The organism is Paenibacillus cucumis (ex Kampfer et al. 2016), assembly GCF_019748695.1.
Lineage (GTDB): Bacteria > Bacillota > Bacilli > Paenibacillales > Paenibacillaceae > Paenibacillus > Paenibacillus polysaccharolyticus.
The window spans coordinates 1-57,671 of sequence record NZ_JACLIC010000033.1; the positions used below are offsets into that span (position 1 = coordinate 1).

Here is a 57,671-nt window from a genome sequence, read left to right on the forward strand (position 1 = left end):
TTCTGCGATATGTGCAGACTGCACACTCTCATCGGTCAAATGAATGCTGGATACCGTGCCCTCTGTCAGTTTACTGCCGTCTACACTGCCATCCGCCAATTTAGATGTAGTAACTGCACCATCTTGTAAGATGACGGAGCGGACAGACTCTTCTTCCAGATGTTCAGTTCCAATACTCCGCTCCTGAATATGGTGGGAGAAAACAGCCCCATCCTGGATATGACGAGATTGAACTGCACCTTGCTGCAGGTGTGTAGCACCCAGAGATTCCAACTGCAGATGCAAACCACTGATCAGCCCTGGCTGTAAATGTGCTTCTGTTACAGAGAGCGGAGCCAAATGTTCTGTATGCACCGCTCCGGCCATCAAATGATTGGAAGATATCGCCTGCTCGGTAATATGCTCACTGCGAATGACCTCTTCTCTCAGATGAGCGCTATGGACAGACTGAGCAGTCAAATGATCTGATTTTATACTGCCTTCAGCGAGATGCATGGAATCAACGGATGCTCGTTGCAGATGTTCGCTTCCCACTGCCCCGTACTGTAATTCCTCGCCAGATACCGAGTCGGTGGCCAGATGTTCTGTTGTCACTGTTCTTTGACGAAGCTTGCTACCGGGGATGCTGCCGTTTGCAAATAATTCTGGCGTACGCACCTCATCGGACAGATGCTCCAGCGAGATCGTATGCTGCTTCAGGTGATATCCACGAATCGTTTCAGCAGGGATATGTTTGGCAACGATGCTTTCAGCCATAATCTTGGCGGAAGTGATACTGCCGTCAGCCAGTTTGGCCGAGGTGACCGATAGATCAGCCAGCTTATCTGTAGAGACACTTTCCGGTGAGAGTTTAGGTGATGTCACAGCATGATCTGTAAGATGTGGTGGAAAGATGGAACCGCCTGCCATCTGTGCTGAAGTCACGCTGCCCGGAGCTATTTTGTCCGTCGTAATTGCCGCACGTGATATGGCATCGGTCTGAACGCTGCCCGGCTGCAGGTGAGGGGCACCTACGGCATGCTCTGTCAGGTGCTCGGCTCTCACTGCATACGGCCTCAGTGCTTCGGAATCCACACTGCCGGGAGCCAGATGAGCCGTTGATACGGCTGCTTTGGCCAAGTGGGACGAATTGACCGTACCTGAGGCTATAGCTTTGCTTGTAACCGCACTTGGAGCGAGTTTATCAGCCGTGACACTCTCTGATGCCAGCTTTGCGGTTGTGACTGCTTCATCCTGCAATTGGAATGATCCTACAGAAGATTCTGCCAGATGTTTTTCCAGCACAACACCTGAAGCCAGTGCATCCGCAGACACACTTCCCTCGGATAGATGTGTCGTCTCGATGCTTCCACTCGCCAAATGTATGGAATGAATGGCACCATTATCAACATGAACCGGTGTAATGCCTCGATTGGCAATATGTTCCCCGCGAATCGAGCCTTTAGCCAGATGTTTCCCGAGCACAGCTTCATCGGATATTTTGGAAGCGACAACGCTTTGATCTGCCAGTTTCGAAGCCGTCACTGCCTGCTCCAGCAATTTCGCTGTTCCCACCGATTGATCTGCCAGCTTGCTGCTAATGATCGCTCCATCGACCAGATGCTCACTACCGATTTCGGCATTGCCGATCTGTTCGCTCCCTACAGCAGCAGCTCGAATCTGTACTGATCCGATCGAACCATCCACCAGATGTCGTCCATTCAAGGCATGTTCGGCAATATGCCGTGTATGAATCGAGCCATCCTCAATCTGTTCGCTGCCGATGCTGCTTGCCAGCAATTGATTACGTCCAACAGAACCTTCAGCCAAATGAGACTGTTTCACCGAACCGGCCTGAATGTGGCGTGTATCAATAGATTGCTCTTCAATTTTGCTACCTGTCACCGCTCCATCACGAATCTTGGCACTGGTGACCGCATCATCCGCCAGTTTCGAGGTATGGACAGCCCCACCAGCTAAATGACGGGTCTCGATCCCGCTAATCGCGATTTTTTCACCAGTAACAGCTTGATTCTGGATTAATTCCTCTGTGACGAGCAGGCGACTCAGATGCCTTGTGCCGATGGAGCCATCCGCTATTTTGGCTGCATCAATGACCTGATTGCCCAGCTTCTGTGAGGTAATGCTCCCATCCCGGATTTTGTCTCCAGCGATGGATGCATTTCTGATTTTGTGACCTGATACAGAGCCATCAATTAGATGTTCCTCCGCAATCGAAGCCTCAGCCAGCTTAGCAGAAACAATCGCACCATCCGCAATATGAATACTTGTTACTGCATAATCCTGAAGCGCCTCGCTTCCTACAGCTCCTGATTTCAGCTTGGAGGCGTCCACCGAAAAAGGAGCCAGCTTACTTTCCGTGACGGCAAACTCACTGAGGTCATCTGTATAAATATACTGTCCTTCATAGCCTGGCATCTGGTTCTGGTTTAATTGTTCAAGACGCTGCTTGCCTGTTGAACGGCTTGGGTTATCCTGTTCTTTCAATGGAAGGTGCGCAATGCTTCTGATCTGAAGTTCCTTTTCTGCGCTTTCCTTTTCCACATTATTTTTTTCTGCATTTAATGGGGCAATTTGTTGCGGCTGCCGGGGCTGTTGCTCCTGCACTATGTCTTGCGCTTCCACCACAACTTCAGATTTATTGACCGATGCATCTGGCGTCGTCTGATCAGATGTCGTTACGGTATCAGCAATAACTTCCTTGGAGGCAACTCTATCCGAAGTCGAAACCTCCTCTTTTTTCACTGTTTTTTCCGGCTTGCTGAATTCCAGTCGCCGATCCATCAGATCCAGCTCCCTGAATTTGGGACTGATATGACGCAGTTTAGGCGTCACAACCTTTTTTTTGCCTTTTTTACTCATGAGGCCAGCTCCTTCCCCTAACGTTCATCTCCGGCATCATATGCTTTGAGCTGGGCATCTGCCACTTTTCTGGCCCTACTTTTGCACATCCGTGATCAGATTCCTGTCTACTCAGGTTAACGTTACATCTACCCTGGCGTAATTAGGCTGTACGAAGTGAAGAGAGAAGGCGGCTGTCCACGCCCCGCATCCGCTCGTTTCATAAGATAAGATGTCTGGACATCAACGGATGTATAAAAGTGCCTCTGCACACCGGTCTGCGTTATCGCGATGTTAAAACCATGCATTGACAGGCCGGCATACTGAAAAAATTCATGGTTGCGCGATAACAATGAAGGAGGAACGGTCATGCTCCAAGAAACGATCGGCATTATGTTCGATTCACGCATGTACCGGGGGATACCGGCCGGAAGGACCGGTCAGGAATCACTCGCCAATTATGAACAGGCTGCAGCCTGTTACGGATTAACGCCTTGCTTTTTAAGGCTGGAGGATATCGATCTGGATCGTAAAACATGTCTGGCTTATGTGAAAAAAGAAGGTCGTTACGTCCGTGAGCGTATACCGTTTCCTTCCGTAATCCATAACCGTGCGCTCCAGCTTCGCCGTGCGGAACAGCGACTGATTACACGTTTGCTCCTGCAAGGCATCCAGGTGTATAACGTGCGTAATCGTTATCGGAAGGACCATGTGCATGATATGCTGCGGCAAGACTTTTTTTTAAAAGATCATCTGCCACACGCAGTCAAAGCAACGCCCGAATCGCTCACTTACATGATGGAACATCATAAGGATCTCGTCATTAAACCGTGTAGCGGCAGCATTGGTCATGGCATTATGCGTCTCTTCCAGCAGGAGGGACATTGGAGACTAACCTGTGAAACGAGGGCATCGCGTAAAGGCTGGGCCACCTTCAAGCTGAACCGGGGACAGTTGCCTTCCGCTACACTAAGGCGGATATTCCGTCATGCTTATCTGATTGAAGAACGGATTCCGCTTATCCGGTATGAGGGAAGGCCCGTTGATCTGAGAGTATCCGTGCAACGCGGGGGAGATGGGGTATGGAGTGTCACTGGCATGTTTGCCAAGGCAGCTCCGGCGCATACGTTTGTCACCAACATTGCGCAAGGCGGCAAAGTCATGACTGTGGCTGGAGCACTTGGTCTGGCTGAACCGAGTACGGAGCTATTCCAGCTGCAAGCCCGAATAACTATAGTCGCCCTTCGTATTGCTCACACGCTGGCTTCCAACTTGCCTCATCTGGCTGATCTGGGCCTCGACCTCGGCGTAACCCAAAATGGAGGCATTTACTTTATTGAATGCAATGGCAGGGATCAGCGATATGGGTTTCGTAAGGCTGGCATGCAGGAACATTGGCAGATGACATATAACAAACCAATGGCGTACGGACGTCTGCTCGTCAATCACAACTCCAGCATTCCAAGACAGCCACAAACCTATGATCGTGGATTGTATTGATTTCATTCGTGATTTGTGTCAATATTATGCAGAATGGCCGCTTTTGCGGCCTTGAAGTTTGTATTAACCCTAAGGGGGATATTCATGGCAAAAACGCTGTTGCGATTAATGACTGAGCTTTCTTCGCGCAAATGGATCTCCCGGACCGTGGGAGCTTTCTCCAAAAGCCGGGGAAGCAAAGCATTTATCCCTTATTTTGTCCGGACCTACAACATCCCTGTACAGGAAGCCGAGAAGGATTGGAAAGAATATCGTTCCCTGAATGATTTCTTCACTCGCAAATTAAAACCCGGGATGCGCCCGCTAGACCTTTCGGAACATGCATTGATCAGCCCTGTCGACGCTAAAATTACGGCAGCAGGCCCGATTTCTGCAGGAACCATTCTGAATGTAAAGGGACAAGATTATACACTTGCTGAATTGTTAAACCACTCTCCACATCTGGAGAAGTACAAGCATGGTTATGTATTTGTGCTCTATCTCAGTCCGCGCGACTACCACCGCATTCATGCACCTGTCAGCGGTCGTAAGATGGAGAGCGAACATATCAAAGGCAAAGTTTATCCTGTGAATGATTTCGGACTCACCCATATGAAATCCGTGCTCAGCCGCAATGAACGGCTTATTACGTATATTCAGCATGATTATGGTGAAGTAGCTGTCGTCAAAGTGGGTGCAATGAATGTCAGCAGTATTCAATATGCCGATATTGACACCCAGACTTGGGCTCAGGGAGATGATCTGGCCTATTTCGAGTTCGGTTCTACCGTTGTACTGCTTATGCAGACCGATACCTTCGAACCGCTCCCTGATTTGAAACCTGGAGATTCCGTTAAAATGGGAGCTTTACTTGGTCGTCTGAAACCCAAACAACCCTAATTTCATACGTAAATAAAGAGGATGGCTCAGCACCTGCAATCAGGTGTTATGCCATCCTCTTTATTCTCTATCCTTCATTTGCCTATAATTCATGATATGAAATGTTACCATTCTAAATTGCCTAACTAAATATCATTTCATGTATACATGCATGGCGCTGCCTCTCTCCGGTTGGAACGCCAGTTCATTATAAGGTGTAGCCATCTCTCCAAACGTTAAAACCATACGTCCTGCAGTTCTTCAACGGGTTTCAGCCGGCGCAGGCGTTTCCGAAAAATACTGCATCCCTTAATGGAATTTCTACGGCTACGAACCCGTCTTTTTCCGTTCATCATCACGTGTTCCTCCTTGTAAGGTCATCTGGAATGCTAGTTACTTACCCTAGCCATCCAGCATTGAAACGTTGTGATGTTTGCATACGAGACGCTGACATGGTTTTAACGAATCTCTGACGGGCTTTTGCCCGTATATTGCTTGAACTGACGACTGAAGAAAAAGATATCCCGATAACCCAGTGCATCCGCAACTTCGGTCACGTTCATACCGGTATGCACCAGAAGATGTTCTGCCCGTTCAATACGCATACGAATAATATAGGACTGTACCGATGATCCGACAAGTTCCTTGAACTTGATTGAGAAATAACGCGGCGACAGACCGGCTCGCGCGGCCAGATCCTCTACACGATGTGTAATTCCGGGATGCTGGCGAACATAATTCGCTACCTCCTGAATCACATCGGACAACTGATTACTTACCTTTTTCTCCACAGGTTCTTCCGTATCCGCACGCAGTAAATGGATCATCAACTGCTTCAGAATCAGCCTGCTCTCTTCATCACGTCCATACACATCGGACAAAAACAGCCTTACGTAACGTGCAAGTAAATGCTCAAACTCCACAGTCTCCTGCACTTCACGGTAAGACTGAGGCACATCCACAACAGGCTCGTCCACATCGAAATGAATATATGTAAGCACCAGTGGTTTCTGCCTGTTATGCGTTGCGCTTGTATGGTCTCCCGGACGAAACAGGAAACAGCTTCCTTTGCCAACCTCGTAAGGCTGATCATTCAAAATAACCGTGCCTTCACCGCTCCACACGTAAAATAAATCATAATTTTGCATCGGTTTTTCTCGCTTCTGCCACTTCCAGCCCGGTTCACAGACTATTTTGGCGACAGCGGGCAAAATTACAAATGATGACGGCGATGCCTGCAGCATGTCGCCACTCCCCCTTGACAGTTAATCTCTTTAAACACTTATCCCATTATACAGCGGAATTCACTGAAACGAAAATGTACACTTCTCCCACGCGGCTTGCATCCGCCGTATCCCTTCGCGAATCTCCGCTTTTTCCAGATGAGCAAACCCGAAACATATTGCAGCATGCCCCGGAGTTAAGCGGTACTGCTCCACATCCCGGAACAAAACGCCCTCTTTATGAACCTCTCTGGTAAACCGTTCATAACTTGCTTTGTCCCCGTTCCAGATCGCATAAATGGTCAAACCGGCATCACCTGGTTGCATGGTGAAGGCTTGTGGCAACCACCGATTCATTTCCTCCACAAAAAAGTCATGCCGATCTCCATATAGCCGGGTTAATCGACGTAAATGCCGCATATATCCACCTCGTGTCATAAATCTGGCTAGTGCACGCTGTTCCAGCAGCGCGGGTGACACCGGTTCATACAGAGCTTTGGCAGCCAGAAGTGGCTCGACCAGACTGCTTGGCAATACCGCATAACCGAGCCGGAACGAAGCAGGCATCGTTTGGGAGAAGGAACCGATGTATATCACGCGTTGCTCACGATCAAGCACCTTAAGTGGTTCAATCGGTCGTCCGCCCCAGCGGAATTCACTGTCATAATCATCTTCAACAATAACGGCGTTTTGTTTTGATGCCCAGTTCAGTAAGGCTCGCCTTCGTTCCAGCCCTAGTACCGCTCCGGTCGGGAACTGGCGAGTCGGAGTGACAAATAACGTTTGTGCCTGCCAATCTTGCGGGATAATACCTCCTTCATCAACCTCAGCTGGTATCACCTCACCACCGCAGGATCTGACCGCATGCAGAACGCCTTGATAACCCGGACTTTCCAGCACCACCGGGCTTCCCTCGTGAATGAGTAATTGGGACAACAGCGTAATGCCTTGTATCGATCCACTGAACAGTACGATCTGGGAGGCATCCGTTTGAATACCACGTGTCCAGCGAAGATGTGCGGCAATCGCTTCTCGTAGCTCTGGATCACCCGCTGCACCACCTACATCTCGCCAGCCACTGCGATGAACCGCAGCGAGCGCACTTTTCCACTCGGCTTTTGGAAAATGTTCTGGAAGCAATCGCTGCATCCGAAAATTGATGACGGATTCCTGTTCCAGTTGAATCTCTTCACGTGAACGTTTGTGTTCTGCGGTTAATTCGCGAAGACGCTCTCCCCATGGAGATAAAGACAACACCGCTTCGCTATGATCGTTGTGATGCACGGACAAGGATTCCGTAACATAGGTTCCTTTTCCCGGATAAGCATGGACATATCCATCCGCAAGCAACATATCGTATACCTGGGCTACCGACCCGCGTGACATGTCGTACTGTTTCGCCAGTAAACGCGTAGAAGGCAACCGTGCTCCTGCTTCCAGTGTACCTGAATGGATCGCATCCCGCAGTGCGTGATATAACGCTTGATATTTATATCGATATTGGAGTTCGTATGAATCAAGTGGCAGCCATAATTCCATGTGGTTCTCCCCCTTAACATGTCTTCTTGATCTTTACTTCTATGTTCACTTCTATCTTTTCCTAGTCTTACTTCCTGCTTAAGATCATCTTCCATCCCAATTGGCCTATAAAAATCAATGTAAATTGGATCTATTTTACTGTCAATATTCGTTTTATGGTTATCTTCATGAAAAACAATACTGCAATCCTATTTCTGACATGTTCTAATACTTACTAAAATAATGGGGGAAATCACATGAGACGCAAAGAATTTTCGGTAGAAGAGGAACAGGAAATCATTACATTTTTGGACCAGTGCTCTTTTGGGTTTCTGGGTACCGTCAGCCCGGATGGAGAACCGAGAGTTACACCGCTGAATTTTGTATATATGGATGGTTGCTTTTATTTTCATGGAAGTTTAGCCGGGGAAAAAATGAAACAGATCAAACAGCACTCGTCCGTCAGCTTTACCGTGGCGGAGGAATTCTCGCTGATTCCTTCTTTTTTCAGTGATCCTGAACTGGCTTGTCCTGCAACCTCGTTTTTCAAAAGTGTCATGGCCTCCGGTCTGGCAGAGCGTGTAGAAGATCTTGATATTAAAGGCAAGGTACTGCAGCGGTTTATGGAGAAACTCCAGCCGCAAGGCGGTTATGTACCGATTGATGCACAAGACTCCCGCTACACCGGGCGACTCAAAGCTGTTGCTGTAGTTCGAATCGTACCGGATCGACTCAGCGCCAAGTTTAAATTCGGGCAGAATCTGACGCCTGAACGATTTGATCATATCAGCGGTGAATTGCATAAACGAAACGAAGGCCGGGATCATGAAACGGCTGAAATGATGCGAAAATATTGTCCGTACCATCAGGAGTAACACGCCAGATCCAGCCTTAAATTTATGCTAATATTGCATTCTGACCCCGCGCAACAACGCGGTGAAGTGATATAACTGTCATATTGCGTAATTTCCGTGACGGGGCCATGTCAAGGTGTTATAATGTTAGGCAGTGAATCACAAAGACTTGGAAGGATGAAAAAAATGAATCCACTGGCTGAACAGTTGAACGAAAGTATTCAGGCCGGCAGCAGTCACGTCTACTCCATGCTGTCACAACTCGGCAAAGAAATTTATTTTCCAAAAGAAGGTATCTTAAGTCAATCTGCGGAAGCAGCAAGCTTGGCCAAGACCTATAATGCAACGATCGGTATCGCTCTGGAGGGTGGAGTGCCTATGCATCTTCCGGTGATTCAGGAAAAGTTGTCCGCATTCCAGCCGAAGGATCTGTATCCTTACGCACCGCCTGCAGGCAAACCTGAATTAAGAACCGTTTGGAGAGAAAAGATGCTGAGAGAAACCCCTTCACTGGAAGGCAAATCTTTCGGAAACCCGATTGTAACGAACGCACTGACTCATGGACTCAGCATCGTAGCCGACCTGTTCACTGAAGAAGGGGACGCTGTTATATATCCGGATAAAAACTGGGAGAATTACGAGCTGACTTTCGGAATTCGTCGACACGGCCAGTTGATTCATTATCCATTGTTTGATGATCAATTGAACTTTAACAGCAACGGACTGCTTCAGGCGTTGCTTGCACAGAAGGACAAAGGAAAAGCCATTGTTCTACTGAACTTCCCGAACAATCCGACAGGTTACACGCCAGGCGGCGCAGAAGCAGATGCCATCGTAGATGCCATTCGTCAAGCTGCAGAAGCCGGTGTAAATGTTGTTGTGGTTACAGATGATGCATACTTCGGTCTGTTTTTTGAAGATTCCATTCATGAGTCTCTTTTTGGTAAACTGGCCAATATTCATCCACGTGTATTAACGGTGAAGATCGACGGAGCAACGAAAGAAGAATTCGTATGGGGCTTCCGTGTAGGATTCATTACATTTGCTCATGAAGATGCTGCTGTTTTGCATGCATTGGAGCAAAAAACACTTGGCATCATCCGTGCAACGATTTCCAGCGGGCCACATCCCTCACAGACTTTTGTTCTGGATGCGCTGAAAGCACCGGAGTTTGAAGCACAGAAACAAGAAAAGTTCGAGATTATGAAAGGCCGCGCCAACAAAGTTAAAGCAATCCTGGACAGCGGTAAGTATGGAGACGTATGGGATTATTATCCATTCAACTCCGGTTACTTCATGTGTCTGAAGCTGAAACAAGTCGGTGCTGAAGCACTCCGTAGCCATCTGTTGCACCAATATGGTGTAGGCACGATTGCACTCGGTGAATCCGATCTGCGGATTGCCTTCTCTTGTATCGAGGAAGCAGGTCTGCAAGAACTGTTCGATACGATCTACCGCGGCGTGCAGGATCTACAGACGACTTAGCATATAAGTAAATATAACCTTCTAACTTTAGACGGTTTCAAAAATAGAATCCTTTGCGGCACATTGCGAAAGCTAATGTCATCGCGAAGGGTTCTTTTGTTTTCTGGACAGAAGCCCAAAACACATATACACGGGCAGAGGCCCAATCAGCCTAACGCTATGGCACATAATATACGATGTACGCAAGGGCGTGCCAAACCATCACTCGAAAGGGGTATGACCCATGTCCCAAGTTGAAGATACAAGAGGCGGATACGGATACTGTGGCGTTGGAGGATTCACAAACATTGGTGCCATTCTCGTACTGTTCATCCTGCTCGTCATCATCACAAAATCCTTCCTGTACTAATACGCCTTCGCTATGTATACGCGCAAGACATCATGAGTTTACATCACACATCAAAAAGAAGGGTATTTCGGGATACAGCCCGAAATACCCTTCTTTTCTTACTCCTTCGCATAATTCACTTGTGTTGGATAAATCAAATAGCTCAACGAAGGTTTAAGCTAACTTGGTTCTTCTACTCGTCCTCTTCCTCTTTGAGCCATTTGCTACCCTGCGAACGACGCATCAGCACGATGACAAGTACACCAAGTATGAGTGCAATGCCTGTGATACTCAGTCCTTCCATTCCTGCTGCCAGCATCGGCAACCACATGAGCAATGCGGCTATGGCATGCAGTTGGAAGATGAAACCGAGCACCTGTGAACGGCGGCTCTCTCCTGAGATCGGATAAATCATGATCCAGAAGGATTCACCGTGACTGCGGCGCAGTACCCCCAGTTGAATGCCTGTAAGTAGCAGGAAGAACAGATATACCCCGATTCCGAAGTAACTGCCTGCCGTCCACCAGGAAAGCAACATACCCAGGATGATCAGACGCAGAACAATGGTGAATACTTCCGTTCGAATAAATGTTTTGGTCATGAGATATCGATAAGCCTGTCCCGCATTCCATGGAAGACCATTGCCCCATTTACTGAGCCATCGGCGAGAGTTCACCTTTTGCCCGGACGATGGCACATCGACAAACCAGCCTAATGTACGCATCACTCTGCCTGCTTGTGTCTGCTCCACCTGAATCAGACGTTCCCAAGCGACTCGGTGTTTGACAGGTACACGCAGTGCAACGATATAAACAGCGGCCAGTAGTAACAGAAACCAAAGGCTGCGTAGCGGCGGTTGCCATAACCAGGCTGCAACGGCAAGGATAGCTATGGCCCAGCGGAGTATCCGATATCCTTTGGACGCCCCAGCTTGAACCATCCTCAGTTCTTGCCATGCACCGTAACTGGACAACACTTTCCATAACACGAGAAACAACATGGACCAGCCCAGTGGTTTGGCATCTACATCTGACCTTACATAGAGTGGCCACAAGGTAAGAAATACAAAAAGTAACAACAGCATTTTATAAATTACGCCACGCACAAAGCTGTTTTTCAAATAATCCTGCATCCGGTACTCCTGCGGCCGCAAGAAGACAATATCTGCCGGAAGCAGATATGTACGATAACTGCTAAACAGTGCAAGCGGAGCCAGCAACAATAAAGCAATCCAGCGAATCGGAAATCCCGCAGGAATATTCTGTACAAAGGATGTATACCAAGCGGAGAAAGCGATGACGAGAAACAGAAATACCATCGCTACACCGCTCTGGATGACATAGCCCACATAAGGTAAAATTCCATTCCAAAAACCTGTCCGACGTTGCTTCCATAACAGCTTGAGATCCATACTAATCCCTGCCTTGCACGAGGGAATAGAACATGTGCTCCAGCGGTGTGTCAGGCTCTCCGAACTCCGTACGCAATTCGTTCAGTGTTCCTTGAGCAATGACATGTCCACGATGCAATACAATGAAGCGATCACAATAATTTTCAATCGTGGACAAAATGTGTGAACTCAGCAGAATAGAAGACCCGGCTGCTTTCATCTCCAGCATAAAATCAAGCAGTGAACGAATCCCCAGCGGGTCGAGCCCCAGAAACGGTTCATCAATAATGTAGAGTGGCGGTCCTGCCACAAAAGCACACATAATCATGACCTTTTGGCGCATCCCTTTGGACAGATGTGTGGATAGACTTGTGCTTTTCTCATTCATGCGGAACAAGTTCAGCAGTTTCTCTGTCCGTTGTTTGAAATCCGCCTCGGACACATTGTACGCCCTCGCCGTAAATTCCAGATGCTCCATGACGGTCATTTCATCATACAATTCGGGAGATTCCGGTACAAAGGCCATCGCAGATTGGTAGATCTGTGCATCCTCATCCCGTTTTTTGCCCATTACCCGAACTTCTCCCTGTTGCGGAGTCATCAGACCGAGAATATGTTTCATCGTTGTACTCTTGCCAGCACCGTTTAATCCAATCAATCCGACCATTTCTCCGCGGCCTACTTCCAGATTCACGTCATGAAGCACTGGCCGTTTGGCACTGTAACCACCACTAAGCCCGCTGATTTGCAGCACAGGCGATTGAACATTTTCCATCTATCCCTGCACCCCTTTCATCCGATTATTCCTCAGAGCGCGGCGCTCTGTCTTTGCTCCACTTGGGTGCTCCCTTGTTTTTGCGGTTCTGGTCGCTATCTGTGCGGCCTCCATTAGCACTAGGCTTGCCGCTTGCGGGACGCTGACCCGAATTCGAAATGGTTGCTCTCGTCCCTGGCTTCCGGTTCCCCTGAGCTGGCTTACGATCACGGGACTGTCCTGGTTTCCGCGAGAACGAATGTCCTTCAGGACGCGTATCTGGCCGCGGATCAGCCACCAACACTTTACCGCCGAACAACGTACGCTCCTGCAATTCAATGCCGAGTTCACGAGCGAATTTACGCATGATGAAAATTTGCGTTTCATCGACGATGGACAATACAATTCCTGAACGTCCCATTCGGCCTGTCCGGCCTGCACGATGAACATAGTGCTCTGAGTCAAAAGCAGGGTCATAGTTGATGACCATTGGCAAACCTTCAATGTCCAGTCCTCTTGCCGCCACCTCGGAGGCGATCAGCAATTGAATTTTGCCGTTACGGAAGGCGGCGAGTACGTTGCTGCGAGTCACTTTGTCGGCATCTCCGTACAGCGCAGCTGCGGACAACCCGAGGTGATTCATTTTTGCCTCAACCTCACCGATGTCCTCCGTTGCATTCACAAAGACGATAGCGCGATCCGGGTTATACTGTCTAACAAGACGACGCAACATATCGATCTTGTTGCGGCTCTCTTCCACAAAATAATAATGTTCAAGTCCGGCAGCCGTCGCACGATCCGGTTCAATACCGATATGAACAGGCTCTTTCATCTCGCGCTTAGCAAGTGTAGCCGTATGTTCGTCAATTGTAGCTGACAGGAAGATTAATTGACGGTCGCGCAGCGCGCTTTTCAGCACAAATTCCACGTCACTTACACCGCCGAGCTGGAACACCTGATCCGCTTCATCGATAACAATCGTCGATACATTGTGCATTTTTAGCTTTTTAAGTGTGATCAGTTCCTTCAACCGTCCAGGTGTACCAACAACCAATTCTGGATGTTCACGCAATTTCTCAATCTGACGTTTCACGGCAGCGCCGCCAATCAGACCTTGCACACCGATGCCACGACCCGTACCGTAACGCTGAGCCTCACGTACGATTTGCATTGCAAGTTCCTGCGTTGGTGCAATAATCAGTTTTTGGGTTCCTTTAATATCACTTTTAATGGATTGTAGTAGTGGTAGCAGGTATGCCAGCGTTTTGCCTGTTCCCGTCTGCGACTTGGATACGACATCCTTGCCTTCCAATATAACTGGAATGGTCTGTGCCTGTACCGGGGAAGGTTCGTTAATGCCGTGCTCAGCTAGCAATGCTCCCAGATCCTCTGCTACGCCAATTGATGCAAAAGTTTGATTCGTCATGTATTCCATCCTTTAAATTTATTCGTAAAAAACAAAGCCTGTCATCACATTACCTTTCATTATATGCGAAAAAAGCCCGCTTACCAAATCTTATTGCCGAAATGTTCAAGTCTGCGCAAAAAAAAGAAAAGCCCCTCGGCGGAGCCCTTCTTCATCCGATATATAGTGCACTCGTTACATTCTACTTCTGATTCATTACACCGTGTGACAAGCGGTCGGCCAGTCTAGGAAACAACTGATACAACCAAATGCCAGCTGATGCCAGCCGTGGCAGATTCACTTCTTCCTTACGTTTCTTCATGGCGCGAATCATGTGACCTGCTACATTCTGTGGTGTCAGCATCAGCCAGCGCACATTGTTTACGTAATTCCCTGAAGGATCGGCACGATCAAAAAACGGTGTATCAATGGGACCTGGATTAATCGTCGTCACAGTGATGCCCGTCTTGCGCAGTTCCTGACGTAAGGCATTACTGAATCCAAGTACAGCATGCTTTGTAGCTGTATAAGAGGCTGATTTGGCAGTACCAATTTTGCCAGCCATCGAAGCAACGTTTACAATCTGACCTTTGCCCCGTTCCAACATATGTGGAAGCACTGCTTTGGTACAGCGGACAATGCCCATATAATTCACGTCCATCATCTCATCGAATTCTTGTACAGACATGTCTGTCATGGCAGCAAATTTTCCGTATCCGGCGTTATTCAGCAAAATATCGATTCGTCCGTATTTATGTAACATCGCATCTACAGCCGTCTGAACCTGCTCACTGTCTGTAACATCCAGCGTAAGCAGTTCATGCCGCCCCTGTAGTGAAGCACCAATCTGATCCAGCTTGTCCCGCGAACGGGCAGCCAAAATCGGGATGGCTCCTTCCTCGATCAGCATTTGCGCGCAGAGCGCACCGATTCCACTCGATGCTCCTGTTATAAAAACAACCTGATCTTTCAGCATGGTTGATGTCCTCCCGTAATAAAACACATTGGGCCTCATGAAGGCCTATGCTTCTATTTTACGAGATCATCACCTGAATATCCATCTGTCCAATCCCATCCATCAACAAAGGAATACTAAGCGCCTTCGTTGCAGTAAATGTGGCTAAAATTTCAGATTGCATAACCTGAGGAGGCGTAATATCCACGACAACGCCTTGGTTGGACAGGATTGTACTTGCATTACCACTGATCATGTTACCGAGCTCCGAGATCGCACTTTTACTCATATCGTCCATCTCGGTGATGACAAAACCACCCATCATAGCTGAAACAATTTTCAAAGCCACCGTTTCTTGTATACCAAAAACAATATTTCCGCTCAACTGCCCCGTCATTCCAATCACGATCCAGACATGGTCAGCAATGTACTCTACATTCTTGACGCCAAGATTCCCGGTGGAAGGCGAAACCTGGATGAGCTGTTCAAAAACGTTGCGTGCAGATTCCAGGAATGGGTTAATTACTTCCGCTTTCACTGTATATGTCCTCCTCACACTGGGTTATTGGTCACACACCAAAAGTCCCATATTCATTAAATTTATTATACTTTATCACGTACGAGAATTCATTAAGAATTCAGGAAACCTTGTGTACTATAATTTATCGTCATTAGAATAGCAAATGTTTATAGCTGTTTTTGTCGCTTTACACTTTTGGAAGGAAATATTATTCCCTCATTGACTCTGTAAAAAGACACTAGGACTTTTATACCGGTTATGTATATAGTTAAAATTTTAAATTTTGGCTTGCTTCACATTTATTCCATATATTTAGTCCATTAGTCTACTTTCAAATAGGCATCTGCCCTTCATTGCTCTGATCTCCGTAATCCCCTATAATTTAAGATAAAAGAAACATAACCCGTCACGGAATTCACTGCATGACACATGACATACAGAGGATATTTTGTTGCAAGGAGGCCGTATATGAACATCAGCCAACTCGAAACGCTGATTACTATTTCCAAAACGATGAGTTTCCGTAAAGCGGGAGAACTTCTTAACTTGACACAGCCGGCTGTCTCCGCTCAGATCAAAAGTCTGGAAGATGAATTCAACACCGTGCTTGTCGATCGGAACCAGCCAGTAACCCTCACAGATCGCGGACAGGTTTTTCTGGAACATGCTGAACGGATGCTCGATATTGTAGACGAGTTGAAACAAAAGCTGTCCGATCTTGATGAAACACCACAAGGACGTATTGTACTCGGAACAACAACGTCCATTGCGATTCAAATATTGCCCAGGGTGCTCTCTTACTTTCAGGATCAATTTCCACTCATTAAAACAAGCATACAATCTCTGCCTTCCGCGCAGATTTATACACAGGTCGAGAATGGTCTGGTGGACATCGGAATTGGATATCTGACAGAACGGAACCCTAACCTTAGTACATCCGTGCTATACTACGATACATTTGAACTTGTTGTATCCCCTTCCCACCCGCTGGCGAAGAAAAAACATGCCGCGGTTGATGTACTGCGGAGCACACCTCTGATTCTCCTGTCCCCGGATACGGTTGGGCGTCGGTTTACGGAAGCCGTTTTCAAAAAATATAACATCGAACCCAATGTTGTCATGGAGTTGTCGAGTAGTGAAGAAGTGAAACGAATGGTGGAGATTGATCTCGGTGCAGCCATTATCTCCAAACAATCCGTTGCACAGGAGCTGCGGCAAGGTACGCTCCGAATGATTCCTTTAAGTGAGCTTGAGGTCAGCCATCCTGTAGGTGTCATCTATAAATCCAGTCGTTATCTGAATTCGGCGATGCATCAGTTTCTGAGTGATCTCAAAGGCATGCCGGAGACTCAATTTATTAGCTCGGAATAAAAACATAGGCAAAGAAAGGGTAGGGATTCCATATGAAATTTGATCTTCATACACACCATTTCCGCTGCGGTCATGCGGACGGCAACATCAGAGATTACATTGAAGCAGGCATTGAGGCAGGACTTCAGGCTATTGGAATCTCGGATCACACCCCTTACTTTGGCAGTGAACTGGAGCAGGCGCATCCACGAATTGCGATGGGTAAATCCGAATTACAACATTATGTAGCTGAAGTGCTCGCGTTAAAAGAAGAATATGCCGGAAAAATTGACGTTTTGCTTGGAATCGAATCCGACTACTTTCCAACACATGCTGAATTGTACCGGACAACGCTGGGACAGTACCCGTTCGACTATATTATCGGTTCCGTGCATCACACGGAGGATATCAGTATTTTCAACAAAACTCGCTGGAACGGACTAAGCAATGCTCGCAAAATTGAAGTGAAAGAAGGCTACTATGCTTTAATCGCAGAATCGGCCCGTAGCGGCATGTTCCAGATTCTTGGGCATATCGATGCGATGAAAGGCAATTATCCACCGTTCTCCGAAATTATTGCAGACCATGCGATTGACGAAGCTCTCCAGGTGATAGCCGGTGCCAACGTTGCGATTGAGATCAACACCTCGGGCAAAACCAAGCTTAGTGGCGGTTGGTACCCTTCCGATGCTATTCTGGAACGTGCCAATCATTACGGTGTAAAAGTGACATTTGGTTCAGACGCTCATATCCCGGGCCGGGTAGCAGACGAGCTTGACCTTGTGCGCACACGTCTGCGGGAGATCGGTTTCACCGATTGGGTGTATTTCAAACAAAAGCAAATGCAAGTTGTTCCTCTATAAAAGATGGCGAAACACAAAGATCCCCACGCAGCAAGAATACGCGTGAGGATCTTTTCTTTTCTTGTTTTATCTAATAATCTGTCCATTCATTCTGAACAAAAAAAAATGAACCCGCTCATCGCGGGTTCCAACAGCATTATCTATTATCAAAAAGGGGGTCATGAGATAAGTTTACCCCTTGTCTGTTAGAGTTCAATTGCAACTATATTTCAATTGTGTAACAAATGATTGAAGTTCGTTTCAGTTACCTTATCCTCTATTACGTTATGATATTCCCGGCTTGTTCGATGCCAACTTATGAAGCTGTTCGAGGTACAGATCATGCTGGAACTGTTCCCGGTACATACCATACACCTTAACATCCATTGAACTTTCGAATGCGTTGTCTTCTCCATCGTTCAGTCCATATGACGGAAGAATCCGCTCATAAGTCATGCCCATCTTAAGCAGTACCCGTTCAGAAGAAGCGTTGGCCTCATAACAGCGTGCTTCAACTCTCCACAGATGAAGCTCATCAAATCCGAATGTCAGCAGGCGATGCACCGCTTCTGTTGCCACGCCTTTCCCCCAGCACGTCTTGTCCACGATGTAACCGATCTGTGCAGTCCCTTTTTGATCATTCCAATGCTGAAAAGAGGTAATACCGATCACTTGCTCTCTGCCTTTCCAACAGATGCCATAATGCAGTGAATCCAGCTTGGCACTGCTGCTCCGAATCTGGTTTAACAATTTTCTCGCCCGAATGGGTGGAGGCTGGCTCCCACGATTGACGTACCGAATCACTTGAGGATCAGATAAGAGTTCCGATAAAGTGATGTAATCACTTTGACGTAATGACCGAAGTACAAGACGCTCTGTCCATAAGGCTGGTAGCCCTTGGATTAGCATATTTCGATTAAGCATGACAATCACTCCTTTGCCTAACGGGCTTTAGTCCGGTAAGACAAGCAAGCTCTAAGGATGATCCGGCATGATACTACTGATTGAATGACATAAATTGTAGTATGTCCTGTCATTGTTCAGCTTTATTCGGTCATGACACTCCATTTACTCTTGTAATCCACGATAAATGCCTGAGCGTATTTCACGAATATATGCCTCAAGCGCCGGTATTTCTGCTTTTTGTGCGATACGTACTTCATGTTCAATGTCGTAAGGAACCCGAACAAACTGAAGATTAAACGGTTTTTGACTATCATCGCCGTATTCCCCTTCAAGAATGCAATATGAAGCCTGCGGAAAATCGAGTGGATTTCCTACGCTGCCTGTATTAAATAGCATTTTTCCATCCAAATATTGCAGAAACGCATTATGCACGTCACCATAACCCACCACGTCAGCCGCTCCAGCCTCTGATTCGTCCGTCGGAGGATCAAACATCGCCAGTCGCTTCTCCATCTCATCCCATGGCTGTACACGGTGATATACACTTTGCGGTGAAGCATGAACTAATCGAACAGTGCGTCCGCTTAATTTGAATTCATAACTGAAGGGAAGGCTCGCCAAATAAGATACTCTGTCTGCTCCCAGTCGCTCAGCTTGCCATGTGAAATCACGGACATCCTGATTGACTGCGATCAGTTCATCCCAGTTGCCACGAATGACCACTTCACATGCCGCTCTGACCTGATCCACCACTTCAGCTGGTTGCGGTCCTTTGCCCACAAGATCACCCAGACAAAATATCCTGTTCAAACCACGATGCTGAATATCTTTCATCACAGCTTCCCAGGCAGTCATGTTGCCATGAATGTCGGATACAATTGCTATACGTTCCATCTGGTTACCCCCCATTCATGTTTGTTAAGCCTCATCTTTCACTTACATCATCCCGGCTTAAATGAAGCACGGTTAATTCAGGTCTGCATAGAAAACGAATGGGAAGCTGCGTCATACCAAATCCCCGATTCACGTAAACGGGCATCTGGGGTTTAGATGTATAATGCAATCCCTGAACATATTTACGTGAACCCCGCGGAGTTGTCATTGCACCGAACCAGGGAAATCGAACTTGACCACCATGACTGTGACCGGAGAGTTGCAAACCAAATCCATGCGGAGCAGCATAATCGGCATAATCCGGTTCATGCATAAGTAGCAGTTTCCATACACTCTCACTTAACCCTGTAACGGCCTCGTCCAAGTCGGGCTCTCCTGTTAACGCATCATCCAGACCTACTACTGCAAACTTTTCATTTCCACGTTCGATAACGATATGCTGGTTGAGTAAAAGGGTAAAGCCCGCTTCACGGAACATATCTATGACGTCCTGCTGTTGCCGTCCTCGATAATCATGATTCCCGAGTACCGCAAACTTCCCATACCTTGCTGTCATAGAGGCTAGAATCGGTACACACTCACGCATCGGCTCGGATTGTCTCTCAACGATATCTCCGGTAAAACAAATGAGGTCCGGTTGCTGATCCTTGATCTGTTCTGCCAGCTTGCTCAACTCTTTTCGTCCTGTATGGAAACCAAGGTGTACATCACTGAAATGAACGACACGCAGTCCATTAAACGCTTCAGGAAATGAAGGGAACTTAAGATCAATATGATTGACTTGTAGACGCCGAGGCTCCCAAAGCGCGTATCCCAGTGTCAGCACACTAGCTACCACAGTCATCACGTGTTTTCGTAGTTGGAACATTCGACGAGAAGGGTCATGATCCTTTTCTTTTCCAGGAAAAAGAGGTGCATTCGAACCGTTTGGCCCGTTCGAGTGTCGGGACGGCGAGTTTCCGCTGTTCAACCGTGGTGTCTTTCCCATCATTCCCCTCCTCGGGTCAGTTTTCTTAAAAGTTGTTATAGGTAATATCCATCCCTGTAGTATACCATATTCTGCCTAGGATGCCCGCTTCCTTCGGTTGATGACAAAAGAAGCCGTGACCCGCCAAATTCTGCGCGGGATCACGACTTCTCGGAGAAGCAGACGTAACCTCTGCCTCTCGTTTACAGCATTATACACCCAGCCAACGTTTGAACATATGCTTGGTGGTTTGTTTATTCATCTCAGCGATGGACGTTGTGAGCGGGATGCCTTTTGGACATGAACGCACACAGTTCTGCGAGTTTCCGCAACCTTCAATACCGCCATCGTCCATCAACGCTTCCAGACGTTCTTCTGCGTTCATCTCACCTGTAGGGTGAGCGTTAAACAGACGTACCTGGGACAGCGCAGCTGGACCAATAAAATCAGTTTTTTCGTTAACGTTCGGACAAGCTTCGAGACATACGCCACAAGTCATACACTTGGATAACTCATAAGCCCACTGACGTTTCTTCTCAGGCATCCGAGGCCCTGGACCAAGGTCATAGGTACCATCGATTGGAATCCATGCTTTAACGCGCTTCAGAGCGTTAAACATCCGCGTACGGTCAATGACAAGGTCACGTACCACCGGGAAAGTTTTCATGGGTTCAATGCGAACGGGTTGTTCAAGCTTGTCGATCAAAGCTGCACACGCTTGACGCGGTTTGCCGTTAATAACCATGGAGCAGGCGCCACACACTTCTTCAAGACAGTTGGATTCCCAACAAACCGGCGCAATGGATTTACCATCCTTATTTACCGGGTTCCGCTGAATTTCCATCAGGGCGCTGATGACGTTCATATTTGGACGGTACGGAAGTTCAAACTCCTCGGTATAGGAAGATGACTCCGGGCTGTCTTGACGGGTGATAATAAACTTGACGGTTTTACTCACTGTTGCTTGTTCCGCCATATCTTTGTCCCCTCCTCTGGTGACGATGATTGTATTGCTGGTGCGCAAAGCTGGATGTTTGGGTGCTCGGGTAGACGCTCCGGTCGCGGAATGCCCTTTGGATCGCTGTTATCCCCGAATTTCTTTGACCAACCCTTCACAGGGTTGAAATTCGGTGATAAAGGCGAACGCTTCGCTTCTTTCGGGCATTTCCGCTCTCTTCGCTATTAGTCTTTTGAGTAGTCCCGGATACGTGGTGGAATCAGGGATACGTCGACTGGCTCGTACGAGATTTGCGGGCCTTCTTTCGACCAGCTCGCGATAGTCGTTTTCAGGAACTCTTCATCGTTACGCTCTGTGAATTCCGGTTTGTAGTGCGCTCCGCGGCTCTCGTTACGCAGCAATGCGCCAAGTGTCATCGCTTCAGAAAGCTCAAGCATGTTCCACAACTGGCGAGTAAATGCCGCACCCGGATTGTTCCAGCCGGAGTTGTCGTACATGTTGATTTTGCTATAACGTTCTTTCAGTTCCTTGATTTTGCCAATGGTTGCTTCAAGTTTGTCATTGTAGCGAACCACCGTCATGTTGGCTGTCATCCACTCGCCCAGCTCTTTATGAATCACATAGGCATTTTCCGTACCTTGCATTTTCATGATGCCTTCGTATTTGTCGGTTTGGCGCTTGGTATAACCATCGAATACAGAAGAAGAGATATCAGCGGATGATTTCTTAAGACCTTTGATATATTCAGCTGCCTTAGGTCCTGCCACCATACCGCCATAGATTGCGGATACGAGTGAGTTTGCACCCAAACGGTTTGCACCATGATATTGATATTCACATTCGCCAGCTGCAAACAGCCCTGGAATGTTTGTCATTTGATTATAATCTACCCACATGCCACCCATGGAATAGTGAACGGCCGGGAAAATTTTCATCGGGATTTTACGCGGATCGTCACCCATGAATTTCTCATAGATTTCAATGATTCCGCCCAGTTTGACATCCAGTTCCTTCGGATCCTTGTGAGAGAGATCGAGATATACCATGTTCTCGCCGTTAACACCAAGTCCCATGTCTACGCAAACGCTGAAGATTTCACGTGTTGCGATATCACGCGGAACAAGGTTACCGTAGGATGGATATTTCTCCTCAAGGAAGTACCAAGGTTTGCCGTCTTTGTACGTCCAGATTCGTCCACCTTCACCACGCGCAGATTCGGACATCAGACGCAGCTTGTCGTCTCCTGGAATCGCAGTCGGGTGAATCTGAATGAACTCACCGTTGGCATAATTCACACCTTGCTGATATACCGCGCTTGCAGCCGTACCTGTATTGATTACGGAGTTTGTTGTTTTACCGAAAATGATACCCGGACCACCGCTTGCCAGAATAACGGCTTCGGCCGGGAACGTTTGGACCTTCATCGTTTTCAGATCCTGGGCTACGATACCGCGGCATACCCCTTCATCGTCCACAACGGCTTGCAGGAACTCCCAGTTCTCATACTTGGTTACGAGACCCGCTGCTTCCCAGCGGCGTACTTGCTCATCGAGTGCGTACAACAGCTGTTGACCCGTTGTTGCGCCGGCAAATGCCGTACGGTGATGCTTCGTTCCTCCGAAACGGCGGAAATCAAGCAAGCCTTCCGGTGTACGGTTGAACATAACGCCCATCCGGTCCATCAGGTGGATGATGCCAGGTGCTGCTTCACACATCGCTTTAACGGGTGGTTGGTTGGCAAGAAAGTCTCCGCCGTATACCGTATCGTCAAAGTGTACCCATGGGGAGTCGCCTTCCCCTTTCGTATTTACCGCACCGTTGATACCGCCCTGGGCACATACGGAGTGGGATCTTTTAACAGGAACCAGTGAAAATAAATGAACATGGACTCCGGCTTCAGCCGATTTGATCGCCGCCATCAAGCCTGCGAGACCGCCGCCCACAATAATTACATTCGATGATGCCATTGCTAGTTCACTCCCTTAGTAAGTAAGCGTTATTCATAAAATTTAAGATCAGTAAATGTTAGACCAAAACGGATTTTACCGCGTCAATCATTGAAGTTGCTGTTTGGAAATCAACGTTCCGGAAAGCAAACAACGAAGCGATAAACATGATGGATACGAGTACGAACAAGCTCATGCACACATACGAAGATACCCGCTGCGCACGAGGTCCGACCGTAATTCCCCAGCTAACGAGGAACGACCAGAGTCCATTGGCAAAGTGATATGACGCCGCAACCACACTGATCAGATATAAAATAAATGTTACCGGATTCATCACGATGTTATGGATAACACCGCCCAACTCTTCGTGTGTTACGTTGCCGAGAGCCACTTGTACACGCGTCTCCCATACGTGCCAGATCACAAATACAAACGTGATGACACCACTGATCCGCTGCAACGTATAACGCCAGTTGCGTTCATTGCCGTAACGACCCACGTTAGGCTTGGCCTGATAAGCAATGTACAGACCATATACACCGTGATAGAACAGCGGCAGCCAGATCAGAAACGTTTCCAAAACAATAACGAGCGGCAGGCTGTTCAAGAAGGCAACCGCACCATTAAAAGCTTCTTTGCCGCCTTCAACTGCTGAGAAGTTCGTCACCAGATGCTCTAGAAAAAACAAACTGAGCGGAATGACGCCAAGCAAGGAGTGCAGCTTTCTCGAGTAAAACCCTTTCATAAAATGTCGATCCCCTTTCGCTAAATACAACGTTTTCATAAATCCATTCTTATATCATGACACGAATCCTTCTTACATGGGAAGGTTCGACAAATTGTTCCGTTTTGATCAGGTGTGAACAACTTGTGTCACAATTCATGTTACTCCTTTTTTTCTTATAAGGGAATTGCAATATAATTATTAAATGTTATAACCTATAGGTATAAGTGTTGAAACAAAGGTTTTGTAAGGGTTATACCATTGAAACTACGATTTCCCTAACCTATGTAACCATTCAAACAACGAGACTAAACGCCATACAATAAGGCAAACAATTAATCAAGGGCAAGAATCACACTCATAATGAAGAGAGGTTTGTGTTCATGTTCGAAGAATTAAACGCATTCGCAGCGGTTGTAGAGCAATCCAGTCTAAACCGTGCATCCAAGCTACTGAATCTGTCTCAGCCTGCACTCTCTCGTAAAATCTCCAAGCTGGAAGATGAACTGGGCGTATCCCTCTTTCATCGCCGCGGCAAACGATTGGAATTAACCAGCGTAGGCCAACTAGCTTACACCTTCGCCGTCGAGCAGAAACAACAGCAACAGAAATTTCTCACCATGTTATCTCAATACAAGGACGAGGAACAGAGCATTATTACGTTAGGAGCGAGTTTGACGACACTACAGACCACCTTACCTCCACTCGTCAACGCTTTTATGGAGAAGCATCCTCATGCAGAATTAAAGCTGCTAACAGGCAAAACCCATGAGATCGTTTCTTTTGTTCGTGATAAAAAAGCCGATGTGGGCATTGTAGCCTCATCCATTAGCGAAACGGGACTCAACTGTGTTCCACTATTTGACGATCACTTGGAGCTGGTTGTGCCGCTAACGCACCCGCTTGCAGGCAAGGAAGCAGGTATGGAGCATCTGCAGGATCTGCCGATGATTACGTTCTCCAAAGGAACATGGTACCGCAAACTGACAGACGATCTGTTCCAGCGTTGCACCGTAATGCCTGACATTCGCATGGAGATTGATTCATTTGAAGCCATTATCCGTCTTCTGCCGACCTGTAAAGCCGCCGCCCTGCTTCCCAAATCTTATCTTCGTCCTCAGCTGCTGGCAGATAACGACCTCGTTGCCGTGCATTTACCTCAGTTGAAACAGACCCGAAGAACAACTTGCATGATCTATGGGGAAAAAGAAAACCTCAGCGAAACCGCCAGACAATGGGTCAGGGAGACTGCTGCATTTTTTACAGCAAAGGCGTCATTGCCCTCACGAAGGACAACAACGCCTTGATATAATCCAGAAGAAGCAGCTTACTGCTCAGCTCTCTTGACTAATAACTTCTTCTTCAAATCGGTCGATATCACCATTATTGCCGATAATGACCATAATATCCCCCATTTGCAGGGAATCCATCGCCGTCGGGGCAATAATCACCCCGGCTTCTTTTTGCAGGGCTACAATGCTACAGTTAAAGCGTACACGCGCATTCAAGCTAGCGAGTGTTTTATTGTGGAGACAGGCAGGTACCTTCATCTCTACAATACTGTAATCATTGGACAATTCGATATAATCCAGCAGGTTTGGTGTAACCAATTGGTGAGCGACCCGGATGCCCATATCCCGTTCAGGGTAAACGACACGGTCAATGCCCAGCTTATCAAGTGCTCGTCCGTGAAGAACCGATATAGCTTTGGCTACAACCGTTTTGACTCCCAGCTCTTTGAGCAGAATGGCAGTAAGGATACTCGTCTGAATATCGTCGCCAATAGCAACAATGCCACAGTCAAAATTACGAATGCCGAGGGAGCGTAGCACCTCTTCATCCGTAGCGTCCGCCACGACAGCGTGAGTGACCAGGTCACTCATGTCTTCGACAAGTTCCTCATTTTTATCAATGCCAAGCACCTCATAACCTAGTTCCATTAATTCCTGTGCCAGACTGGAGCCAAACCGCCCAAGTCCAATGACCGCAAACTGCTGTTTTTTCATCGTTCTTCACGAACCCCTCTATCCTAATAATTACTAACCAATTATCATTTTGCCTTCCGGATACCTGTATAAATCCTTACCCTTTTTCTGCCCCAGTGCATACGCAAGTGTAATTGGTCCAAGCCGTCCTGCAAACATGGTAAAACAGATCATTAACTTGCCAAATGTGGTGAGTTTAAGCGTCAGGCCAAGAGAAAGCCCTACCGTACCAAAAGCAGATGTCGTTTCAAATAATATCATTAAAAAATTACTGTCTTCTGTCGTACTCAGCACCATCGTCACCGTAATAATGAACAACAGCGCCAGTAGCGTGATAGTGAGTGCTTTGAAAATACGTTCCTGCACAAGCCGATAACGGAAAAAGACGATATCCTCCCGACCGCGCATCATGGCAATGACTGCCCCGGCCATAATCAGAAACGTTGTTGTTTTGATACCGCCCCCGGTTGACCCCGGTGATGCACCGATAAACATCAATATAATCATGAAAAATTGCGTGGCCTGCCGCAGTCCGGCGATATCGACCGTGTTGGCCCCGGCTGTACGCGGTGTTACCGATTGGAAGAACGATCCGAGCAACTTGCCGCCCCAGTTCAGACCACCTAACGTTCGTGGGTTGCTGAACTCGAATACAAAAATGACCAGTGCACCAAACACAATCAATAAGGCCGTCATCAGCAAAACAACTTTGGAATGTAAGGATAGCTTCTTCGTTTTATGATATTCCACCAAATCGGACAACACCACAAAACCGATCCCACCCGAAACAATCAGAAACATGGCGGTAAAATTAACAAGCGGATCGTAGACATAGCCCGTTAGACTGCTAAAATGACCAAACATATCAAACCCGGCATTGTTAAACATAGAGATGGCGTGCCAGTAACCGTAATACACGGCCTGCCCGATCGGCATATCAAATGACCAGCGCAGTGCAAACAATGTACCGCAGATCCCCTCCAGAATAAGCGAATAAATCACAACCTTGCGAATCAGCCTCACAATGCCTTCCATCGTGCTTTGATTCATTGCCTCTTGTAAGATCAATCGCTCCTTGAGCGATATTTTCCGTTTGAACGCAATCGCAACCAGCGTAGACATCGTCATAAAACCGAGACCGCCGATCTGAATCAGAATCGCAATAATCACCTGACCCAGCACTGAAAAATAGGTTCCTGTATCCACAACAACGAGCCCTGTCACACACACAGCCGAAGTTGCTGTGAAAAGTGCATCGATAAAGGCCAGGCTGTCGCCGCTTCGGCTGGATGCCGGAAGCATCAACAGCAGTGTACCCAGCAGAATAATGCCAGCAAAACCTAACACCAGAATACGGGGCGGCGATAATCGCATCCATTGAACATTTGCTTTCACTTCAGTATCATCCACCTCTGCTAAAAAAGAAAATAACTCCACCCTGTGGAGCTCATGTATGATTCATAAAAAAACATCATATAATTGGAGTTGATATGCATCCAACTAGAGTTAGTATACTCTTTTACAGGATGCCTACTCTGGATGTCTACTCCGTTAGCTTTGTTAGCTCTTTCCGTTCTATTCGTTCCCTTGTTAGACCCCAGACATGCGGATTTTTGGATATTTGCTTCAAAATTATAAGCGCTGCAACGAATGCACACAAAACGATTTTTGGGTAAATAACTTCGAATTCGTTCAAAACGGGAAAAAAGTTCATGCCCGGACAGCAAGATCGGATTTTTTCGATCATTTTCATTCGTTTTCAAAGATTTACACCTGTTTTCGCCCTATCATTGGCATTGAGGACATGCCCTGTGCTATCTTTACAGTACGATGTAATTGAAAAAAGGAGGAACACCATTCCATGAATCCCTTAGGGCAGCCTTTACAGCTTAAGGCTAACTTCAAACGTTTGGGGTTGCTTGCGGTGATCGGCCTGATTTTATTTTTTGTCTTTCAGATCTTTCCTGCGACTTCATCACAAACGACAGAAATTTCGTCAACATCCTTCATTAGCAAGGATCAAGCGATCCAATCTGCACGTTCATTCGCGGCTTCCGTTGATGACTATACGCTCCAAGGCAATGCCAGTAAACCCCTAGTAACGTATCAGACCCATTCCGATATTTACGGTTATATGGCAAAGACGAAACAGCTTGCCACGTACAATAAAAAATGGGAAACAACCTATCCTTACGATGTATATCGAGTGCGTTTGCTTGATCAGGACAGTGGGGGTTACCTTAACGTTGACGTACATATGAAAACAGGCAAGGTAGTTGCCTTCAAGCGGATATTGCCTTCCTCCCTGTATACGGCCGTTGAATCAGAGCAAGAACAGGGCATCAGAAGAACTTCAGAGTCGCTTGCAGAAGGCAATATGCCATTGAACGAAAAAGAAAAACTCGCGGCTGGAGTTTTGAAAGAATTCGGATATGACATCCCAACACTTCAACTGGATACACGAGATGGCGAGCCGGGTCTGAAGTACACGGATGCAAGTAAAACGATTGGCAACTCCAAGCTAGAATTGAATTTTACATTTGAAAATGGGGCTGTCCGTTCGTTCGATCCGGAGTTCTCCGTACCGAAATCCCACACGGATTATGTTAAAGACCAGACCCAATTAGCCAATTGGTTAACTTACGGTGGTTACGCTTTTCTGACGTTTGTTCTTGGTGTGCTTGCCATTATTTATAGCATTCTGGCTCGTGCAAATACATCGTTCAAACGAGGCGTCGTATTGTCACTGGTGTACTTTGCTGCTTCTATGATTGGTACACTGAACATGTTGCCTCTCTTCCAGGCACAAGGACTTTCAAGCTTCATGTTAGTGTTCCTTATGCTCATTCAGACCGGCATAACCATCGTGATGAGTGCTACGATCTATCTATCGCTTGTCGCTGGTGACGGCATGTGGCGCAAAATCGGATTTAATCCATGGCCTCGTGCCAAGGAGCCGGGTTACGGCAAATATGTGTTGCAGAGTATGTACACCGGCTATCTATGGGCATTCATTCTGCTAGGTGTACAATCCGTTCTATTCTTTATTCTTGAACGTAGCATCGGCACATGGTCCACCACCTCAGCAGATCAATCGACATATAACATGACGTATGCCTGGATCTTTCCGATTATGGCTTGGATGGCTGGAATCGGGGAAGAGGCCGTATATCGACTGTTCGGTATCCGCATGATGCAAAAAGTTGTGCGTAACACGTTTATCGCCTGTCTGATCCCTACAATTATTTGGGCACTTGGACACACCTTATATCCAATCTATCCAGTCATTACACGACCGATCGAACTGACTGTCATTGGACTGTTGTTCAGCCTAATTATGTTGCGTCACGGCTTCATTGCTGTTGTTTTTGCACATGTCATCTTTGACAGCCTATTGATGGGGCTCAGCTTGATTTTCATGGGAGACGCACTGAACATCGGTGCAGGAATCTTTTGGATTGTGTTGCCTGCTATTGTTGGATACGTGGTCTATCGTTTCAATCCAAAACAAAAAGAGAAGCCGTATGTCACGACTCCTCATCACGAAGTGCTGCAATAATCTGAGTAGCTAGTTTATCTCCAATAGATAGAGGCCGGAAGTCTTCAACGCTGGCCTCTTTTATTTTGCGTAAAGAGCCAAAATGCTTCAATAGTAGCTTACGCCGCTTCTCCCCAATGCCTGGAATGGCATCGAGTCTAGACGTAACCATCGATTTGCCGCGCTGCTCACGGTGAAATGAGATGGCAAACCGGTGAACCTCTTCTTGAATCCGCTGTAACAGATAAAACTCCTGACTGTCCCGCGGCAGGGCAATCACCTCTGGCGGATTACCAATCATCAGCTGTGATGTTTTGTGTTTGGCATCCTTCACCAATCCACACACCGGAATGAATAGCCCAAGCTCGTTCTCAAGCACGTCTACAGCTGCGGAAATCTGTCCTTTACCTCCATCGACTACGATCAAGTCAGGCTGGGCCAAGTTTTCCTTAAGCACTCGCTCATAACGGCGACGGATAACTTCACGCATTGTTTCATAATCATCCGGCCCCTCGACAGAGCGCACTTTATATTTACGATATTCCTTCTTGTCCGGTTTACCGTCGGTAAATACAATCATGGCAGACACCGGATTCGTACCCTGAATGTTCGAGTTATCGAAAGCTTCAATTCGTCTTAACTGCTCCAGACCGATCCAGCGCCCCAATCCCTCGGAAGCCTTAGATGTTCGCTCTTCATTACGTTCAATGAGGCGGAACTTCTCCTCCAATGCCACCCGTGCATTGTCGAGTGCCATCGTAATCATCTGGCGTTTCAGTCCGCGTTGCGGGATATGCACTTTAATGTCCAACCATTCTTGCAGAGAAGCAGCCATTTGCGACGGGTCCTCCATCTCGGATGGCAGTTTGGCATTGGATGTTTCCTGCAATCCGGTAGCATTGCTCTCTTCTTCCTCAGTTACCTCCGCCCCATAAGCTGCAAGTGTCTCGGCAACAACTGGCATCGAAGCAGCGGTCTGATTCATCCCGATTTGTAATTCTTCTTGCGTGGATTCAACCGTTCCCTCAGAATGTTTATCCTCGGATATATTCGCATGATCCACTTTTGTGGAATCGCTTGTTTCCTGACCAGAGAGCAGTTCCTTCGGCATCTCCGGTAGCAAAATTTCCTGTGGCAAAGCCGGGTTATCACTATAATACTGGGTTACATAGGACATAAAATCATTGTAGGCCTCACCGTAGAACGGGAAGGTGGATACATGGCGTTCAATCATTTTCCCCTGACGCATATATAGAATCTGGACACACATCCAGCCTTTATCAATCGCAAATCCAAAGACATCACGGTCTCTGGCATCCGCCATCGTAATTTTCTGTTTTTCCATGATCGCATCAATCGCAATCACCTGATCACGCAGCTCTTTGGCACGTTCAAAATACAAATCTTCAGCGGCTTCCTGCATTTTACGCTGCAAGTCCTTTTTAATCTCCTCATGTCCGCCGCTCAGAAATGATCCGATCTCCTGCGAAATCTCGTCATACTGCTCTTTGCCAACTTCCTTCACACAAGGGGCAAGGCATTGGCCCATATGGTAATACAGGCAAACTTCCTTCGGCATTACACCACATTTGCGGAGCGGATACATCCGATCCAACAGTTTTTTCGTTTGGTGTGCCGCATACGAGTTCGGATACGGACCGAAGTATTTGGCTTTATCTTTCAGCACACGGCGGGTCACTTCGAGCCGCGGATGCTTTTCATTCGTTATTTTAAGATAAGGAAACGTTTTATCGTCTTTAAGCAATACATTGTAACGCGGCATATGTTTTTTGATCAGGTTACACTCCAGAATGAGTGCTTCCATGTTGCTGCCTGTCACGATGTATTCAAAATCACGGATTTCGGATACAAGACGCTGTGTCTTTCCGTTATGACTGCCAATAAAATATGAGCGCACGCGGTTTTTGAGCACTTTCGCTTTACCAACGTAAATAATGGTGCCTTCACTGTTTTTCATCAAATAACAGCCCGGCAGGTCTGGAAGCAATGCAAGCTTGTGACGAATCTGCTCCAGTGCCTTCTCCTGTGCGTCTAACTCCTGCATAAATGGATCCATAATTCGGTGGGTCCTCCCTTCCGAAAAAAGTAAAAGTCATGGTTACACAAAAAAATTCACACCGACCACTCCAATGACAGAACAACCTTTCAATCGCTGTTATCCCCAGATTTCTTTGATTCCCTTTTTAAAAGGGAAAATCCGGTGATAAAGGCTACAGTAGATGCTTCCGATGTAGCTTTCTTTCAGAAAGCTTTTAGCTTCGCTTCTCCAGTTCTTTTCTGTCCTCTCCGTTAATCATGTGAATTTACAGTTTCATTTTATATTCAATTATATAATATAAATAATTTATCACATCATTTATATATTACTTTTATATTGTCCTACATATCGCTTATCGACGCAAAACGCCCCCGGCATGTAAACCGGAGGCGATGTGTCAGCCTGCACTTAATTATGTTGTGACTTGCTGCTTATTGATGTTTTTCGATGATTCCTTTGAGAGCTTCTTTAGAGTTCAGACCAACCACTTTATCAACCGGTTGACCATCTTTGAAGAAGATCAGTGTTGGAATGCTCATTACGCCAAAGCGGGAAGCAGATTCTGGATTCTCATCCACGTTTACTTTAGCAATTTTTACGGAATCGCCAACTTCTGTGGACAGCTCTTCCAGGATTGGAGCGAGCATTTTGCAAGGACCACACCAAGGCGCCCAGAAATCAACCAGAACCGTTCCTTCTCCTTCGACTTCCGTGTTAAAGGATTGATCGGATACGTTAACAATAGCCATGAAATTGTCCTCCTTATATATACTTACGGTTTTATTTTAACCTGTAACGTCGTGAACGACACTTCCAGTATAACACATGTGCGTTAGACATGTGAAATGAACAGATAATGTTCATCTTCCCAACATGAAATCTTCACAATTACAGGTGCAGCCAGTCGTCTGCAAAATCTTTACAAACGCTTTCTTTTCCAAGTATACTAAAATTACTCCAGATTGTAGCCCTGCTTGCAGGCCAAGCTGTCAATCCTCAAAGGAGGCAACACAATGGACGCTAATATTCGGATGACCGACCCGCGTGAACATGTGAACGAGGAGCCGCGTAGCGATCTCTTTGATCTGATTATGGGCGTTGTCGGCATGGGCGGCCTGATGACTGTTATCTTTTTTGGTATGGTAATTTTTAAATTCCTGACCGAATAGGATATTCAAGTCAGTTTCAGGCTCCCGCAGACCAGAAAAGCCCGGTTCTCGCATATTGCGAAAGCCAGGCTTTTTTTGGTTCATCTATATCTTAGCTCTTCCCTCGTTGGTTCTCGCCCCGTACCTGAATGACATCCACAAATGGACGAATTCGATCCATCAAACGTTGACCTTTGTTCGATTCCTCGCCATCCCGGTTCGTAAAGCTCAAGTGTTTCTCAAGCCCTTCCAGGTTGTAATTAGACGTATAGAACGTTGGCTTGCGATTCATTCTATAGTTAAGAATAGAGCCCATCACATGATCCCGTACCCATGGATTCAGGTTCTCTGCACCAATATCATCAAAGATGAGCAGGTCACAGCTTTTCAGAACATCCGTCATTTCCTTGAGCTTCTGTCCTTCACTGATCATGGATTTCAAGTCTTCCACAAAGTCAGGCATATAAATGATAACGCCCGTATGACCTGCAACAGCGAGTTCGTGCAGCAGATAACACATCAGAAACGTTTTGCCGGTTCCAAACGAACCTTCCAGGTACAGCCCTTGCGTTGAAAGTCCATTGGCTTTGGCCTCGCTGATATAACGAAGTACGCGGTTTACCGCTGGCGCACGCATGCGATCTTTACCCATAATTTCCACATCATTATATCCAGCGCTTAGAGCACGCTCATCCACATAAAAACTGCGAATCCGCTGTTTGATGATATGTTCATTTTGCCGGGCAATCTGTTTGGAGCAAGGTGCTTTGATATCTATAATTTCGGGTTTACCGTTGAAGTTCTCTACTTCCAGTTTGCAGAAATGACCCTGAAAATCGTTGGGACAGTTGTCGAGTCCCGGACAATTCGCGCAGTTCTTCGAATCTTTAGCATACTGAAACAGCTTGCTCAGATCAGGCATGAGCTGTGTATCTTTCAGTTCAGGATGACCTGCGCGGAACTCGCGCACATATGGGTCTTCCAACAAATCCGCCATAATTCGCCGCGACTGCTCACGAAACGAAGGGTTCAGCTGCTGAAGCAGTCCTCCCAAGGATTCCATGACTTCAAGCCCCCTTTTAAAGTATTAATATTTATGAAAACATGAGACAATTTCATCTCCAAATATTCAATCATTCGTACTGTTCATTCTATAGAAAAGCACACAATAACTCAACTGATACATTTGGAAAAAAACCTCTCCACATTATACGTGTATTCATTTAACCCTTATATTCTGGATGTGCATGTCTGGAGCACCCGAATAAATAACATTTGGAGCTTAAAGATGTGGTGAATTTAAATGGTGGAACAAAACCCGAGACAATCTGTTCGAGAATATGTTCATACTCCTTTTTCTCCATTTGCAAGCGAGTCACGTATGCCTCTTTATCACTTTCTGTCCAATTCTCATCGCAATCTTCTGCCTGTGCTTCCTCAATGTCCCCTTGTTTTAACCGAATACATTCTGCTTCAATTTCAACTGCACGTTCCATTGCATTCGTCTGAACTAGAGCATAAATATATCTACACACCCAGTCGGGCGATTTATAATATGTGTCCCAGGATTTTTCAAACCAATGCACCGCTTCGGAAAAACATGCAAGCTCCAAGTACAGTTCTGCCACATGTACCTCTCCGACAAAATCATCATCACTTTCCAAGAAGGCATCCAGTTTGTGTTTTGCTTCAATCGTATGTCCCAGCTGAATTAAACAGTGAACATGACTATACATGGCGTAATCAGAAGGCCCGGCACTCTTCAAAAATAAAGCCGTGGCCTGATCCAACTCTCCGAGATGATATTTGGCAATTGCTAAGTTATTGTATGCCTCTTTGGAAGGCTCCACAGCAATAGAGTCTGATAGTACAACCGCGGCTTCTTCCCATCTCTCCATCTGAACAAGTAATTCACCAAGCAGACTGTAGGGAAAATGAGAGGTTGGTTTCAACGCCACTGCTTCCTGAGCCAATTCAATAGCTGCTTCGATATCCCCCTCTTCGTGATAATAAATCCAGGCCAGATTCGTCAAGGACTCAACGTCCCTTGAATCGTTCAATGCTTTCTGAAATAAAGCCAACGCTGCATCATAATCATTATTTTCAAGGTATTCGATGGCTTTCTGATTCGTGTTCAACGGATCTGCCCCTTCCCTCTGAATGACTCGTGTCCCTAGCTTTCGGACTCCACCACACACCTATTGAGTAAAAAAGCGAGTCACCTCTCCCAAGGGACCCGCCTGTATCGTACAACTATAACGTTCCTTTATAACGTTCCTTTTTGCTTGCTCGCCTGCATCTCCTGAGCAAATCGCATCATCTCTTCAAACTCTTCCTCCGAAACGTTATCCCCATCATGGCTTATGTCTTGTACAATCGGAATTTCGGGTTTGGCTTTGGTTCCTTTACCGTATGTACGGGTACGGGTTCCAGCTGCTCCTGCAGCCTGCTTACCTTTGACCTTCGCCTGATCACGAATATATTGCACAGCCTTCTCATACGTATTAACCTGCTTCAGCAGCATATTGGAGGCAATCGCCTCAACAAAATTACGATTAATCCGTTGCTCGCCACCCGATACAAGCAATGCCATCAGATAATGAATCAATACGTTGATCACTTCACCAGGTAGCTTGTAACTCAGATCAATTTTTTCGAAAATATCAACCAGATTATCCGGTACAGCCCCCGGGAAAAATGTCTGCAACAACCGAGTGTACGGCTCGTTACGAAGCATCATATTGTATTGATGAATATCACACTTGGTTGCAAATTGCGGTGGCACCTCGACATAATACTCCATCTGAACAACATGCTCCACTGGAGGTTCACCGGAGTCATTATATGCCTGTGGCTCCTCCATATGCTGGCGAAGAGCAACCACCTTGGCGGCTTGCACTGTCTGCTGTTCCTGACGTTTCTTCGTTTGTCTGAATTGCATGCTCGCCTTGTGTTGAAGATCATCCAGCAATAGTTGTCCTTGCGGGCTAAATACACCATCCTCGTCCAGCAGTCGGCACACATCTTGCACGCTAAGACTAAACTTGTTCACTACAAAATTGACGATCCCGAGCTGTTCATGATCAAAACGAAGTTGTTCCACATAACGTCGGTTTACCGACTCACGCGGGAAGCGTAAAATAATGTCCGCATAATTCAGTGCATTTTCTTCCACAGCATCATTCGTGCCTGTTCGCTGTGCCGATGTGGATACTTCGGAGAGTGCCTGCTCCAGCTCGTAATCAATGACATGCGTGTTAAGCTCAAATATATCGTAAAAGGGAACTGAAATATTTTCTTTATTGGCTGCAACGTAAGGTGCATCCCCATTTTCAACTGCCGAAAAGCCAGCTCGTAGCGACAACACAGCAAACTTGCCAATTTTGTCCCGTAGCAACAATGTCAGATGCTGTGTGCGGAAAAACTCTCCTGGCGAGAGCGGCGGCTGCAGTTCATACTCATAGATGTAATCATCATTCTCTGGAATATAGACCCGCGATGTCTGGAGAAGACCTACTGCCTCCAGCTTGGACGCCTGTTCAACCAGATATTTACGTCCTTTCTCGCTAGGCTCCAGCCCCAATGTCATGAACAGCCTTCGTTGCTGCTCAAGCGGGGAATAACCGACCTGTTCTCCGGGGAGATGCTGAAATAACAGCCGATACAAGCCAACCGCAAAAGCACCTACCATAGGCTGGTAAGCTCCTGTGAGCATGCGGTCGTCCAGGGCGCTTAATCCAAACTCCCTGTATACGCAGTAGCGATGATGTTCCGTATAATGATGCAAATTCTTCATGAGCATAGCCTGATCTCCTTCTTCCCCAAAGGTTGTTTTTCTATTCTATCATAAATGTCCGATCCTCAAATGCTCAAAAACAGGTAAAAAACCAACCCGTTCTCTCTCCGTTTCGTCCTAGGTCGACATCGTTCACGTTTTCGCAGAATTGGGCGAATTTTCAAATGAATAACGACAAAGAGTCGCTAGAATACTATAAAAGCTACAGAGCGAGATTACAAGCGAAAATAGTTTAAATCTATTCATCTTATGCTTATGAAAAAAAGCGTACAAACATTCCCGTACCCCGTTCGTCACAACAAAAAAGCCTTCCCTTTGCACGCGTAAGCGTTTGCGTCAAAGATAAAGACTTTTCCAAGTTATTGCGGCAGATGCCTTCACTTTCCAGTCATCAGAACATCCGATATCCGCCTAAACGCAGTTTCTGAATCGTCCATCCGCTGATTATCGCACCCGCGAGGCCTGCAACCCCTGTCATATAATCGACCAACTGGAACGATCCAAGATGTGACACGAGCGTAGATGAATGATCCCATAAGGAATATACCACCACAGGCAAAATAACGATGACGAACAGATAGGAAGGAAACCAGGTGGTCTTCATAAGCATATTCAAAATGAAACCGATACCAAACATCATCACAAAAAATAATACCATTAATACAAGCACAGGTATAAACTGCATCGGCTGACGTTCACCTCTTCTTTCACACTTTCGGTTTTCCCTTCTGGATAGTAGTAAGTTTACCGCAAAAAATGTGGCGAAGCAACGAACTTTCTGGACAAATCTACCGATTTTCACGAGAAGATCATTTGCCCTCCTGCTTCATATTGGGATACAATATAACGATAAAGCACTAAACCATCCCTTACCGGGATTTGGAAATATAATCCGCAGGAGGAACAATATCCATGAACGAAGCCGCATCAACCCTGGAGGGCTGGTATGCCCTGCATGATTTTCGCTCGATGAACTGGACCGCTTGGAAAGCAGCCGACGATGAAGAGCGTGCTGTTGCCCTGGACGAGCTTCAAGAGTTTTGGAATGATTGGAAAAAAGTCGAGGAGGCTTCCCAAGGCAGCACTGTAGTTTATACAGTCGTAGGTCAGAAAGCTGACTTTGTGATGATGCATCTGCGCGAAACGCTGGAAGATCTGAAGGCAGTAGAGAACGCCTTCAACAAAACAACGTTTGCCAAATACACGACTAAAGCTTATTCATATGTCAGTGTAGTTGAACTGAGCAACTATCTTGGCAAAGAGGGCGAAGATCCGATGCAAAATCCGGAGATTATTGCCCGTCTTAAACCGGTTTTACCACAGCGCCAATACATTTGTTTCTACCCAATGAACAAAAAGCGTGAGTTGAACGACAACTGGTACATGTTGTCCATGGACGAGCGCCGCACCATGATGCGCAGTCACGGCATGATCGGCCGCAGTTATGCGGGTAAAGTGAAACAGATCATCACGGGCTCTGTCGGATTTGATGATTGGGAATGGGGCGTTACGCTGTTCGCTGATGATGCGCTTCAATTCAAAAAACTCGTGTACGAGATGCGCTTTGATGAAGTAAGTGCACGCTACGGTGAATTTGGCTCCTTCTATGTAGGAAGCTTGCTGAACGAAAGCACACTGGAAGAGATGCTGAAACTGTAATTTTGTATACATGCAAGAATCGTCCAGCCTTCTATTGAAGCAGGCTGGACGATTTTTTTTCGTTACAGCAAAAAATCGCCGCCGGACGTATTGCTCCGCGGTGATTTTTTGGTGATTAAGAATTATATCACTTTAAGCTTGATTTAGATTTATTTTAGTTAATCTAATTGTTTACACCAAAACGGAGAGGACAGAAAAAACCTGGAAAAGCGGAGCGGTCGCCTTTATCACCGGATTTTCCCTTTGAGAAAAGGGAATCCAAAAAATCTGGGGATAACAGCGATTGAAAGGTTATTCTGTCATCGGAGTGCGCGAGTGTAAACGCTTTTTAGAACTTAATAAAATCTTAATCCTGCTCCTCTTCATCAACTGCTTTCAGAGATTCGAGGAATTCAGCAGTTGCACGATCACGGTCACGACTCTTTTCCTTCAGCCGTTCAATCGCCGGCAGGATGAGAATATCTACTTCTTTCTGAACGATATAGGCCAGGTCATATTGATTCTGTTCCTCCAGGTACCCGCCGACCTGCATCAAGTCGTTGTAACGATCCAGTTCCTCACGGGTTAACAGACCACGAACCTGCACACTGCAATGTCTCATCCGAAAAACCGTCCTTTCCTCAGGACCAGCGGAATACCTCCGATGATAAACAAATAGCGCATATCCACTATTTTTTTCAATTGTGCTGCCTTCCAGCCCTTGTATTTCTTATCCCCAACGACAGCAATCGCTTCCCCTTTACCCAAAGAGGCAACAGTACCTTTGCTGGTGAATTCAAAAGGCTGAGGCTGCTTGTTGCGAATGGCTGCGACAATATTTTTGGCACAGTTCACACCTTGCTGCATCGCAATTTGTGCTGTTGGCGGATAAGGTCTGCCCTCCTTGTTAAACACAAGGGAGTTGTCCCCGATCACATACACATGTTCATGCCCAGGAGCACGCAAATATTCATCCACCTTTACACGACCACGCATCACTTCAAGCCCCGCCTGTTCAAGTAAGGAATTCCCTCGAATGCCTCCTGTCCATACGACTGTCGCAGCGTCGATTTTCTCGCCTTCACCAACGATTACGCCATCAGGAAGACATTGCTTGATCGGAACACCAATTTTAAACGTAACCCCTTTTTTCTTCAGTACGTTCATCGCATGCTCCACAAGTTCCGGATCGAACCCCGGCAATGCGGAAGGCGCAGCTTCAACATTATAGATGTGTACATGCTTCGGATCCACGTCAAATTCTTTGCACAGCTGCGGGATACGATCAGCAAGTTCTGCAACAAATTCTACGCCGCTAAAACCTGCTCCCCCTACAACAAACCGAATACGGTTTCGTTTATTGTCGTTTTTGTACATTGCGAATTGATATTCGATATGTTCCCGAATCAGCCTCACAGAGTTGATGCTACGAATGGTCATCGCGTGTTCCAGCATACCCGGTATACCAAAAGTTTCCGGCTCTCCACCTAGTCCAATAATCAGGTAATCATAGGACAACGTGCCATCCTCCAAAATGACTTTACGATCCTGAAGCCGGATCTCCTTCACGGATGATTTTACCAGATCAATCTTGAATTCATCGATCAGTTTGGAAATAGAAACTCTCGCATGCTCTATTTTATCCGTGCCGGCTGCCGGCATATGTAGATGGGTTGTAATATAGTGATAATCATGCCGATTCACCAATGTGACGTCAGCTTCATTATAGTTGAGTTCCTTCTGCAGCCGCTGCGCTGTCAGAATTCCGCCATATCCCGCTCCGAGAATGACGATTTTGGGAATGCTACTCATATCTGTACTCCTTCCGGTTTCGCTCGCATCCTTCCTGATAATTGAGGTGGAATGCAAAATGCTCTTACTTACAAGTATTGCTCAGGTCTTATCCAATATGACGACAAATGTAAAATTCGTAAGTGTATATTAACTTCTGTACGTATAATATCGACGATTATAGTTGTGAAATTAACCACAAGTTTCCACAAAACGAGGTTGTTTCTTAACCTGATGTTATGACTCTAATTTTGACAAAAAAACACATAGTACAGGTCAAGGATATCTGTATTTCTCGTAAAGATCAAGGTTTTTTTTGTTATTTTTCATAGCCTTTCATTTCCAATTTCATCCTATTCTCACCAGAACTTCATCATTTATTCTCAGATTAGTGATCCAGCTAACTTTGCAACCCAGATTACACCGTTTATAATAGGAAAGACAGTTTGGCACCCATGCAGATTATGTGACGTAATTTGCAAAAATAATCACTGTTCTCTACCTATTAAAATAAGAAAGGTGTTGTTGATTTTTGACTGCACAGACGTCCGGTCATGAAATGACCGATTTACTTATTATCGGCGGCGGTCCTGCGGGCCTGTTCGCTGCATTTTATGGAGGTATGCGTCAGGCTTCCGTTACACTGGTTGAAAGTATGCCACAGCTTGGTGGACAGCTCGCGGCCCTCTACCCGGAAAAGTACATTTATGATGTAGCCGGTTTTCCGAAAGTTACTGCTCAGGAACTCGTGAATAACCTGATCGAGCAGATGAGCCACTTTAACCCGAACATTCGCTTGGAAGAAAAAGTGGTGTCGGTGGAGAAAAAAGAAGAACAGCATTTCATCGTAAAGACAGATGAGAATGAATATCATGCCAAAGCGGTTATTATCACGGCGGGTGTTGGTGCATTTGAACCTCGTCGCCTTGAACTCGAAGGTGCAGCGAAGTTTGAGAAAACCAACCTGCATTACTTCATCAGTGATTTAAACGCTTTTGCCGGTAAAAAAGTTTTGATTAGCGGCGGGGGAGATTCTGCTGTAGACTGGGCTCTTATGCTTGAGCCGATTGCTGAACAGGTTACTCTGATTCACCGCCGGGACAAATTCCGTGCACATGAGCACAGTGTGGAAAACCTGATGAACTCCAAAGTTAACGTTGTGACACCGACTGAAATTACGGAACTTCACGGAGATGACACCATTACCAAGGTTACTCTTGCTCATGTTAAGACGAAAGAAACACAGGAAATTGAAGTGGATGATGTCATTGTTAACTTTGGTTTCGTATCCTCCCTCGGTCCAATTGCTGAATGGGGTATCGAAATTGACAGCAATTCCATCGTTGTCGACTCCCGCATGGAAACGTCTATTCCTGGTATTTTTGCTGCCGGCGATATTACGACGTATCCAGGCAAGCTGAAACTGATTGCTGTTGGCTTCGGTGAAGCTCCAACTGCAGTAAATAATGCAAAAGTATACTTCGATCCGGATGCCAAATTGTCTCCTGGACACAGCAGTAATATGAAACGCTAATTCAAAGCAATCACATAATATGGTACAAAAAAGGGTATCTTACTCCTGAGCAATCTCATGATCAGGAGGGATACCCTTGTCTTATATATGCCCGCTGTGTAACGGTCTGGTTGTACCGGAGCAGGCTTGTCCCCACTGCTTTCAGGGACTGTCAGAATGCGGCAAATTAGACGACTACACCGGACCATACAGCCCCTACGAACTTCAAGCTTCCTCTGACATGGCAGACGAAACCGAGAGCGTTTGCAATCACTTGATGTATTGTCACCATTGTCAGACAAGTATGCTACTGCCTGTCTCTTTATGGGACTTGTCCGGAAACCTGTAACATTGCCTGCAATGAGGATCTCTAGTGAAGTATGGCAGATACGTCAGTACCCAGTTTGCGCTTATGGATTTCTGCCAATAGCAGCGCGATGAAATCTCTTTCGAGATCCAATTCGATCGCTTTATGGTAGGAATCCAACAACATCTCATCGGATAACATAGCCATTTCCCGCCACAACCTTTCCTTTATTTTCCTCAAAACTATCATATCAGAGATCGGACAAGAGAACAAGCGTTCTTGTTATCCACAACGACGTGTGGAAATCCTGTGTATAGTTTGTTGATAATTGGAAAAAACATAGAATATATATCAGTGGATAATGTGGACATTAATTATACACAGGATAGATAACATCTCTATGAAATTCGGGATTCAAAGAAAATTTAGAGCAATTTTCATATTTTCCACGAACGCTCCGAATGTATTACCCAAAAGTGAAAATTTTCAAACGCTTTTCATCCAATTTCTCTTGTATATACTATCGGTTTTTCTCCCGTTTTCTTTAACGTTTCCAGTAATTTTCATTGAGGTCTGGTATTCACTTCCAAAATCCATATTCTGCCCGAGTGATCCAGTCCATAATCAAATCCCAACTGTCCTATGCCAGGGAACTGACTTTCCATGATATGTGTGCAAGTCAATGTTAAAGAACGCATCTCCTGCCGCTTGTATCGATTAGCAATGTGAGGCAGGGATAAGGCAAGTGCTCTTTTGCCTGACAGCATGGTTCCCCCCTTACTCAGATTCGTTACACACAGACCTGGACGTGCAAGTCTTCCAACCAAAGAACGAAATACCCAACCCTGTCCCGTCTTTACTACCTTAACTCTGTAATCCACAGGTCTTCCATGAATGGTTGCGAGATGAATTCCTTGTTGAATGATATATCTTCGCTTGGCCTTTACCCTTACAAGGGAGCGATACATCTTAGTAAAGCTTGCAAAAGAACGAGTAACTTTCATATGTGTATATCTAAAAACCCCGCCGCTGCTGGATACCCGGATTACGCCGTACCCACCGCCTCCAACAACGGGTTTAACATATACCATTCCATAACGTTGCAGCATGTGCAGCAGGTTACCTGGATTAAACACTTTTGTTTGCGGGATATGAGCAGCAGCTACCGGATATTTCATCAGTGCAGCAGTTTTCCGCCATTTGCTTGCTAACTGTCTCGACATAGGTTGATCTCCTCTCTCCAAACCATGATCCTTCTTTATACATACTCACTCCAAGCATGGTTTTCTTGGATGATTGTCCAAGGCAAAGGCCCCTTTTCTGTGGAACATGTCCTGCTATGCTAAATGGATTCCAGGACAAACGCCGGTTTACTTTTCAAACGGTTCAATCTGTCGTATGCTACTAAAGAATGACTTGTTTTGGCTAAAAATGAGGATCTAAGGAGCGTTCAAAAGACATGGAAGCATTTTTCAAATCACTTTATGGCGTGGCCTATTTCGCAATGTCCATTGTATTGGTCGCGGTGACGGTACTTCTCTTCGTGATCGGTATTCGTCTGTTTATCAAAAAACGCAATCGTGGCTTTGCCGTAAGTTGTATTTTATTTGCCTGTTTCATCGTCTTTATCATCGTTGTGATGTTCACCACGCCCTTCTCTGCCACGCCTCCAGGCTCACCGGAAGCCCTGGCTGCCCTGTTACATTACGGGTAACCGACCTTTGTAGAAGGAGATGCTTATGACACGAAATAATAAAACACTTGGAATTGTTGATATTGGCTCAAACTCTATTCGTCTAGTGATCTATGAGGTGAGTGAAGACGGAGCGTATCGCATTATTCATGAAGACAAATATGCTGCCCGGCTAAGCGGGGTTGTGGAATCGGATGGCAGTATCCTAAGATCATCTCTATCCACTGCCATAACCGTCCTTCGGCAATTTAAAGCCACCTGTGAGACTTATCAGACTGAACTAATTCGAGCGGCAGCAACTGCCGCGATCCGCAATGCGACCAACGCGGAGCAGATTATTGCATGGCTGGAAAATGAAACTGGACTTACGATTGAATGTGTCTCGGGAGATCGTGAGGCCTATTACGGATTCCTGGGCGTGATACAGTCGATTGACCTGACCGACGGTTTTGTCGTTGACATTGGAGGGGGCAGTACGGAGATCACCGTGTTCCGCAATCGCGAAAGATTGCACAGTGTCTCGCTGCCAATCGGTGCCGTGAATTCACATGCCCGTTATGGAGGCGAGGATCAATGGACCGAGGCCAATGAACAATCCCTTTGCAATGAAGTTATTGAAGCATTACAGGGACAGACTTGGACTCAGGAACATCCCGGTTTGCCACTCATTGGACTGGGTGGTACAATGCGTACACTCGCAAAAGTAGAACAAAAGCGTACGCAATATTCTTTGCCGGTAACGCATCACTATGAAATTAGAGAGGAAGCGATGGATAATATCGCCCTTTCCTTGCCCTATCTTACTTCCGCTCAACGCAAAAAAGTGCCAGGTCTTGCTAAGGATCGAGCTGACATCATCGTACCAGGCGTATTGATTCTGCGTACTGTCTTCCGCATGATCCAGGGGGATCGTTATGTGGTAAGCGGAGCAGGACTTCGCGACGGGCTTCTGAGGGATTATCTCGCTGCTGGTCAGCCTTCCGCACCTGATGCATTAAAGGATAGCATCCGTAATTTCCTTTATTACGGCCCACCGATCCCGGAGAAACGTCTGAACCGGATTCATCAGGATACGGTTACCTTATACACCGCTTTGCAAGAGGCTACGCCTGATGCCTCTGATGAGCGAATTTTGTACACATCCTCTATGCTTCATATGGCTGGCAAACAAATTAACTATTTCCGGTACACGCAACACTCGGCATACTGGATTATGAATGCAAGCATTTACGGTCTGTCCCACAGGGAAACAATTTTAAGTGCCATTGCAGCCGACTATCATCCGAAAAAAAGAACGCCTCAACTGCTACAGAAGCATGAGGACATTCTGAAAGATTCGGATACACAGCATGCTCACCGCATCGGCTCGTTACTGCGTGCGGCCGAAGCGATCCATCGTGCAGAGAGCATTGCCGCCATTCACGCGGTCAAAGAAAAAGACTCGCTGCAGGTCACGTTGACCTGTACAGACGAGCCTTTACTGGAACTGAACGGCCTGGAAGATGCCGTCAAAGATTTGCAAGAAGCCTGGGGAGTTACGTTAAAACACTCCATTGTGCGGGCTTCCAAGGGATAATTCCCATCGCCTCCGTCTGACTTCTCAGCGGGGGCTTTTCATTTTTTACAAATATATAATTGCCGTTTGGCATAAGTTCTCTGGCCTTCACATTGTCATTCAATGACAGATTGAGGATATCCACCAGCATTTTTTTCAATGAAGGATCAAATACAGGACACATCAGCTCAATACGTCGATTTAAGTTACGTGACATCCAGTCTGCACTGGAAATGAAAACATCGGGGTTACCGTCATTTTCAAAGTAAAACAACCGGGAATGTTCAAGAAAACGGTCTACAATACTAATGACTCGAATGTTCTCGCTCAGCCCTTCTACACCTGGACGTAAGCAACATACGCCGCGGACAATCAGGTCAATCTGCACCCCTGCCTGCGAAGCTACATATAATTGATCTATCATTTCCTGATGGGATAAAGAGTTGATCTTGGCAATAATTCGGGAACGTTTGCCTTTTAATGCATGCTCTGTTTCTCGGCGAATCAATGTGAACAACTCGTCCTTCATGCCATCTGGCGCAACACGGAATGCTTGCAGTGCCTTCGGGCCGGAATAACCGGTAATCTCGTTAAACAGTTCGGATGCATCCTCACCAATGATCGGGTTAGAGGTGAACAAACCTACATCCGTATACACTTTGGCGGTGCTTTCGTTGTAGTTCCCCGTACCAACGTGAACATATCGGCGCAGCCCTTGCTGCTCCCGGCGTACAACGAGAATGATTTTTGCATGTGTTTTCAGACCGACCAAACCATAAACGACATGGCAGCCTGCCTTTTCTAGCTTCCGAGCCCATGCAATATTCCGTTCCTCATCAAATCGGGCTTTCAGTTCCACAACAACGGTAACTTGCTTCCCGCTCTCTGCAGCGAGCGCGAGCGCTGGAATAAGACGCGAGTCACCATTGACTCGGTAAAGCGTCATTTTGATCGCCAGAACCTGTGGATCTTCTGAAGCTTCCAGTATAAAATCTGTCACCGGTTCAAACGATTCATACGGGTGATGAACCAGCACATCCTGTCTGCGAAGTAGCTCAAAATGACTTTCTCTCGGCAGGAACTCAGGCGGATATACAGGTTGTACAGGACCATATTTGAGATGTGAGAAACCTTCGAGGCTATCCACAAATCCAGATAAAAAGCTGAGATCCAGCGGTCCATCAATTTCAAAGATCGGGTCCTGAATTTCAAACTCCTCTTGCAGCTCCTGTAGCGCGTCACTACGGAAATCCTTGCACACTTCCAGTCTGACAGGGGCTCCGCGACGTCTGCGACGCAGCTCTTTTTCGATGGCCTCCAGCAAGTCTTCCGCTTCTTCTTCATTAATGGAGAGATCTGCGTTTCGAGTTACCCGGAACTCCTGCACAGCCAGCGATACATATCCGCTGAACAAGGTGTGCACATGCTGTTTAATCAGGTCTTCGATCAGAATGAAACTTTTTTTCTTGCTATTGGCCCTCAGAGGAACCTTCACAATGCGAGGAAGATTGGAAGGTACCTGCACGATCGCCATAAATGGCTCGCCATCCTGCTCATCTTCTTTTTGCAGCATTACGGACAGATAAACGGACTTGTTGTGCACCAGCGGAAAAGGCCGACTCTGGTCGATAGCCATCGGCGTAAGCACCGGGAAAATAATGTCATGATAATATTGATCCATTGCCCGTTGCTGCGTCACATTAAGATCCACATACTCCTGGATGTGCACGCCTTTCTTGGCGAGAAGACGAATGAGCTCACGGTACGTTTTATATTGCTCCGCGACCATGGCCCCGGTTCGTTTAATGAGTCTGCGGTACAGCCCCGAAGGGGTATAACCCGTGAAATCTTTTTGTGTGAATCCAGCCTTGATTTTCTCCTTGGTCTCTGCGAGCCTGACACTGACAAACTCATCCAGATTGCTGGCAACAATGCCAAGAAACCTCATCCGCTCCAGCATAGGCGTTGTAGCGTCCTGTGCCTCTTGAAGCACACGCCGATTAAATTCAACCCAACTCAAATCACGATTAACATAGTTGCCTGTTTTAATATCTTTATGCATGTATGGCCTCCGAATGTGATGCATGTCAATTCTTATTTGAACTTCTACTATAATTGTACTATTCGTAATCGACTCCAAGCGTCATCGGAATGTTAACGCAGTGTTAAATTTATGTAAATGATAACTCATGACCGCAACTTTTTCCATCCCTTTACAAAGCACAATAGACAAGTTAAAGTGAACTACAGTGTGATTTGATCGGCTGTCGTTATTATTCCAAATTCACGTTATTTTAAAGGAGTATCTCATGAAATCGAACAAACCTAGAACGTTGCAAAAAAACATCGAGTTTTTCACCGCTGCCCTGTCCCAATGTGTGGTTACCGCATGGCAGGAAGATCCCGCAGGTGTGTATTGTGAAGTCGGTCACGGCATTGTCGAGCAGATCAGTGATGACAGCGTGCGAATTCGCAATGAGGATGGAACGAAAAGCCATTATGCTCGGGACACGACGATGTTTCAAACCGAAAAATAATTTTTGCGTAAATATGAAAAAAAGACTAGCTTTCCGAAACAGAGTGTTGTATACTCTTGCCACAAGGAAAGGAGGTGCGTCAACATTTCTAATGTCATGTTGAACGTGTCCCTTACCCGATCCACTACTTCCAAATAAATTGGATGGTAATGGAGGCGCGGGATACGGATCAATGTTTTAAAAAGCGCCACGGGTAGAAAAGCCGTCTTCGGACGGCTTTTTGTTTTGTCTTTTTCTATATAATACATAGGAATGTAACATGGGAAAAAGATGAGAAGTTAAGAAAACAACCAAAATATTGGAAACGGACCCTTTAGCACCATGATTTCGGAAGGCTATAATGAGGATGCATCTCAACTTATAACCAAGGAGGCATGTTGTTATGTTTAGAAATGTAAGGGGTTTCAAGACAAGCATTTTGCTAGCTTTTGTTTTATTAATCACTTCGATCCTGCTACCTGCAGGTCAGCACGCCAGTGCCGCACCGAGTTTTGCCAAAGGAGCAGACATTAGCTGGGTTCCCGGCATGGAAGCTCAAGGGTACAAGTGGAAAGATAAAAACGGGGTACAACGGGACATCATTGATATCTTGAAAAAGGATTACCAGATTAACTCTGTTCGCATCCGTGTTTTCGTTAATCCTTCGAATGATTATGGTAACGGTTACATGAATAAAGATCGCGCTGCCGCTCTCGCACAACGTGCTAAAAATGCAGGTATGAGTGTCATGCTGACACTGCATTACAGCGATTCCTGGGCAGACCCAGGCAAACAAACTAAGCCAGCCGCATGGAAAAATTATACGTTCCAGCAGTTGATGGATGTTGTCTGGAGCTATACCCGTGACGTTATGACGACCATGCAGAGCAAAGGTGTCACTCCAGACTGGGTACAGATCGGCAACGAAACCAGCAACGGTATGTTGTGGGATGATGGTAAAGCTTCGGTTAACATGAAAAATTATGCTTGGCTCGTGAACACAGGACATAATGCTGTAAAATCCATAAGCAGCGGTACCAAAACAATGGTGCATCTTGCAAACGGAGACGATAATGCTTTGTTTGTCTGGAATATCGGTGGACTGATCAACAATGGGGCCAATTTTGACATGATAGCAATGTCCCTCTACCCTTCTGCTTCCGGCTGGAATACAGCTGTGACGAACACGGTCAACAATGCAAAAGATATGATTAATCGTTATGGCAAAGAAATTATGATCTCCGAAATTGGCATGGATAACAATCAGCCCGCGGCAGGAAAAAGCTTTGTCACAGCGATGAAAAATCAGATTCGCAATTTGCCAAGTGGCAAAGGAAAAGGTGTATTCTACTGGGAGCCACAAGCTACTCCAGGTTATAATGCCGGGTACACCAAAGGTGCTTGGCAGTCCAATATGATGCCAACGGCTACCATGGAAGGGTTCATTGACTAAGCACAGAGGTTAGAAGCCTCATGCGCGGGAGGGGGCTGCGGGTGGACGTTACGGGAACGGGTCGTTCTTTCGATCGCTGGTTGTCCTCGGATTTCTGTTTGAATTCCCCCTCCATAGGGGGAAATCCGAGGTCAAACGCGAACGCTCCGCTTCTACAGAATCGATCCCGCCCCCTTCACTACGCGCTGCTCCTTAAGGATGGGCTTCTAAAACGTGCTCAGGCTTTTCACAGAGGTAAAGGAAAACATTGAAGGGGGAGCTGCGGGTGGACGTTCCGGGGCGGGGCGTTCTTTCGATCGCTGGTTGTCCTCGGATCGTTCTGGATTTTCCCCTTCATAGGGGAACATCCGATGACAAACGCGCACGCTCCGCTTCTACAGAATCGCTCCCGCCCCCTCCTCTACGCGCTGCTCCTTGCGGAAGGGCTTCTAAAAACGTGCTTTGGCTTTTCACGGGAGTCTGCTTCGAAATTACATGAACACCATAACAGCTATAAGAGATACAAAAAGACTGAGGATAGCAATAATTGCTTGAATACAGCTAAACGATATATTTTCGATCAGGATCATGTGTTTTCTCTGTACAACATACGAAAATAGAAATGAAGGAAGGATAATCGGTAGATATTGATGAAGATCCGCACCATCAGTACTTGGCAATAGTGTGCCAAGATATCCGTTTGTCGTTTCGTTCACGATTAACCACGTATAGATCATGCCAATGATTACTGAAAAAAGAAACGGAGATAAGAAACGAATCCTGTTTCCTGGTAGCACGAAACGACCAGGCTTTCGCTCTAGCAACTCATCATTAACCATCATCATTCTCCTCCTAATTCATCATTTGACGATTTTGTTCCTGAAATACCCTGAAATTCAGCAAACCAGCAACAATAGCCAGAATCGTCAGTACGGCTGCAAACAAATAGAGGTTCACGATGCCTATGATTTCAGCAAGCCATGCCATGCCTAGCAAAGATATGCAAAATATGAGATGCATCATGGAGGCTTGAGCAGATAAAACCTTGGGTAACATCGGATTAGCCACACTACTTTGAATCAACGTACGTCGGTTAATCATTGCAAGCTCAGCAAATGGCCCCATCAACATGACGAGGATCAGCGCAATAAATGGCTGTGAGTTCAATGCATAGAATGCCGTCAATACTCCATACCCTGCCATTCCTATCATCATGACTGAAAAATATCGACGTCCAATGATTCTGGCTAGGGCAAGTACCAGCAAACCACCACCAATGGTTCCAGCAAAATAAGCTGCATTGATGAAGCCCCACCATTCTTCTCCCTGTCCAAGCGCCACTTGCACAAACGCAAGCGTGAAAGCACCTACCCAAATAGAGCCACCAAGCATGTCGATCATATCCATGAACGTAAGCACTCGCAGACGAGGTGTCTTCCATATCATCTTCCAACCTTCGGTTAACGTGTGCCATCTACTTGTGCCCAGATCAGAAGAAATATCTGCTGCTGCATTCACACGCTTCTCTGGTATCCCTCCATGCGTTGGTTCCTTAACACCAAGTGTAAATACAGCTGCCAAGCCATAAATAACAGCTGCGATTAACAACGTTGAACTTGATCCAATGAATGCAACAATTACGCCGCTTAGGCCCCAACCTGCAAATTGTACAACTTGATCGCTGACGCTCATGAGTCCATTGGCTTTGAGTAGACCTTGTTCATGAGTCACCAGTCGTGGAATCAGCGCATTACGAGCTGGTGTTGTCCCCCCATCGAGAAAAGACATCACAAATATAAGCGAAAACACAAGCACTAATGAGGATTCTACGCTATTAAGCTGTATGTACACTGCCAGACAGATGAACAACAGGAATTGCCCGGTTTGTGAAAAAAAGAGTAGACTGGGCAACTTAAATCGCTGAATGAATAGCGGTGCAACTAAACTACTCAACAACTGAGCCCCACTGCGAATCAATGGCAAAAGTGCCGCAGACACAAGCGAATTTGTACGATCCAGTACCATAACCGTAAGGGCCATAATATACAATACGTCCGCGGCATTGGCTGCTGTTTGGGTTGTCCACAGATAATAAAAAGCACGGGTTAAATACGAGGACTTCATGAACATCTTTCTCCATTTCTATAGCATGCTGTCTTTCGCACAAATTCACCCCCTACAATTAGAACATACGTTCCTTAATTTGTAAATAAAAGAATCATTCAGGTTGCCTTACGACTGTGAATTTGGTAAAAAAAAAGCCCTCCTCATCCTTAAGGATGGAAAGGCTAATCATCAGAAAGACTAGATCAATTCAAGTCTTTCAACCCTTTTATGATGTATTAGATCGCTTTCTGTTCCTGGACAGACTTCGCCAGTTTTGTAGCACGCATCGAAGCAATAGCATAGACGATAAGTGCTACCCAAATGAAGGCGAAACCAACCAGCAACACAGGAGAAACAGTTTCCTTAAACACAAATATGCTCAGGACCAACATAATCGTTGGACCGATGTATTGCACAAATCCGAGCGTGGACAGCGACATGCGGGCAGCTGCACGTGCAAAAAACAGCAGCGGCAATGCGGTTACAACGCCGGAAAGCAACAATTCAAAAAACATTGGCGCTGGCAATGTCCAGGCCGTTGTTTTACCCACAATGCCAAGATAAATCCAGTAACCTAATGCAACAGGCAGGACAACTGCCGTCTCTGACAGCAAGCCTACTGACGCATCTTGCTTGATCTTTTTCTTAGCCAGACCATATAAACCAAAGGATGCAGCCAGTGAAATGGAGATCCACGGGAAACGTCCGTAGTCGATCGTAATAATCAGCACAGCAATCGCTGCAATAGCAATGGCCAGCCATTGCCCCCGGTTCGGTTTCTCATGAAGGAAAACGACGGCAAGCAGCACATTCAGCAAAGGGTTCAGATAATAACCAAGACTAGTCTCCACCACATGACCGTTGTTCACAGCCCAGATGAAAATCAGCCAGTTGATCGCAATCAACAGTCCACTAGCCGTGAGCGACAGTAAAGTTGAGCGGCTGGTCCAGATTCGTTTTACATCACTCCAGCGGCGCTGGATAGCTACTAGAATCCCCATAAATACAAATGACCACACCACCCGATGTGACAAAATCTCACCAGCCGGCACGTTGTTAAACAGCTTCCAATAAAGTGGGAGGATTCCCCACATAACATACGCAATAATGGCATTAATTAATCCGCTATTCATGAAACATACCTCTCTTTATGTTCTCTGTCTGTGTCTCTATTTAATCTCTGATGTCTCAACGGATTATACGCCTCGTTCCTTACATAAGTAAAGAAATACTTATAAAAATACAATTTTGTAACAATATACATAGCAGTCTAAACACACAGTTTCATTGAAGTGCATTGCTTCTCTTCATAATAGCGTATAATAAGATAAATTCTTTCTCTATGGGGGCCATGACGATGTCACAAGATATCTGGTTTAACTTGCCGGTCAAAGATGTAGAAAAGGCAACTTCTTTTTTTAATGCAATAGGATTTAAAACGACGAACGTTGGTAGCGAGAGAGCCATGATCTCCATAGGCCAAACTACAATTATGCTTTTTCCTTATGCAACTTTCGAGAAATTTACCGGAGCCAGAGCTGTGGACACTTCGCATAGCGCAGAGGTTATCATCTCCATTGGTGCTGATAGCAGAGAAGCAGTCGACTCCTTTATTCAGAATGTAGAGCGTGCCGGAGGAGGCATCTTTGGCAAGCCAGGAGAGACGGACGGTTGGATGTATGGTGCAGGGTTTGCGGATTTGGATGGTCATCGCTGGAATCTGCTGTACATGGATGAGAGCAAGATGCCAAAGCGTCAATAATGAGCCCAATCATAGATAACATCTGATAGATCATAATTAATTTTACATCAACAAAAACGGACACTCGCTTATCCAAGCAAGTGTCCGTTTGTTTTTAGTTTATCCTACAAACATATCTAATTATTACTTCGCTTCGCCAACTACAGTAAAGCGTTCATTTTTATGCTGCGGGTTCTCAATTTCATCCACAAGCGCAATCGCGTAATCGGCATAGCTGATGTAGCTGTTGCCTTCACTGTTTACCATAATTACATCGTTGCCGGACTGGTATTTTCCAGTACGTACGCCTTCCGGATTGAAGAAACCAGCCGGGCTAAGGAATGTCCATTGAATGCCGGAAGATGCTTGTAAGTCTTGCAGGTTCTTTCCTTGGTTGGATGCTGTTGCTTTGTACGCATCAGGGAATCCAGGGGAATCGACAACACGCAGCGTTTTGGACTCGTCCGTGAACAAGCTCCCCGCACCACCCACAACGATCAGACGAGTGTTAGGAGCATCTTTCAAAATGTTGATCAGGGCTTGTCCAGCTTCCACGTGCAGGTTTTCTTTGCCTGCTGGTGCACCAAACGCATTCACAACCACATCAAAGGCCTGAACATCTGAAGCCGTCAGATCAAATACGTCTTTTTCCAATACATTCAGGCTTTTGTCTTCTAATTTGGATGCATTTCGCACAATCGCTGTTACTTCGTGCCCGCGGTCTACCGCTTCTTTCAAAATAGTACTTCCCGCTTTACCTGTTGCACCAATAATTGCAATTTTCATCGTCAATCTCTCCTTCAGTATCGTTTTTTTACTAACTATTATGTTAAGGTTGTTTCCCTAATTCATAATGTAACTATAAATGTTACAACTTATCTTGTCAATACGTTTTCTTTTATCTTTTAACCATACATCCTCGAAAGATGTGGAGCTGGAATGAAGTTCATTAGATAACAATGAATACAGTTGATCCTTGCACTAAAAATAAACAGATGAATATCCTCCTGCCAATATTCTTAATGCCATAATAAGAAGCCTTGTTCTCAATAAACAAGGCTTCTTTCCTTTCTTCTTCACACCATCAACTTAGGCGCTCCTACGTCCCAATCTCCAAGGGAAGCATGGATAAATTCTACTGGCAAAGATGTCACTGGGCTGTCACCATTACTTGAAAATGTTGCTCCCGCTGGGGCTCCTGATGTGATGACACCAGCATGATAAGTGCTTACCCCAAGAGGAAATACATAATTGCGACCCCCGTTGTTATCCCAAGTACCACTTCCGTTGTTGAAAACGGCCTCCAGTCCGGTCGATGTACCTACATCAATTGTAATTTTGTTATACCCTGGCAGGTCTGATACTGGGATTGGAACACCTGGAGGTGTCGTCCATGTCCCTCCTGCGGGACGGTAATGAATGTTAGGCTGCGCGTATCCCTGCTTATAGTAGAGCGTGACACTATTGCTCTTTGGTGCAGCATCGGTCGTCACACGGACTTCCGCACTCGCTGCCGATTTGTTCTGCGCTGCATCATAAGCTACAACATAGTAAGCATGAGCTGTTGCAGCGTTCAAACCTGTATCCGTATACGCAGTTGTTGTGCTTGTGCCAATGTTGACGCCATCCCGAAATATTTCGTATCCGGTTACACCTGTATTATCTGTTGATGGACTCCAAGCAAGGGATACACGATCGGAAGCTTTTGAGGTGACTGTCAGATTTGTGGGTACGCTAGGCGGAGCCGTATCTACTTGTGGCCCACCTTGAGTGATGACCCCTGCATTATAGGTGCTCACCCCTAAAGGGAACTGATAGTTCTTTCCACCGTTGTTGTCCCACGTACCGCTGCCATTGTTGAAAACCGCTTCAAGTCCGGTAGCAGTGCCTACATTCACGGTCATTTTCATGTATCCTGGCATTTCAGCTGCCGTCATTTTTACACCCGGAGCCGTCGTCCAGGTTCCACCTGTCGGACGATAATGAATATATGGATTGGTGTAACCCTGTTTGTAATATATGGTGACCACATTGCCTTCTTTGGTCTTTACCGTGACTGACTCACTGACGGCCGAGACATTTCCTGCCGCATCGACGGCTTTGATGGTGTATACATAATTGGTTGCGGGAGCGAGAGAAGAATCGGTATACGTCAGTCGGGTTGCTTCTCCAACTTTACTTCCATCACGATAGATGTCGTATCTCGCAACTCCGTAATTATCCTGACTTGCTACCCAGTCCACAGTTACAGTGGATGAAGTAGACTCTTTAACCACAACGTTCGTCGGTGCTGTTGGTGGCTCAGTATCTGCAACGAGTGTCTGCACTTGTAAAGTTTGACTGGCATCAGATATGTTATTGGCCTTATCCCTGGCTTTAATGCTGTACGTGTAGGTTTTGGCAGGTTCAAGTCCGGTATCTGTATACTCCGTCGTCTGGGAAGTGCCCACTTTGGTGCCATTCCGATAGATATCATAACCATCGACACCAACATTGTCCGTAGCTGCTGTCCATTGAAGAGTGACACTGCGATCCGTTACACGTGTGGACTTCACCTCGGTTGGAACGGAAGGCGGCGTCTGATCCACCACTAGGAACGGGTGTATGCCCTGGATTGTTCCGTTTGAGTCTTCCACGATTTTACCGGAAGCATCCTTTTTGTATTTTCCCGTACCTACATATACCGTCTGAATCTCACTGCGAGTCACATTGCCGTTTCCGTCCGTAGCCTCGATATAATAATCAACCAGTTGATCCCTGAAATCGTTGAAATAGGTATAATACATATCCCCGATTTCTTGAGCCGGTACACGTTTGAACATGTCCGTACTGCTTGGTTGCCAAGCCACCCCGTTGATGTCCGGCTTCAAATCACGCTTGGTCATCGGATATTCCTGCCATGGGCTCACTTTTGAAGGATCAATGTTGGACACACCTTTGGCTTTGAGCGCTGCCGGATCATACACACGGAAAGTGTTATCCTTTGCATCCGCCTGCTTATCCCGATGAGTCCGTACTTTCACTTTGATATCACGAATCCCGCTCACATCATAAGCGTAGGTGTAGATGCCAAACGTATTGTCAAAATAATGAAGCGTCCATCCCTCTGCCTTACTGACATTGGCACTCCCTGGATTATACGGATAACGCTGCGGCCACCATACCGATGGACCTGTGCGATCCTTAGCTAGCTGACCATTAACGTATGGCTTGGAGAAAAACAAAGACTGATTAAATGATAGTGTCGGCTTCACACCGTCATCCACATTTTCATCATAGTATCCAAAACCGGAATCCAGCGCTGGCAAAAGGAAATACCAGCTCAGCTCTGCCGGGTTCGCCCCACCCTTATAATTGTTTGCCGGATCTCCCTTGACTGGGTAAGCCATCATCCATGGATTCAGCTGATTGCCTTCGTAGGTGATCTCCCGATCCAGTGCTGTAGAAGGTTTCCAATGGTTCGGGTTGGCATCCAGCCATATTTGTTCGGCTGTCTTTGCATAATTGAGCGCTGCCTGTTCCAGGGCAAAGTTACGCTCCAGATAGTGATAACCGTATTCAAAGGATACCGTCATGCCTTCCTGAACCCCGTCCAGATTCTTTTTGGGCTCCAGTTGAAGACCGGTAGCTTTGTTGAACGCATCAAACTGTCCTTTCCAGATGCCGAAAGGTAGACGCCAGTGATACCATGTCGGATCGGATGAGGAGTCACGCGTATCGATCCACGAGCCATCCTGCACATGTACCACATCGTCGGCTTTTGGCGTATTCGTACGCAAGTACTCGTTAATGCTCTCTCCTTTTACCCCGGGTTGTGCATAAGTCACATCGCCTGCATTGCGCCAAGTGTCCTCAGAACCTGCACGGCCTGAAGAATTATCCCCATCATGCGCAATAACAAAAAACTGCTTCTGATCCACTAGTCCCTCAAATGGTTTGAGTGCATCTGCCTTCACCGAGCCTTGGTAGCCTTCTTCCCATGATTCTGCCTGAGCTACAGGGATACCAACAATCTTCTTCTCTGCTCCGGTTTCGGGATTCACGTGCCGCACCCAGTGCGGTGTAGAGGCGAACGGGTATTTGTTGTACACGACCTGTTTTTCATTGAACATCGGTGCAGACACCCACGCACCAACACTACTGGTGTTTTGCAGATCGGCTCGATTTGGTGGAGAAATCATCGTATCCTTGCCAGGATCGTTCAAAAACGGATAATCCTTGAGGGTACGTGAAAAGTGATTGTTGCCGATAACAGACCACTCAATGCCCAGCTGATCTAGCACGGGAATAATGCGTTCCGAGAAGCCAAGCTCGGTCGGGAAGAAACCTTTGGATGATTTGAAGCTGTCCCCTAGGAAGAAGGGTTGAGCCATGACTGCATTTTGGTATATCAGATCCTTGAGCAAATATTCATTACCCGCAAGTGGCCCCATGGAGTGGTGCCCGGAAAAATGAACGAGGTCCATCGTGCGTTCTCCATGGGTCGTTTTCAGATTGTTGTACGCGTTCTTCCAAGGAGTACCCCAAGATTTGTTATTGTAACCGTTTACATTGTTAGTATACATAAAGCTGTCTACATTGTTCAGTAGGGAGCCTGACATGGTTACCTGCATGCCTGCGGCTGGATGGTTA

At 46.4% G+C, this 57,671-nt stretch carries 50 protein-coding genes (1 of these 50 running past the window's edge); 18 read left to right on the forward strand and 32 right to left on the reverse strand.

Features of this window, described 5'->3' with window-relative positions:
• Positions 1–2,862: hypothetical protein (locus H7T88_RS19375; RefSeq protein WP_221789936.1), on the reverse strand; the 2,862-nt coding region annotated here is incomplete at its 3' end.
• A 348-nt stretch (positions 2,863–3,210) separates the two neighbouring features.
• Here H7T88_RS19375 and H7T88_RS19380 point away from each other — a divergent pair.
• Complete coding sequence (locus H7T88_RS19380) at positions 3,211–4,341, forward strand: YheC/YheD family endospore coat-associated protein (RefSeq protein WP_221789937.1); 1,131 nt, start codon at positions 3,211–3,213, stop codon at positions 4,339–4,341.
• Between the two features lie 84 nt (positions 4,342–4,425).
• A complete protein-coding gene (asd, locus tag H7T88_RS19385) occupies positions 4,426–5,220 on the forward strand; it encodes an archaetidylserine decarboxylase (protein ID WP_221789938.1) in 795 nt (264 codons plus the stop codon).
• Between the two features lie 437 nt (positions 5,221–5,657).
• Here asd and H7T88_RS19390 read toward each other — a convergent pair whose 3' ends face one another.
• Positions 5,658–6,443, reverse strand: a complete 786-nt coding sequence (locus tag H7T88_RS19390; protein WP_090919385.1) for an AraC family transcriptional regulator — start codon at positions 6,441–6,443, stop codon at positions 5,658–5,660.
• 60 nt (positions 6,444–6,503) lie between these two features.
• Positions 6,504–7,961, reverse strand: coding sequence for a MocR-like pyridoxine biosynthesis transcription factor PdxR (gene pdxR / locus H7T88_RS19395; RefSeq protein ID WP_221789939.1), 1,458 nt, complete (start codon positions 7,959–7,961; stop codon positions 6,504–6,506).
• 236 nt (positions 7,962–8,197) lie between these two features.
• Here pdxR and H7T88_RS19400 point away from each other — a divergent pair, with 236 nt between their 5' ends.
• The 3 genes from H7T88_RS19400 (at position 8,198) to H7T88_RS19410 (ending at position 10,628) form a co-directional block, all read left to right on the forward strand.
• Positions 8,198–8,815 (forward strand): pyridoxamine 5'-phosphate oxidase family protein, encoded by a 618-nt coding sequence (locus H7T88_RS19400; protein ID WP_090919393.1) that lies wholly within the window; start codon positions 8,198–8,200, stop codon positions 8,813–8,815.
• A gap of 165 nt (positions 8,816–8,980) precedes the next feature.
• Positions 8,981–10,279 (forward strand): aminotransferase class I/II-fold pyridoxal phosphate-dependent enzyme, encoded by a 1,299-nt coding sequence (locus H7T88_RS19405; RefSeq protein WP_090919398.1) that lies wholly within the window; start codon positions 8,981–8,983, stop codon positions 10,277–10,279.
• A 223-nt stretch (positions 10,280–10,502) separates the two neighbouring features.
• Positions 10,503–10,628 (forward strand): YjcZ family sporulation protein, encoded by a 126-nt coding sequence (locus tag H7T88_RS19410; RefSeq protein ID WP_208606778.1) that lies wholly within the window; start codon positions 10,503–10,505, stop codon positions 10,626–10,628.
• A gap of 172 nt (positions 10,629–10,800) precedes the next feature.
• On the opposite strand, the gene H7T88_RS19415 is transcribed toward H7T88_RS19410, so the two are convergent.
• The 5 genes from H7T88_RS19415 to H7T88_RS19435 all read right to left on the reverse strand — a co-directional run bounded on the left by H7T88_RS19415 (position 10,801) and on the right by H7T88_RS19435 (position 15,649).
• Positions 10,801–12,018, reverse strand: a complete 1,218-nt coding sequence (locus tag H7T88_RS19415; protein ID WP_221789940.1) for an ABC transporter permease — start codon at positions 12,016–12,018, stop codon at positions 10,801–10,803.
• 1 nt (position 12,019) lies between these two features.
• Positions 12,020–12,772, reverse strand: a complete 753-nt coding sequence (locus tag H7T88_RS19420; RefSeq protein WP_090919407.1) for an ABC transporter ATP-binding protein — start codon at positions 12,770–12,772, stop codon at positions 12,020–12,022.
• 25 nt (positions 12,773–12,797) lie between these two features.
• Entirely contained in the window at positions 12,798–14,177 is a 1,380-nt protein-coding gene (locus tag H7T88_RS19425; RefSeq protein ID WP_221789941.1) for a DEAD/DEAH box helicase, read from the reverse strand.
• A gap of 181 nt (positions 14,178–14,358) precedes the next feature.
• Positions 14,359–15,132: an SDR family NAD(P)-dependent oxidoreductase gene (locus tag H7T88_RS19430; RefSeq protein WP_090919414.1), complete on the reverse strand. Its 774-nt coding sequence runs from the start codon at positions 15,130–15,132 to the stop codon at positions 14,359–14,361.
• A 58-nt stretch (positions 15,133–15,190) separates the two neighbouring features.
• Positions 15,191–15,649 carry a chemotaxis protein CheX gene (locus H7T88_RS19435; protein WP_090919417.1) on the reverse strand — a complete coding sequence of 153 codons (459 nt, stop codon included), beginning with the start codon at positions 15,647–15,649 and terminating at the stop codon, positions 15,191–15,193.
• A 450-nt stretch (positions 15,650–16,099) separates the two neighbouring features.
• Between H7T88_RS19435 and H7T88_RS19440 the strand changes: the two genes are divergently transcribed.
• Entirely contained in the window at positions 16,100–17,002 is a 903-nt protein-coding gene (locus tag H7T88_RS19440) for a LysR family transcriptional regulator (protein ID WP_090919420.1), read from the forward strand.
• Between the two features lie 32 nt (positions 17,003–17,034).
• Positions 17,035–17,844, forward strand: coding sequence for a histidinol-phosphatase (locus tag H7T88_RS19445; RefSeq protein ID WP_090919423.1), 810 nt, complete (start codon positions 17,035–17,037; stop codon positions 17,842–17,844).
• 264 nt (positions 17,845–18,108) lie between these two features.
• On the opposite strand, the gene H7T88_RS19450 is transcribed toward H7T88_RS19445, so the two are convergent.
• From H7T88_RS19450 to H7T88_RS19475, 6 genes are all read right to left on the reverse strand, one after another.
• Positions 18,109–18,747 (reverse strand): GNAT family N-acetyltransferase, encoded by a 639-nt coding sequence (locus tag H7T88_RS19450; protein ID WP_154891047.1) that lies wholly within the window; start codon positions 18,745–18,747, stop codon positions 18,109–18,111.
• A 144-nt stretch (positions 18,748–18,891) separates the two neighbouring features.
• A complete protein-coding gene (locus tag H7T88_RS19455) occupies positions 18,892–19,623 on the reverse strand; it encodes a metallophosphoesterase family protein (protein ID WP_154985051.1) in 732 nt (243 codons plus the stop codon).
• Between the two features lie 31 nt (positions 19,624–19,654).
• On the reverse strand, positions 19,655–20,614 hold the full coding sequence (locus tag H7T88_RS19460; RefSeq protein ID WP_260511018.1) for a metallophosphoesterase: 960 nt from the start codon (positions 20,612–20,614) through the stop codon (positions 19,655–19,657).
• Between the two features lie 187 nt (positions 20,615–20,801).
• Positions 20,802–21,566, reverse strand: coding sequence for a succinate dehydrogenase iron-sulfur subunit (gene sdhB / locus H7T88_RS19465; RefSeq protein ID WP_090919432.1), 765 nt, complete (start codon positions 21,564–21,566; stop codon positions 20,802–20,804).
• Positions 21,567–21,772: 206 nt separating this feature from the next.
• A complete protein-coding gene (sdhA, locus tag H7T88_RS19470) occupies positions 21,773–23,515 on the reverse strand; it encodes a succinate dehydrogenase flavoprotein subunit (RefSeq protein ID WP_154891050.1) in 1,743 nt (580 codons plus the stop codon).
• Between the two features lie 58 nt (positions 23,516–23,573).
• Positions 23,574–24,242: a succinate dehydrogenase cytochrome b558 subunit gene (locus H7T88_RS19475; protein ID WP_090919438.1), complete on the reverse strand. Its 669-nt coding sequence runs from the start codon at positions 24,240–24,242 to the stop codon at positions 23,574–23,576.
• A gap of 362 nt (positions 24,243–24,604) precedes the next feature.
• Here H7T88_RS19475 and H7T88_RS19480 point away from each other — a divergent pair, with 362 nt between their 5' ends.
• Positions 24,605–25,528, forward strand: coding sequence for a LysR family transcriptional regulator (locus H7T88_RS19480; RefSeq protein WP_154891051.1), 924 nt, complete (start codon positions 24,605–24,607; stop codon positions 25,526–25,528).
• A gap of 27 nt (positions 25,529–25,555) precedes the next feature.
• On the opposite strand, the gene H7T88_RS19485 is transcribed toward H7T88_RS19480, so the two are convergent.
• Positions 25,556–26,227 carry a potassium channel family protein gene (locus H7T88_RS19485; RefSeq protein WP_090919443.1) on the reverse strand — a complete coding sequence of 224 codons (672 nt, stop codon included), beginning with the start codon at positions 26,225–26,227 and terminating at the stop codon, positions 25,556–25,558.
• 33 nt (positions 26,228–26,260) lie between these two features.
• A complete protein-coding gene (locus tag H7T88_RS19490; RefSeq protein WP_260511024.1) occupies positions 26,261–27,580 on the reverse strand; it encodes a TrkH family potassium uptake protein in 1,320 nt (439 codons plus the stop codon).
• A gap of 487 nt (positions 27,581–28,067) precedes the next feature.
• Here H7T88_RS19490 and H7T88_RS19495 point away from each other — a divergent pair, with 487 nt between their 5' ends.
• The gene (locus H7T88_RS19495) at positions 28,068–29,765 is read left to right on the forward strand and encodes a CPBP family intramembrane glutamic endopeptidase (RefSeq protein ID WP_221789943.1); all 1,698 of its coding nucleotides are present in this window, start codon (positions 28,068–28,070) and stop codon (positions 29,763–29,765) included.
• Here the strand turns inward: H7T88_RS19495 and uvrC are convergent.
• Both uvrC and trxA read right to left on the reverse strand, forming a co-directional pair.
• Complete coding sequence (gene uvrC, locus H7T88_RS19500; protein ID WP_221789944.1) at positions 29,734–31,821, reverse strand: excinuclease ABC subunit UvrC; 2,088 nt, start codon at positions 31,819–31,821, stop codon at positions 29,734–29,736. The two genes, H7T88_RS19495 and uvrC, sit on opposite strands and share 32 nt — an antisense overlap.
• A gap of 413 nt (positions 31,822–32,234) precedes the next feature.
• The gene (gene trxA / locus H7T88_RS19505) at positions 32,235–32,552 is read right to left on the reverse strand and encodes a thioredoxin (protein WP_090919457.1); all 318 of its coding nucleotides are present in this window, start codon (positions 32,550–32,552) and stop codon (positions 32,235–32,237) included.
• 264 nt (positions 32,553–32,816) lie between these two features.
• Here trxA and H7T88_RS19510 point away from each other — a divergent pair, with 264 nt between their 5' ends.
• Positions 32,817–32,972 (forward strand): YqzM family protein, encoded by a 156-nt coding sequence (locus tag H7T88_RS19510; protein WP_090919461.1) that lies wholly within the window; start codon positions 32,817–32,819, stop codon positions 32,970–32,972.
• A 91-nt stretch (positions 32,973–33,063) separates the two neighbouring features.
• Here the strand turns inward: H7T88_RS19510 and dnaI are convergent, their stop codons facing one another.
• From dnaI to H7T88_RS19530, 4 genes are all read right to left on the reverse strand, one after another.
• Positions 33,064–34,014 carry a primosomal protein DnaI gene (dnaI, locus tag H7T88_RS19515; protein ID WP_221789945.1) on the reverse strand — a complete coding sequence of 317 codons (951 nt, stop codon included), beginning with the start codon at positions 34,012–34,014 and terminating at the stop codon, positions 33,064–33,066.
• Between the two features lie 160 nt (positions 34,015–34,174).
• The gene (locus tag H7T88_RS19520; protein WP_221789947.1) at positions 34,175–35,089 is read right to left on the reverse strand and encodes a tetratricopeptide repeat protein; all 915 of its coding nucleotides are present in this window, start codon (positions 35,087–35,089) and stop codon (positions 34,175–34,177) included.
• Positions 35,090–35,217: 128 nt separating this feature from the next.
• Complete coding sequence (locus tag H7T88_RS19525) at positions 35,218–36,753, reverse strand: replication initiation and membrane attachment family protein (RefSeq protein ID WP_221789949.1); 1,536 nt, start codon at positions 36,751–36,753, stop codon at positions 35,218–35,220.
• 385 nt (positions 36,754–37,138) lie between these two features.
• A complete protein-coding gene (locus tag H7T88_RS19530) occupies positions 37,139–37,432 on the reverse strand; it encodes a YuiB family protein (protein ID WP_090919489.1) in 294 nt (97 codons plus the stop codon).
• A 227-nt stretch (positions 37,433–37,659) separates the two neighbouring features.
• Between H7T88_RS19530 and hemQ the strand changes: the two genes are divergently transcribed.
• Positions 37,660–38,406: a hydrogen peroxide-dependent heme synthase gene (hemQ, locus tag H7T88_RS19535; protein ID WP_090919493.1), complete on the forward strand. Its 747-nt coding sequence runs from the start codon at positions 37,660–37,662 to the stop codon at positions 38,404–38,406.
• Positions 38,407–38,752: 346 nt separating this feature from the next.
• On the opposite strand, the gene H7T88_RS19540 is transcribed toward hemQ, so the two are convergent.
• Together H7T88_RS19540 and H7T88_RS19545 are read right to left on the reverse strand one after the other, a co-directional pair.
• Positions 38,753–39,007 (reverse strand): hypothetical protein, encoded by a 255-nt coding sequence (locus tag H7T88_RS19540; protein ID WP_090919495.1) that lies wholly within the window; start codon positions 39,005–39,007, stop codon positions 38,753–38,755.
• Positions 39,004–40,197, reverse strand: coding sequence for an NAD(P)/FAD-dependent oxidoreductase (locus tag H7T88_RS19545; RefSeq protein WP_221789951.1), 1,194 nt, complete (start codon positions 40,195–40,197; stop codon positions 39,004–39,006). The genes H7T88_RS19540 and H7T88_RS19545 overlap by 4 nt, the downstream gene beginning before the upstream one ends.
• A gap of 511 nt (positions 40,198–40,708) precedes the next feature.
• On the opposite strand from H7T88_RS19545, the gene H7T88_RS19550 reads away from it, so the two are divergent.
• A complete protein-coding gene (locus H7T88_RS19550; RefSeq protein WP_090919501.1) occupies positions 40,709–41,710 on the forward strand; it encodes an NAD(P)/FAD-dependent oxidoreductase in 1,002 nt (333 codons plus the stop codon).
• Positions 41,711–41,786: 76 nt separating this feature from the next.
• Positions 41,787–42,038, forward strand: coding sequence for a hypothetical protein (locus tag H7T88_RS19555; RefSeq protein ID WP_139168882.1), 252 nt, complete (start codon positions 41,787–41,789; stop codon positions 42,036–42,038).
• A gap of 21 nt (positions 42,039–42,059) precedes the next feature.
• Here H7T88_RS19555 and H7T88_RS19560 read toward each other — a convergent pair whose 3' ends face one another.
• The gene (locus H7T88_RS19560; protein ID WP_024632651.1) at positions 42,060–42,203 is read right to left on the reverse strand and encodes a sporulation histidine kinase inhibitor Sda; all 144 of its coding nucleotides are present in this window, start codon (positions 42,201–42,203) and stop codon (positions 42,060–42,062) included.
• A gap of 356 nt (positions 42,204–42,559) precedes the next feature.
• Positions 42,560–43,219 carry a YheC/YheD family protein gene (locus H7T88_RS19565; protein WP_221789954.1) on the reverse strand — a complete coding sequence of 220 codons (660 nt, stop codon included), beginning with the start codon at positions 43,217–43,219 and terminating at the stop codon, positions 42,560–42,562.
• A gap of 236 nt (positions 43,220–43,455) precedes the next feature.
• Between H7T88_RS19565 and H7T88_RS19570 the strand changes: the two genes are divergently transcribed.
• Positions 43,456–43,710, forward strand: a complete 255-nt coding sequence (locus H7T88_RS19570) for a hypothetical protein (RefSeq protein ID WP_154891060.1) — start codon at positions 43,456–43,458, stop codon at positions 43,708–43,710.
• 25 nt (positions 43,711–43,735) lie between these two features.
• The gene (locus H7T88_RS19575) at positions 43,736–45,265 is read left to right on the forward strand and encodes a Ppx/GppA phosphatase family protein (RefSeq protein ID WP_221789956.1); all 1,530 of its coding nucleotides are present in this window, start codon (positions 43,736–43,738) and stop codon (positions 45,263–45,265) included.
• Here H7T88_RS19575 and ppk1 read toward each other — a convergent pair.
• Positions 45,225–47,306, reverse strand: a complete 2,082-nt coding sequence (ppk1, locus tag H7T88_RS19580; RefSeq protein WP_221789958.1) for a polyphosphate kinase 1 — start codon at positions 47,304–47,306, stop codon at positions 45,225–45,227. The two genes, H7T88_RS19575 and ppk1, sit on opposite strands and share 41 nt — an antisense overlap.
• Positions 47,307–47,553: 247 nt before the next feature.
• On the opposite strand from ppk1, the gene H7T88_RS19585 reads away from it, so the two are divergent.
• Together H7T88_RS19585 and H7T88_RS19590 are read left to right on the forward strand one after the other, a co-directional pair.
• Positions 47,554–47,781, forward strand: coding sequence for a hypothetical protein (locus H7T88_RS19585; protein ID WP_090919517.1), 228 nt, complete (start codon positions 47,554–47,556; stop codon positions 47,779–47,781).
• 382 nt (positions 47,782–48,163) lie between these two features.
• A complete protein-coding gene (locus H7T88_RS19590) occupies positions 48,164–49,213 on the forward strand; it encodes a glycoside hydrolase family 53 protein (protein ID WP_221789959.1) in 1,050 nt (349 codons plus the stop codon).
• Positions 49,214–49,683: 470 nt separating this feature from the next.
• Here the strand turns inward: H7T88_RS19590 and H7T88_RS19595 are convergent, their stop codons facing one another.
• From H7T88_RS19595 to rarD, 3 genes are all read right to left on the reverse strand, one after another.
• The gene (locus H7T88_RS19595; RefSeq protein WP_221789960.1) at positions 49,684–50,037 is read right to left on the reverse strand and encodes a hypothetical protein; all 354 of its coding nucleotides are present in this window, start codon (positions 50,035–50,037) and stop codon (positions 49,684–49,686) included.
• 7 nt (positions 50,038–50,044) lie between these two features.
• Complete coding sequence (locus tag H7T88_RS19600) at positions 50,045–51,316, reverse strand: MFS transporter (protein ID WP_221789961.1); 1,272 nt, start codon at positions 51,314–51,316, stop codon at positions 50,045–50,047.
• Positions 51,317–51,534: 218 nt separating this feature from the next.
• Positions 51,535–52,431, reverse strand: a complete 897-nt coding sequence (rarD, locus tag H7T88_RS19605; RefSeq protein ID WP_221789962.1) for an EamA family transporter RarD — start codon at positions 52,429–52,431, stop codon at positions 51,535–51,537.
• Positions 52,432–52,655: 224 nt separating this feature from the next.
• Between rarD and H7T88_RS19610 the strand changes: the two genes are divergently transcribed.
• A complete protein-coding gene (locus tag H7T88_RS19610) occupies positions 52,656–53,060 on the forward strand; it encodes a VOC family protein (RefSeq protein WP_154891067.1) in 405 nt (134 codons plus the stop codon).
• Between the two features lie 123 nt (positions 53,061–53,183).
• Here H7T88_RS19610 and H7T88_RS19615 read toward each other — a convergent pair whose 3' ends face one another.
• Entirely contained in the window at positions 53,184–53,825 is a 642-nt protein-coding gene (locus H7T88_RS19615) for an NAD(P)-dependent oxidoreductase (protein WP_090919539.1), read from the reverse strand.
• A gap of 290 nt (positions 53,826–54,115) precedes the next feature.
• Positions 54,116–57,671, reverse strand: the 3' portion of a protein-coding gene (locus H7T88_RS28830; RefSeq protein WP_260511019.1) for a carbohydrate binding domain-containing protein. It continues 359 nt past the right edge of the window; only the last 3,556 of its 3,915 coding nucleotides appear in the window; its start codon lies off the right edge, out of view — the gene reads right to left on this strand; it ends in the stop codon at positions 54,116–54,118.

What these genes read in the sequence shown, in the direction of transcription:
- H7T88_RS19490 (WP_260511024.1), bottom strand. Translation starts at nt 27,580, where the DNA reads ATGCGATTATCGCCGCCCCGTATTCTGGTGTTAGGTTTTGCTGGCATT.
- H7T88_RS19390 (WP_090919385.1), bottom strand. Translation starts at nt 6,443, where the DNA reads ATGCTGCAGGCATCGCCGTCATCATTTGTAATTTTGCCCGCTGTCGCC.
- uvrC (WP_221789944.1), bottom strand. Translation starts at nt 31,821, where the DNA reads ATGGATCCATTTATGCAGGAGTTAGACGCACAGGAGAAGGCACTGGAG.
- H7T88_RS19475 (WP_090919438.1), bottom strand. Translation starts at nt 24,242, where the DNA reads ATGAAAGGGTTTTACTCGAGAAAGCTGCACTCCTTGCTTGGCGTCATT.
- H7T88_RS19530 (WP_090919489.1), bottom strand. Translation starts at nt 37,432, where the DNA reads ATGCAGTTTATACCTGTGCTTGTATTAATGGTATTATTTTTTGTGATG.
- H7T88_RS19585 (WP_090919517.1), top strand. Translation starts at nt 47,554, where the DNA reads ATGAAATCGAACAAACCTAGAACGTTGCAAAAAAACATCGAGTTTTTC.
- H7T88_RS19410 (WP_208606778.1), top strand. Translation starts at nt 10,503, where the DNA reads ATGTCCCAAGTTGAAGATACAAGAGGCGGATACGGATACTGTGGCGTT.
- H7T88_RS19570 (WP_154891060.1), top strand. Translation starts at nt 43,456, where the DNA reads ATGGAAGCATTTTTCAAATCACTTTATGGCGTGGCCTATTTCGCAATG.
- H7T88_RS19450 (WP_154891047.1), bottom strand. Translation starts at nt 18,747, where the DNA reads ATGCTTAATCGAAATATGCTAATCCAAGGGCTACCAGCCTTATGGACA.
- asd (WP_221789938.1), top strand. Translation starts at nt 4,426, where the DNA reads ATGGCAAAAACGCTGTTGCGATTAATGACTGAGCTTTCTTCGCGCAAA.
- H7T88_RS19525 (WP_221789949.1), bottom strand. Translation starts at nt 36,753, where the DNA reads ATGCTCATGAAGAATTTGCATCATTATACGGAACATCATCGCTACTGC.
- H7T88_RS19430 (WP_090919414.1), bottom strand. Translation starts at nt 15,132, where the DNA reads ATGCTGAAAGATCAGGTTGTTTTTATAACAGGAGCATCGAGTGGAATC.
- H7T88_RS19565 (WP_221789954.1), bottom strand. Translation starts at nt 43,219, where the DNA reads ATGTCGAGACAGTTAGCAAGCAAATGGCGGAAAACTGCTGCACTGATG.
- hemQ (WP_090919493.1), top strand. Translation starts at nt 37,660, where the DNA reads ATGAACGAAGCCGCATCAACCCTGGAGGGCTGGTATGCCCTGCATGAT.
- H7T88_RS19480 (WP_154891051.1), top strand. Translation starts at nt 24,605, where the DNA reads ATGTTCGAAGAATTAAACGCATTCGCAGCGGTTGTAGAGCAATCCAGT.
- sdhA (WP_154891050.1), bottom strand. Translation starts at nt 23,515, where the DNA reads ATGGCATCATCGAATGTAATTATTGTGGGCGGCGGTCTCGCAGGCTTG.
- H7T88_RS19460 (WP_260511018.1), bottom strand. Translation starts at nt 20,614, where the DNA reads ATGATGGGAAAGACACCACGGTTGAACAGCGGAAACTCGCCGTCCCGA.
- H7T88_RS19440 (WP_090919420.1), top strand. Translation starts at nt 16,100, where the DNA reads ATGAACATCAGCCAACTCGAAACGCTGATTACTATTTCCAAAACGATG.
- rarD (WP_221789962.1), bottom strand. Translation starts at nt 52,431, where the DNA reads ATGAATAGCGGATTAATTAATGCCATTATTGCGTATGTTATGTGGGGA.
- H7T88_RS19405 (WP_090919398.1), top strand. Translation starts at nt 8,981, where the DNA reads ATGAATCCACTGGCTGAACAGTTGAACGAAAGTATTCAGGCCGGCAGC.
- H7T88_RS19615 (WP_090919539.1), bottom strand. Translation starts at nt 53,825, where the DNA reads ATGAAAATTGCAATTATTGGTGCAACAGGTAAAGCGGGAAGTACTATT.
- H7T88_RS19420 (WP_090919407.1), bottom strand. Translation starts at nt 12,772, where the DNA reads ATGGAAAATGTTCAATCGCCTGTGCTGCAAATCAGCGGGCTTAGTGGT.
- H7T88_RS19540 (WP_090919495.1), bottom strand. Translation starts at nt 39,007, where the DNA reads ATGAGACATTGCAGTGTGCAGGTTCGTGGTCTGTTAACCCGTGAGGAA.
- H7T88_RS19425 (WP_221789941.1), bottom strand. Translation starts at nt 14,177, where the DNA reads ATGACGAATCAAACTTTTGCATCAATTGGCGTAGCAGAGGATCTGGGA.
- pdxR (WP_221789939.1), bottom strand. Translation starts at nt 7,961, where the DNA reads ATGGAATTATGGCTGCCACTTGATTCATACGAACTCCAATATCGATAT.
- trxA (WP_090919457.1), bottom strand. Translation starts at nt 32,552, where the DNA reads ATGGCTATTGTTAACGTATCCGATCAATCCTTTAACACGGAAGTCGAA.
- H7T88_RS19510 (WP_090919461.1), top strand. Translation starts at nt 32,817, where the DNA reads ATGGACGCTAATATTCGGATGACCGACCCGCGTGAACATGTGAACGAG.
- H7T88_RS19445 (WP_090919423.1), top strand. Translation starts at nt 17,035, where the DNA reads ATGAAATTTGATCTTCATACACACCATTTCCGCTGCGGTCATGCGGAC.
- dnaI (WP_221789945.1), bottom strand. Translation starts at nt 34,014, where the DNA reads ATGGAATCCTTGGGAGGACTGCTTCAGCAGCTGAACCCTTCGTTTCGT.
- sdhB (WP_090919432.1), bottom strand. Translation starts at nt 21,566, where the DNA reads ATGGCGGAACAAGCAACAGTGAGTAAAACCGTCAAGTTTATTATCACC.
- H7T88_RS19610 (WP_154891067.1), top strand. Translation starts at nt 52,656, where the DNA reads ATGTCACAAGATATCTGGTTTAACTTGCCGGTCAAAGATGTAGAAAAG.
- H7T88_RS19560 (WP_024632651.1), bottom strand. Translation starts at nt 42,203, where the DNA reads ATGGCTATGTTATCCGATGAGATGTTGTTGGATTCCTACCATAAAGCG.
- H7T88_RS19595 (WP_221789960.1), bottom strand. Translation starts at nt 50,037, where the DNA reads ATGATGATGGTTAATGATGAGTTGCTAGAGCGAAAGCCTGGTCGTTTC.
- H7T88_RS19545 (WP_221789951.1), bottom strand. Translation starts at nt 40,197, where the DNA reads ATGAGTAGCATTCCCAAAATCGTCATTCTCGGAGCGGGATATGGCGGA.
- ppk1 (WP_221789958.1), bottom strand. Translation starts at nt 47,306, where the DNA reads ATGCATAAAGATATTAAAACAGGCAACTATGTTAATCGTGATTTGAGT.
- H7T88_RS19485 (WP_090919443.1), bottom strand. Translation starts at nt 26,227, where the DNA reads ATGAAAAAACAGCAGTTTGCGGTCATTGGACTTGGGCGGTTTGGCTCC.
- H7T88_RS19590 (WP_221789959.1), top strand. Translation starts at nt 48,164, where the DNA reads ATGTTTAGAAATGTAAGGGGTTTCAAGACAAGCATTTTGCTAGCTTTT.
- H7T88_RS19495 (WP_221789943.1), top strand. Translation starts at nt 28,068, where the DNA reads ATGAATCCCTTAGGGCAGCCTTTACAGCTTAAGGCTAACTTCAAACGT.
- H7T88_RS19600 (WP_221789961.1), bottom strand. Translation starts at nt 51,316, where the DNA reads ATGAAGTCCTCGTATTTAACCCGTGCTTTTTATTATCTGTGGACAACC.
- H7T88_RS19380 (WP_221789937.1), top strand. Translation starts at nt 3,211, where the DNA reads ATGCTCCAAGAAACGATCGGCATTATGTTCGATTCACGCATGTACCGG.
- H7T88_RS19400 (WP_090919393.1), top strand. Translation starts at nt 8,198, where the DNA reads ATGAGACGCAAAGAATTTTCGGTAGAAGAGGAACAGGAAATCATTACA.
- H7T88_RS19415 (WP_221789940.1), bottom strand. Translation starts at nt 12,018, where the DNA reads ATGGATCTCAAGCTGTTATGGAAGCAACGTCGGACAGGTTTTTGGAAT.
- H7T88_RS19575 (WP_221789956.1), top strand. Translation starts at nt 43,736, where the DNA reads ATGACACGAAATAATAAAACACTTGGAATTGTTGATATTGGCTCAAAC.
- H7T88_RS19455 (WP_154985051.1), bottom strand. Translation starts at nt 19,623, where the DNA reads ATGGAACGTATAGCAATTGTATCCGACATTCATGGCAACATGACTGCC.